40 protein-coding genes and 1 pseudogene (2 of these 41 only partly in view) are annotated in these 57671 nt (G+C 52.1%); 39 read left to right on the top strand and 2 right to left on the bottom strand.

What is annotated here, in order from left to right:
* From AC0YNV_RS11955 to AC0YNV_RS11900, 12 genes are all read left to right on the top strand, one after another.
* Positions 1 to 416: the 3' end of an ABC transporter ATP-binding protein gene (locus tag AC0YNV_RS11955; RefSeq protein WP_475768287.1), read on the top strand. 691 nt of this gene lie to the left of the window's left edge; the window shows 416 of its 1107 coding nt (coding positions 692-1107); its start codon lies off the left edge, out of view; the stop codon is at positions 414 to 416.
* 29 nt (positions 417 to 445) lie between these two features.
* Positions 446 to 3412, top strand: a complete 2967-nt coding sequence (locus AC0YNV_RS11950; RefSeq protein WP_475768286.1) for an extracellular solute-binding protein — start codon at positions 446 to 448, stop codon at positions 3410 to 3412.
* Positions 3402 to 4298 carry a carbohydrate ABC transporter permease gene (locus AC0YNV_RS11945; protein ID WP_475768285.1) on the top strand — a complete coding sequence of 299 codons (897 nt, stop codon included), beginning with the start codon at positions 3402 to 3404 and terminating at the stop codon, positions 4296 to 4298. Before AC0YNV_RS11950 ends, AC0YNV_RS11945 begins: the two co-directional genes overlap by 11 nt.
* 2 nt (positions 4299 to 4300) lie before the next feature.
* The gene (locus tag AC0YNV_RS11940; protein ID WP_475768284.1) at positions 4301 to 5149 is read left to right on the top strand and encodes a carbohydrate ABC transporter permease; all 849 of its coding nucleotides are present in this window, start codon (positions 4301 to 4303) and stop codon (positions 5147 to 5149) included.
* A gap of 20 nt (positions 5150 to 5169) precedes the next feature.
* Positions 5170 to 7347 carry a YIP1 family protein gene (locus tag AC0YNV_RS11935; RefSeq protein WP_475768283.1) on the top strand — a complete coding sequence of 726 codons (2178 nt, stop codon included), beginning with the start codon at positions 5170 to 5172 and terminating at the stop codon, positions 7345 to 7347.
* Entirely contained in the window at positions 7344 to 9602 is a 2259-nt protein-coding gene (locus AC0YNV_RS11930) for a DUF5696 domain-containing protein (RefSeq protein WP_475768282.1), read from the top strand. Before AC0YNV_RS11935 ends, AC0YNV_RS11930 begins: the two co-directional genes overlap by 4 nt.
* A complete protein-coding gene (locus tag AC0YNV_RS11925; protein WP_210037821.1) occupies positions 9599 to 10468 on the top strand; it encodes a carbohydrate ABC transporter permease in 870 nt (289 codons plus the stop codon). Before AC0YNV_RS11930 ends, AC0YNV_RS11925 begins: the two co-directional genes overlap by 4 nt.
* Before the next feature lie 19 nt (positions 10469 to 10487).
* Positions 10488 to 11453: a carbohydrate ABC transporter permease gene (locus AC0YNV_RS11920; RefSeq protein ID WP_475768281.1), complete on the top strand. Its 966-nt coding sequence runs from the start codon at positions 10488 to 10490 to the stop codon at positions 11451 to 11453.
* A gap of 74 nt (positions 11454 to 11527) precedes the next feature.
* Positions 11528 to 12913 carry an ABC transporter substrate-binding protein gene (locus tag AC0YNV_RS11915; RefSeq protein ID WP_475768280.1) on the top strand — a complete coding sequence of 462 codons (1386 nt, stop codon included), beginning with the start codon at positions 11528 to 11530 and terminating at the stop codon, positions 12911 to 12913.
* A 497-nt stretch (positions 12914 to 13410) separates the two neighbouring features.
* Positions 13411 to 15165, top strand: coding sequence for an ABC transporter ATP-binding protein (locus AC0YNV_RS11910; protein ID WP_475768279.1), 1755 nt, complete (start codon positions 13411 to 13413; stop codon positions 15163 to 15165).
* A complete protein-coding gene (locus tag AC0YNV_RS11905) occupies positions 15149 to 16966 on the top strand; it encodes an ABC transporter ATP-binding protein (protein WP_475768278.1) in 1818 nt (605 codons plus the stop codon). The genes AC0YNV_RS11910 and AC0YNV_RS11905 overlap by 17 nt, the downstream gene beginning before the upstream one ends.
* Before the next feature lie 83 nt (positions 16967 to 17049).
* The gene (locus AC0YNV_RS11900) at positions 17050 to 18123 is read left to right on the top strand and encodes an isocitrate/isopropylmalate dehydrogenase family protein (RefSeq protein WP_475768277.1); all 1074 of its coding nucleotides are present in this window, start codon (positions 17050 to 17052) and stop codon (positions 18121 to 18123) included.
* Between the two features lie 61 nt (positions 18124 to 18184).
* Here AC0YNV_RS11900 and cysK read toward each other — a convergent pair whose 3' ends face one another.
* Positions 18185 to 19126, bottom strand: coding sequence for a cysteine synthase A (gene cysK, locus AC0YNV_RS11895; RefSeq protein WP_475768276.1), 942 nt, complete (start codon positions 19124 to 19126; stop codon positions 18185 to 18187).
* A 31-nt stretch (positions 19127 to 19157) separates the two neighbouring features.
* Positions 19158 to 20500 (bottom strand): annotated as a pseudogene (locus tag AC0YNV_RS11890) (LLM class flavin-dependent oxidoreductase).
* Positions 20501 to 20968: 468 nt separating this feature from the next.
* Between AC0YNV_RS11890 and AC0YNV_RS11885 the strand changes: the two are divergent.
* The 27 genes from AC0YNV_RS11885 to AC0YNV_RS11755 all read left to right on the top strand — a co-directional run.
* Positions 20969 to 21988 carry an aldo/keto reductase gene (locus AC0YNV_RS11885; RefSeq protein ID WP_475768423.1) on the top strand — a complete coding sequence of 340 codons (1020 nt, stop codon included), beginning with the start codon at positions 20969 to 20971 and terminating at the stop codon, positions 21986 to 21988.
* A gap of 102 nt (positions 21989 to 22090) precedes the next feature.
* On the top strand, positions 22091 to 22279 hold the full coding sequence (locus tag AC0YNV_RS11880; RefSeq protein WP_210037812.1) for a YezD family protein: 189 nt from the start codon (positions 22091 to 22093) through the stop codon (positions 22277 to 22279).
* Positions 22280 to 22611: 332 nt separating this feature from the next.
* Positions 22612 to 25947, top strand: a complete 3336-nt coding sequence (locus tag AC0YNV_RS11875) for an AAA family ATPase (protein WP_475768275.1) — start codon at positions 22612 to 22614, stop codon at positions 25945 to 25947.
* A gap of 144 nt (positions 25948 to 26091) precedes the next feature.
* Positions 26092 to 26856 carry a hypothetical protein gene (locus AC0YNV_RS11870; RefSeq protein ID WP_475768274.1) on the top strand — a complete coding sequence of 255 codons (765 nt, stop codon included), beginning with the start codon at positions 26092 to 26094 and terminating at the stop codon, positions 26854 to 26856.
* Between the two features lie 538 nt (positions 26857 to 27394).
* Positions 27395 to 28687, top strand: coding sequence for an ABC transporter substrate-binding protein (locus tag AC0YNV_RS11865; RefSeq protein WP_475768273.1), 1293 nt, complete (start codon positions 27395 to 27397; stop codon positions 28685 to 28687).
* 89 nt (positions 28688 to 28776) lie between these two features.
* Positions 28777 to 29661: a carbohydrate ABC transporter permease gene (locus AC0YNV_RS11860; RefSeq protein WP_475768272.1), complete on the top strand. Its 885-nt coding sequence runs from the start codon at positions 28777 to 28779 to the stop codon at positions 29659 to 29661.
* A 21-nt stretch (positions 29662 to 29682) separates the two neighbouring features.
* Positions 29683 to 30498, top strand: coding sequence for a carbohydrate ABC transporter permease (locus AC0YNV_RS11855; protein ID WP_210037807.1), 816 nt, complete (start codon positions 29683 to 29685; stop codon positions 30496 to 30498).
* 51 nt (positions 30499 to 30549) lie between these two features.
* A complete protein-coding gene (locus AC0YNV_RS11850) occupies positions 30550 to 31569 on the top strand; it encodes a LacI family DNA-binding transcriptional regulator (protein ID WP_475768271.1) in 1020 nt (339 codons plus the stop codon).
* 55 nt (positions 31570 to 31624) lie between these two features.
* The gene (locus tag AC0YNV_RS11845) at positions 31625 to 32581 is read left to right on the top strand and encodes a carbohydrate kinase family protein (RefSeq protein ID WP_210037805.1); all 957 of its coding nucleotides are present in this window, start codon (positions 31625 to 31627) and stop codon (positions 32579 to 32581) included.
* Between the two features lie 20 nt (positions 32582 to 32601).
* A complete protein-coding gene (locus AC0YNV_RS11840) occupies positions 32602 to 33882 on the top strand; it encodes a glycoside hydrolase family 125 protein (protein ID WP_475768270.1) in 1281 nt (426 codons plus the stop codon).
* A 32-nt stretch (positions 33883 to 33914) separates the two neighbouring features.
* Positions 33915 to 36956: a glycoside hydrolase family 2 TIM barrel-domain containing protein gene (locus tag AC0YNV_RS11835; RefSeq protein ID WP_475768269.1), complete on the top strand. Its 3042-nt coding sequence runs from the start codon at positions 33915 to 33917 to the stop codon at positions 36954 to 36956.
* 33 nt (positions 36957 to 36989) lie between these two features.
* Entirely contained in the window at positions 36990 to 37931 is a 942-nt protein-coding gene (locus AC0YNV_RS11830; protein WP_475768268.1) for an aldo/keto reductase, read from the top strand.
* Entirely contained in the window at positions 37928 to 38686 is a 759-nt protein-coding gene (locus tag AC0YNV_RS11825) for a sugar phosphate isomerase/epimerase family protein (RefSeq protein ID WP_475768267.1), read from the top strand. The genes AC0YNV_RS11830 and AC0YNV_RS11825 overlap by 4 nt, the downstream gene beginning before the upstream one ends.
* A gap of 27 nt (positions 38687 to 38713) precedes the next feature.
* A complete protein-coding gene (locus AC0YNV_RS11820) occupies positions 38714 to 41863 on the top strand; it encodes an alpha-mannosidase (RefSeq protein WP_475768266.1) in 3150 nt (1049 codons plus the stop codon).
* 26 nt (positions 41864 to 41889) lie between these two features.
* Complete coding sequence (gene iolD, locus AC0YNV_RS11815; protein ID WP_475768265.1) at positions 41890 to 43755, top strand: 3D-(3,5/4)-trihydroxycyclohexane-1,2-dione acylhydrolase (decyclizing); 1866 nt, start codon at positions 41890 to 41892, stop codon at positions 43753 to 43755.
* A 159-nt stretch (positions 43756 to 43914) separates the two neighbouring features.
* A complete protein-coding gene (gene iolC / locus AC0YNV_RS11810) occupies positions 43915 to 44910 on the top strand; it encodes a 5-dehydro-2-deoxygluconokinase (protein ID WP_475768264.1) in 996 nt (331 codons plus the stop codon).
* Between the two features lie 21 nt (positions 44911 to 44931).
* Entirely contained in the window at positions 44932 to 46392 is a 1461-nt protein-coding gene (locus tag AC0YNV_RS11805; protein WP_475768263.1) for a CoA-acylating methylmalonate-semialdehyde dehydrogenase, read from the top strand.
* Positions 46393 to 46458: 66 nt separating this feature from the next.
* Positions 46459 to 47328: a class II fructose-1,6-bisphosphate aldolase gene (gene fba, locus AC0YNV_RS11800; protein ID WP_475768262.1), complete on the top strand. Its 870-nt coding sequence runs from the start codon at positions 46459 to 46461 to the stop codon at positions 47326 to 47328.
* Positions 47329 to 47376: 48 nt separating this feature from the next.
* Positions 47377 to 48204, top strand: coding sequence for a 5-deoxy-glucuronate isomerase (gene iolB, locus AC0YNV_RS11795; protein WP_475768261.1), 828 nt, complete (start codon positions 47377 to 47379; stop codon positions 48202 to 48204).
* A gap of 250 nt (positions 48205 to 48454) precedes the next feature.
* On the top strand, positions 48455 to 49327 hold the full coding sequence (locus AC0YNV_RS11790; protein WP_475768260.1) for an AraC family transcriptional regulator: 873 nt from the start codon (positions 48455 to 48457) through the stop codon (positions 49325 to 49327).
* 272 nt (positions 49328 to 49599) lie between these two features.
* Positions 49600 to 50460 (top strand): oxidoreductase, encoded by an 861-nt coding sequence (locus AC0YNV_RS11785; protein WP_475768259.1) that lies wholly within the window; start codon positions 49600 to 49602, stop codon positions 50458 to 50460.
* A 316-nt stretch (positions 50461 to 50776) separates the two neighbouring features.
* Positions 50777 to 51550 (top strand): RCC1 domain-containing protein, encoded by a 774-nt coding sequence (locus AC0YNV_RS11780; protein ID WP_475768258.1) that lies wholly within the window; start codon positions 50777 to 50779, stop codon positions 51548 to 51550.
* A complete protein-coding gene (locus AC0YNV_RS11775) occupies positions 51507 to 52658 on the top strand; it encodes a stalk domain-containing protein (protein WP_475768257.1) in 1152 nt (383 codons plus the stop codon). The genes AC0YNV_RS11780 and AC0YNV_RS11775 overlap by 44 nt, the downstream gene beginning before the upstream one ends.
* A 264-nt stretch (positions 52659 to 52922) precedes the next feature.
* Positions 52923 to 54716, top strand: a complete 1794-nt coding sequence (locus tag AC0YNV_RS11770; protein WP_475768256.1) for a histidine kinase — start codon at positions 52923 to 52925, stop codon at positions 54714 to 54716.
* Entirely contained in the window at positions 54709 to 56334 is a 1626-nt protein-coding gene (locus tag AC0YNV_RS11765; protein WP_475768255.1) for a response regulator transcription factor, read from the top strand. Before AC0YNV_RS11770 ends, AC0YNV_RS11765 begins: the two co-directional genes overlap by 8 nt.
* A gap of 224 nt (positions 56335 to 56558) precedes the next feature.
* Positions 56559 to 57500 (top strand): ABC transporter permease, encoded by a 942-nt coding sequence (locus AC0YNV_RS11760; RefSeq protein ID WP_210037790.1) that lies wholly within the window; start codon positions 56559 to 56561, stop codon positions 57498 to 57500.
* 13 nt (positions 57501 to 57513) lie between these two features.
* Positions 57514 to 57671, top strand: partial view of a carbohydrate ABC transporter permease gene (locus tag AC0YNV_RS11755; protein WP_379114043.1) — the 5' end (the start) only. 796 nt of this gene lie beyond the right edge of the window; the window shows 158 of its 954 coding nt (coding positions 1-158); the start codon lies at positions 57514 to 57516; its stop codon lies beyond the right edge, outside the window.

Here is a 57671-nt window from a genome sequence, read left to right as displayed (position 1 = left end):
TCGTCGCGAGCTTTATCGGGTCGCCGCAGATCAATTTTATCCGGGGCAAGATCGAGGAGAATGCACTTGGCGTGCTGGAGTTCCATACCTCGCGCTTCAAGCTTCCGGTCCACGGCTCCAATGCGGCGGCGCTGAGGAAGCACAGCCAGGTTAACAAGCAGGTCGTTCTTGGCATCCGGCCGGAGAATATCAGCCTCGAAGCGCTCTTCTCGGAGGCGGTTATAACCGGTTCCTATCAATTCACGGAGCTTATGGGCGCCGACAGATATCTTTATCTGGATATCGGTCAGGACAATTTGCTGATCGCCCGCGTCAGCCCATCCGTCCATTTTGAAAAGAATGAGGCGGTAAGACTGGGCATTGATACATTGAAGGTGCTGTTCTTTCATCGGGAAACCGGCGAGCGGTTCTCGTAATAAGCTTGACGTTGGAAGGAGAGAGTGGTTTGAACACTCGGTTATGGCAGAAGATATGCAGCGCCACTCTGGCGGTTGTCTTATTGTTCTCCGTGCAGTCTTCGCTGACTGCGCAAACCGCAAGCGGACCGGATAAGGAAACGGCGAGCGGTGCCGATCAGGCTCCGTCAGCCACCCCGTCAGCTCCAGCCGGTCCTGATGATGAGCTCACATACGCCCAGGCGTTGTCCGCATGGAATGAGAAAGGAATTGGCAGCGCGGGGTCCGTGGTTGCGGTGAATGCCGGGGTTCCCCAGGCGGTTTCCAATACGGAACGTTTAACGGCCGGCGAATATGAAGGCAAATCCGGGGTGCTGCGCTGGGAATCGCCGGACAAGGAATGGGCCGAATATTCAATTGAAGTTCCGGAGGACGGCTTGTACGAAATCCGCGTCTCGTATCATCCGATTGCCGGGGACAGCGGTACAAGTCCGATTCTTTGGGAGGTGGAGCTCGATGGCAAGCGTCCGTTCGCGGAGGCGTCCTCGGTCGCTCTTTACCGCACCTGGCAGGATTCCAGGCCGATCCTGACGAACAGCGACGGCGACCAGATCAGGCCGAGGTCGACGGATATTTCCGCTTGGAGCGTGCGGCCGCTGGTAGATTCAGCGGGGGCTTACGCAGGCCCGCTGCAGTGGCATTTTACCAAGGGAAGCCATACGATCCGCTTCTCGGGGTATGAGCCTGCTGCCCTGGAGCGGATTGAACTGGCGCCAAGCGAATCTATTGGAACCTATGCGGAGTTATCTGCCGCCTACCCCGAAACCGCCGGTAACGAAGCGGAAGCCATTACGCTTCAGGCTGAAGATTTCGCCTATAAGAATGATACGTCGATCAAGCTGTTCTCCGACCGCAATCCGCGCAGCGTGCCGAGGGCCAAAGGCAGAATTACATACAACACGGTCGGCGGCGCGCGCTGGGTTGAGCAGAACCAGGAGATTACATGGTCGTTTGAAGTAAATGAAAGCGGAAGGTACAAATTCGGTTTCCGGGCCTTGCAAAATGTCGTCTCGCAGAAGACGTCGTTCCGCACCGTTCGGATCGACGGCAAGGTTCCGTTCCGCGAGTTTCAGTCCTATGCGTTCCCCTATTCCGCCAGCTGGCAGGGAAGGGTGCTTGAGAATGCGGACGGCGAGCCTTACTCCGTTTACCTGGAGAAAGGCAGGCATACGCTATCGCTTGCCGTCACTCACGCCCCAGTCGAGCCGGTTATAGCCGAGATCGATTCGCTGTCGCAGGCGCTCGATTCGATAGATTGGGACCTGCGGGCACTGACAGGCGCAGTCGTCGACCGCAACCGGACCTGGGTGATGGAACGGGATTACCCGAATCTTCCCGGCAGCCTGCTGGGGCTCGCGGAGCGGATGGAGCTGCTCTCGCAGAACAGCGTCCGGATCAACGGGAATAAGGACTCTATCAGCCAGGGCCTCGAAACGGCAGCCAAGGATATCCGGTCGATCTTGAAGAAGCCGGAGGAAATCCCGTATAACGTGGACGAAATTTCCTCGATCCGGGAGAAGCTCAATCTGTTTATCGAATCGCTGCTTAAGCAGCCGCTTCAACTGGACGAAGTCTATATTTCGCCGGTCCAGGCGAAGTTCCCGGGGATGGAAGCGACGCTGTGGAACCGGGTATGGGGCGGAGTCCAGAACTTCGGCTATTCGTTCAACAGCAGGGACAGCATTACGAAGCTTGACAATCATAAGCTGAATATCTGGGTGCAGCGCGGGCGCGATTATGTAGACCAGCTTCAGCAACTGGCGGATGAATCGTTCACCCCCGAAACCGGCATCGAAGTGAAGGTGAATCTGCTGGCGAATCCCGAGCTGCTGCTGATGTCCAATGCGGCGGATGTGCAGCCGGACATCGCCCTCGGCTTGACGCAGGATCTGCCGGTTGATCTGGCCATACGCGGGAGCTTGCAGGATCTGTCCGGATTTGACGGCTTCGACAAGCTGTACGATCAGTTCAGCCCGGGCTCCTGGCTGCCGCTGTATTATGACGGGGGGTATTACGGGACGCCGGAAACGCAGTCGTTCCAGGTACTGTTCTACCGCGAGGATATCCTGAACAGACTCGGGATCAAGGTGCCGGAAACATGGGATGAGGTGTACGACATCCTCCCGACGCTGCAGCAGAATTATATGAATTTTTATATCAATCCTTTGCAGTTCTCCCAGTACTTCTACCAGAACGGCGTTGAATTCTATGAACCGGACGGATTGAAGACCGCTCTGGACAATCCGGACGCGTTCCAATCGTTCAAGCAGTGGACCGATCTGTTCAACACCTACGCCATCGAGAAGGAGGTGCCGAGCTTCTATCAGCATTTCCGCGACGGTACGATGCCGATCGGCATCTCGGATTACAATATGTACGTCCAGCTGTCGGCAGCTGCGCCGGAGCTGAACGACCGCTGGAAGATCGCGGGCATTCCCGGCGTCAGGCAGGCGGACGATACGATCTCCCGGTGGGCCGGGGGCGGGCAGCGCACCGGCGTTATTTTCAAGCGGTCGGAGAAGAAAGAGGATGCCTGGAAGTTCCTGCAGTGGTGGCTGTCCGCTGATGTCCAGCAGCAGTACGGCGCCGATCTTGAGGCGATCAACGGCGTCGCATTCCGGTGGAATACCTCCAATGTGCAGGCCTTTACCCGTCTGCCCTGGAAAAGGGAGGATGCGGAGGTGATTCTGGATCAATGGCGGTGGTACAAGGATATTCCGAATGTACCCGGCGGCTATTATCTGGAACGGGAAACGAACAACGCCTGGAACAGGACGGTAATCGGCAAGATGAACTACAGGGCATCGCTGGAGCAGGCGGTCCGCGACATTAACCGGGAGCTCCGCAGAAAACAACAGGAGTTCGGGTTTATAGACGCAGACGGCAACAGGCTGAAGGAGCTCCGTGTACCGGTTGTCGACAAGCCGTGGGAAGGAATCGACCGATATGTGGAGTAGAGTATGGCAGAGCCGTAAATCTTATTTATTCATCGCACCGTTTATGCTTTGCTTCATTATCTTCATCGTCATACCGGTCTTGATCGCGATCGGTCTGAGCTTCACCTATTATAATGCGGTCGAACCGCCCCGCTTCATCGGGTGGAGCAATTTTCAATATTTGATCTCGCAGGATTTGCTGTTCCTGAAATATGCCCTCCCGAATACGTTCAAGTTCGCAATCATCGTCGGGCCCGGCGGTTACGCGCTGGCCTTCATCCTGGCCTGGCTCATATCGCTGCTGGGCAAGAAGCTCCGCAAATGGATCGCTTTGGCCGTCTATACGCCTTCCCTGACGGTTGGTATCGCGATGACGATCATTTGGCTGCCGCTCCTATCGGGGGACCGGATCGGTTACCTGAACAGCTTTCTGCTTAATCAGGGATTGATCGACGTGCCGAAGCTGTGGGTCACGGATCCGAAGCTGCTGATGGATTCCATGATTGCGGTCTCGTTATGGTCGAGCATGGGAGTGGGATTTCTGGCTATGCTGGCGGGTATTCTCAATGTCGACCCGATTTTGTACGAGGCAGGGAGAATTGACGGAATCCGGAGCCGGCTGCAGGAGGTTTGGTACATCACGATTCCGTCCATGAAGCCGCAGATGCTGTTCGGCGCCGTTATGGCGATTGTAACGACTTTCAAGACGGGCTCGATCGGGGTGGAGCTGTCGGGCCAGAATCCGACGCCGGAGTATTCCGGCCATCTGATCGTCAATCATATCCAGGACTTCGGGTTTATCCGCTTCGAGATGGGCTACGCGGCGGCGATCTCGGTCTTTCTCCTGCTGCTGATGTACGCTTCCAACAAGCTCAGCTGGAGTTTGTTCGGAAGCAAGGGGGAGTAGGCATGCTGAAAACAATCTCTATATCAAGGATTCTGTATATCGCCCTTATGCTCGCGTTCGCGGTATTTATGCTGCTGCCGATCATTTATATTTTCAATCATGCGTTTAAGCCTTATCACGAATTGTTCGTATATCCGCCGACGTTTCTTGTCAAGGAGCCCACGACACAGAACTTTATTGAACTGCTGTGGGTCACGTCCAATTCCATCATTCCGCTATCCCGATATTTGTTCAACAGCCTGTTCATTTCCGTTGTGACTGTCGTTACGGTCACGATCGTCAGCTCCCTGTGCGCCTTTGCACTTGCCAAGCATGAGTTTCCGGGCAAGGGATTCGTATTCTCTTCCATTATCCTGATGCTTATGTTTGCGCCGGAGGTTGTACAGATTCCGCGTTATCTTGTCGTCAGTGAACTAGGCCTCATGAATACGTATTTAGGCCATATTCTCCCGATGGTGGCGCTTCCGGTCGGCGTGTTCCTGCTTAAACAGTTTATGGACCAGATTCCGTCTGCGCTGCTGGAGGCTGCACGTATCGACGGCTCGACGGAGTTCGGCCTATTTCTGAAAATCGTCATTCCTGTCTGTATGCCGGCCGTCGCCACGGTTGCGATTCTGTCATTCCAGAATTCATGGAGCAATCTGGAGACGTCGACGTTCTTCATGCAGGATGATGATATGAAGACATTCCCGTTTTTTCTGACCACACTGACGAATAATCTGGCCAACAACGTGGCCAGGCAGGGGGCGGCCGCAGTCGCGGCGTTGATCATTCTTGTTCCGAACCTGTTGTTTTTCATTATTTTGCAGCGGAAGGTTATCGATACGATGGCGCATTCGGGAATCAAATGAAAGAAGGGGAGGGCGCATCATTGAGTAGGCAACGGTGGCTTCGCGCGGCATCGGTTTCCTTGCTTGCGGCAATTGCGGCGGTGTCGCTAAATCTGCCTGCGGCGGACGCATATTCCCCATACACCACGTTTTATAAGGACGCGTATGGGCAGCTTGCGCAAATTCAATCCGCCTACCAGCCCGAGCAGGTGCTTGGTCCGGATATCGGGGGGGAGACAGCAGCCGGGTGGAATGCACCCGTGCAAACGGCGTCTGCCGGCGATGGGGGAAGCCAGACATTGGCATTGAACCAGCCGCAGGATCTGTTCGTCGACGGGCGGGACCATATCTTCATTGCCGATACGGGCAATAACCGTGTTGTGCATCTGGATGAGCAGGGGCTTCTTATCGGTATCATCGATGTAAAGGAAAGCCCGCTGAGCAGCCCGAACGGCTTGTTCGTCGCCGATAACGGAGATATTTATGTGGCGGATACCGGCAACCAGCGGGTCGTCCGGCTGGATGCCGAAGGCAGGCTGCTGCGCGAGTACAAACGGCCGGACTCGGCCTACCTGCCGGATTCGTTCAAATACGAACCGACGAAGCTGGTTGTCGACAAGCGGGGCTTCCTGTACATTACGACGCTGGGCGCGTTCCAGGGCTTGCTGCAGCTGGATCCGGAAGGCAATTATCAAAGCTTCTTCGGCTCCAACAAGGTTCAGTTCTCCTTGTTTGACTCGTTCAAGAGGGCTGTCTATACAAGAGAGATGTACCAGCGGGAGCTGAGCAAGCTGCCCGGAGCGGTCGTGAACACGGCGATCGATTCCAATGGTTTCATCTATACGGTGACCAAGGAAATCGAAAGCGAGCAGGTCAAGAAATTCAATATCGCCGGATTGAATCAGCTGGAAGCAGGCGGTGAATTCACGCCGGCCGCGAAGAAGAAAAGGACGTTCGGAGAGAACGCCTGGTGGGCGCCACACGGCGCACTGCCGCAGCTTCAGGATATCAGCGTGGATGCGGACGGCAACCTAACGGTCATCGACGCGCTCTACAATACGATCAGCCAATATGACGCGGATGGCAACCTGCTCTTCTTCTGGGGCAGCGACGATCTGGCGGGGACGACGAAGCTTGGCCTTGTCAAGACGCCGGCGGCAATCGCAACGACCGCAAATGGAGATTTACTGGTGCTCGACAGCGTCAACAGTCTCGTCCAGAGGCTTCGGCTGACCGAGTTCGGATTGCTGGTCCATCAGGCCAACAGGCTGACCCAGGACGGCAGGTATGAGGAGAGCGAGCCGCTGTGGGCTGAGGCTTACCGGCAAAATGCCTTCTATACGCCGGCTTTGGTCGGGCTCGCGAAAGCAGCCTTCAAGAAAGAGCAGTTCGAGCTTGCCGAGGAGCTGTTCTATAAGGCGGGGGTCAATAAAGGCTATTCGGATTCATTCTGGCAGAACAGGCTGGTCTGGTTCCAGAACCGGTTTGGCCTGCTGATGAACATCGTCGTCGCGGCGGGATTGGCTGTTTTTGTACTCGTCAGGCTGTCGCGCAGATTCGCGTGGGCCGGCGCCTGGTACGCCAAGATGCCTTTGCGGGGCAGTTACTTCAGGCAGCTGAAGCATGTCGGGACGCTCTTGAAGCACCCCATCGACGGGTACCATGCGATACGTTATCAGGACGGCGCCGGACTTGCCAGCAGCTTGACGCTGCTGGCGCTTGCATTCGCCGCGCTTGGTCTCATCCGGTCCCAGACGAGCTTCGTCTTTAATCCTGAAATCTATGAGGGCGTCAAGCTCGGGCCTGTCCTCGTGCAGTTTATTGCAATCTGGATCGGATGGGTCATTGCGCATTATCTGGTCAGCTCCCTGATGCGCGGTGAGGGCCGGCTGCGGGATGTTTTCTATGGAAGCTCTTACGCCTTAATACCGATTATAGCGATCGGTATACCCTTAACGGTTATATCCCATGGATTTACGCTCAGCGAGGCGTCGATTTTCAAGTTTTTGGAACTTGCCATGTATTTGTGGACGTTCCTGCAGTTTTTCTGGATGGTGCAGGGCATCCAGAATTACAGCGTCGGCGAAGCGATCCTGAACATCATTTTCTCTCTTCTGGCGCTGGCTATCATCGCGACACTCATCTTTATCTTCTTCAGCTTAAGCGGGGAACTGATCAACTTTATTTATTCCATCTATCAGGAGGTGATCATCCGATGACCGGCAGCAAGCTGCGGCTTTCCTTCCTGATTACGGGCATTGCGGTCGTCATTGCCGCCCTGGTATGGCTGGCGCTCCAGATCGTGTCGTGGCAAAATGCCGCTCCGGCAGTCACGGCCGCTGCGGCCGTATCCTTCACTCCAGGTGCCGGAACAGTGCCGTTCAAGCCGGAGCTGCCTCCCGGCAGCAGGTTTCAGCCGGTCGCCGAATCCGCTTCCTTGAAGCTGTCGGCAGACAAAGAGACCGGGCATTTTCAGGTCGTCAGCAAACAATCCGGCAAGGTCTGGTATTCGTACCCCGATCCCGCGCAGTGGGCGGAAGAGAAGATCGGCGGGGCATGGAAAAACAATCTGCTGTCCCCCATCATCGTGGAATATACGAATCTGTCCAATTACAAGTCGGCGTCCAAAACGGTCGGCCTAGTGGACGAGGGCGGCTATGTCGAGGATTTCAAGACGACGGCAAGCGGCTTTACCGCCACGCTCGTGCTGCCGAAGGGTTCGTTTAAAATTCCGGTTGAGGTGACGCTGGGGGATGATTATGTTGAAACGACCATCCGCGACGAAGGTATTGTGGAGGCAGGCGCCTTCAGCCTGTTGAATGCAAAGCTGTACCCGCTGTTCGGCGGACAGTTCTCCCAGGGCCAGGATGGCTACATCTTCATACCTGACGGCTCAGGTGCGCTGATCCGGTTCAAAACCGGCCGAATTCTCCCGCAGCTCACGTATAATCAACCGATTTACGGCAATGACGGCTCTTTCTACCTTGATAATATGGCCCGGCAGCGGGCTTCGGTTCCGGTGTTCGGCCTGAAATCCGGCGATCAGGCGTTCGTTGCCGTTGTTACGGAAGGGCCGGAGCATGCCAACGTGTTCGCGGCTCCTTCCGGATCGATAGGTCTGTCGAACTGGGTAACGACCGAATGGCAGTACCGCCAGCGGTTCTATCAAAGTGTAAGCAAAAGCACGGATGCGGGATTTTTCACGTACGGGGAACAACGTTTCAATTCCCCGCGGCGAACGGTCCGCTATTATCTGCTGCCGCCGGATCAAAGCGATTATGTGGGCATGGCATCCAGGTATCGCGATTACCTGTCTGATGAAGGCGTGCTGAAGCCGGTGGAGCAGCCCAAGAAGGATATTCCGCTGTATGTGGATATTGTCGGGGGCGATATCGAGCAGGGATTGCTGCTGGATTCCTATCTGACTGCCACGACGACGGACGAGGCGAAGGAACTGGTCGGCAGCATCTATGACCGCGGCATCCACAATTTGGTCGTGCAGTATAACGGCTGGCAGCAGGATGGCTACAGCACGCAGGGCGGCTATTTTCCGGTCGAGTCCAGGCTTGGCGGGAATAAAGGGATGAAATCCTTTATCGATTATGCGCATGCGCTGGATATCCCCGTTTTTCTGACAGCTAATTATTCGGTCAACAATAACGGGGACGACGGCTTCTGGTACCGCCGCGACGGCCAGCGCGATTTGTCCGGCAATACGCTTGAGGCGGGTGAGGGCACCTGGCTTGTAAGCCCGCGGTTCTACAGCAAAGTCATCGCATCCGATCTGGATGAGTACAAGAAGCTGGGAGCAGACGGCATCCTCTACGACGGCTCAGGGATCGGATATCAGCTGAACACCGATTTCAATAACCGTTATGCGGCCAGCCGCACGGATGTGGCCAATATCCAGCGCGACATTTTCAAGCGGACGAAGGAGGAGCTTGGAGCGGTCACGGCTGTCAACGCCAATGCCTATGTATGGCAGGATCTGAAGCATATTCCCCGGCTTATGGACGATTATTCCTACGATGTATTCGTCGATGAAGCCGTGCCGTTCAACCAGATCGTCCTGCACGGGTCCGTTACGTACACATCCGAGTGGGCGAATGTGCGTCAGGAATCGCGGACCGAATATTTGCGCAGCATCGAATACGGCGCTTATCCGACCTATGTATTCGCCTCCGCGCCTTCCGACAAGCTGCGGCATTCCTATTCGATCTGGTATTACAGTCTGGATTACCGGGATTGGCTTGACAGCCTGTCAGATGAATATGCGAAGGTCAACGAAGCGCTCGGCGATGTACAGGATAAGCGGATCGTGGGTCACCGCACGCTTGCCGAGAACGTGAAGGAAACGACCTACGAAGGCGGCCAGCGCGTCATCGTGAACTATGGATCAAGCGAGTTCGTGCAGGACGATCTTCATGTGCCTGCGCAGGATTTCACCGTTATCAAGGGGGGAGCAGGCAGATGATTCGCAAGCTGAGGCTGCAAGCATCGACGATCAGAAAAATCGAAGGCTCGATATTCATCGCACCCTGGATTTTCGGCTTTCTTGCTTTTGTCGCGTTCCCGCTCGGCTATTCCTTGTATATGAGCTTTCATCAGGTCCGGATTACCGTCGACTCGGTCGTCTATACCTTTCTTGGCTTCCAGAATTACAAGGAGATCCTGGTATCGAACGGAAGTCTCCTGTATGAGGATCTGATCCCGTTCCTGCGCGAGTCCATTATGATGATTCCGATCATTCTCGTCTTCTCGCTGCTGGTTGCGATACTGCTCAACCTGAAGTTCCCGGGACGCACGCTGTTTCGGATCATCTTCTTCCTGCCTGTTATTTTCTCTTCCGGACAAATCGTCCAGGAATTCATCAATCAGGGGGAAGGCTCGCTGAGCGTCCTGGAGTCGCTGCATATCGAGGAATATCTGCAGGAGTACGTGCCGGCGTCATGGGCGGAGCCGATCCAGACGGTGATGAGCTCATTCGTGCTGGTGCTCTGGTACTCAGGCGTACAGATTCTGATCTTCCTTGCGGGACGCCAGACGCTGCCGCCGTCGATGTACGAGGCTTCAAGGATCGACGGCTCGGGGCCATGGAATACCTTCTGGAAAATAACGCTACCAGGGCTCGTACCCTATATTTTCCTGAATCTCATGTATACGGTCGTCGATTTGTTCACATTCCCGTCCAATCCGATCGTAAGCAAGGTCAACACGACCAATTACGGCAGCTCCAGCGCGCTGGCTTGGATTTATTTTTCCATCATTCTGCTGTTCGTCGGCTTGACGCTGCTGCTATACAGCAGGGTGGATAAGGCGCTCTCAGGCACACGTGAGTAAAGAAGGGAGGGATTCGCAAGTGGCCAAAATAACGATCAACGGAGTGAAGCGCGTGCCGTCCGCGGCCTTCGACCGGATCGGGGCATTCGTCCGATACCGCTTGATCGGCGGCGAAATCGATAAAGGCATCCTGTTCAAAATCGTCATGTATATCATCCTGATCAATGTGGCTTTCATCTACATCAAGCCGATCCTGTACATGGTCACCACGATGGTGAAGGACGCTAAAAACATTCTCGACCCGTCGGTGATCTGGGTGCCCAAAAGCATTTTCCTGGGACATCTTCAGGAGGCGGTACGGCTGCTTCAGTACACGAAAAGTCTGGCGATCAGCGTATCGCTGGCCGGCGCGGTGTCCGTGCTGCAGGTGTTCTCCTGCGCGGTTGCCGGATATGCGTTCGCCCGCCTCGACTTTCCGTTCAAGCGCTTCTGGATGGTGATGCTGCTGTTCACGTTCATCATGCCGCCGCAGGTCGTCATTCTGCCGACCATCATGATGTTCAAAAGCTTCGGCTGGCTGGATACCGTGCTGCCGATGATCATTCCCGCCGTTTTCGGCCATGGACTGAAGGGGGCTTTGTTCGTCATTATCTACAGATCCTTCTATTCCACGCTGCCGAAGGAGCTGGACGAGGCGGCGAGAATGGATGGGGCAAGCGCGTTCAGGCTGTTCTTCCGGGTCATGTTCCCGCTTTCCAAATCGGCGATCGTCGTCGTTGTTTTGTTCTCCTTCGTGTGGAACTGGAATGATTTTTATCTGCCGTCGATTTTCATGTTTACGGCCGAGAACGTGCCCCTCTCTATAACGCTTGCGCGAATGGCCGCGGAGATGGCCCTGGCCTCAGGGGCGGGCGAGATGTCGGTATATGAGGAATCGATCAAGATGGCGGCTGCATTCCTCATTATTTTCCCGCTGCTGATTGTTTATTTTTTCGCGCAGCGCTGGTTCATCGAAGGGGTGGAGCGCACGGGGCTTGTGGAATGAGACAGAAGATGGATAGAAGCCGCTCCCCGGCGAAACACCGGCAAACAATTACATTATAGGTGGTGTCATGTTTCATGAAGAAGTTGCTCACAATACTAAATCTGCTGCTGGTTGCCGGCTTGATCTCCGCATGCAGCGGGAATGCAGGCAATAGTGCGGGTACGACAGGCAGTACGGATGCGTCTGCTGACGGTGCGTCGTCGTCGGAAGAGAATACCGCGAGCTTCAAGAAGCTCGGCGACGAGCCGCTGACGCTTACGTTCTACAATACCAGCGGCACATTTCCGGATGTGGAATTCAATACGCTTATCGCCGACCCGATCAAGAAAAAATATCCGAACGTGACAATTGAGCGGATTACGCCGGCTGCGGAAACGACGAATGAAGAGGTCTTGTCGACGTATACGCCGGATATCATTTATTCCTCCTCGTCCTCGCATCAACAGATCGTCCGCACCGGCGCCTATGAAGATCTGCGCGAGCTGATCAAGCGCCATAACTTTGATACCTCGCGGATCAAGCCGATTCTATGGAATTACATCACGGAGATTACGGCGGGCAAAGGGGACGAAATCATTGCGATCCCGTTCAACTCCAATCAGCATGTGATGTACTATAACAAGGACATTTTCGACAAATTCGGCGTGCCTTATCCAACCGAGAAGCAGCTGACTTGGGATGAAGTGCTGGAGCTGGCGAAGCAGCTGACTCGCACCGATGGCGGCAAACGGTATGTCGGCCTTTCTGTAGATAATCTTACGGGTCTGGCGAAGAGCCTCGGCCTGCCTTACGTGGACCGCGAAACAGGCGAAGCCGCGCTCGATACGCCGGAATGGCGCCGGGTGTTCGAGCTGCAGAAAAAAATATTCGAAATCCCCGGCTATGTGGCGCCTGACAAGACCTGGAACTATGGACGCGACCAGTTCATGAAGGATCAGAATGTGGCAATCCGTGTGACCTGGCTGGCCAACATGGTCGGTCCGCTGGAGGAGCTGCGCCAGCAGGGCGTCGAGTTCAACTGGGATATCGCGCCGGCTCCGAACTTCCCGGACCAGCTCGGCAAGACAAGGGAAGCGCAGATCCACTCGCTTTCCATAAACAGCAAAAGCAAGCATAAGGATGAGGCCTTCCAGGTCATCGCGGAAATTCTGTCGGACGACGGGCAGCGCATTCTGGCCCGCAACGGCCGCGTACCCGCTATTATCAATGACGAGCTGAACAAGGAATACGGCCTCGACATTCCGGTTCTCCAGGGCAAGACGGTGCAAAATGTATTCGTCGGCGAGGCGCTCCAGGAGCACTACACCCATCCGTATGAGCTGGAAATCGCTACCCGTCTGACTGAGGCGGCTGAGGATCTGGCAATCGGCGGTCTCGATGTCAACTCCGCCATCCGGAAAGCCGAGGAAGCGATCAACAAGGATGTCGAGACGCTCAAAACGACAATCGGCACGCCATAATAGAGTGAATTGAAGAGTCCGGGGCTTATTGGGCCCCGGTTTTTGCTGAATACTCAGCGCTGCAGGAGTCCGAAACGGATAGAAAAGGAGAGCGGTCTTCCTGGGCCTGTCGGCAGCGGATGCAGTGAGGATTTTCCTTGCTAGAAGGTAGAAGGGACCGCTTGGGAGCATACAGGCCGGAATTTCCTTGCTGGAGCGGTCCGAAGGGGCTGTATGTGCTGCGGCAGCGGGTGCAGTGAGGTTTTACCTTGTTAGAAGGTGGAAGGGGACCGCTTGGGAGCATGCAAGCCGGAATTTCCTTATTAGAATGGCTTCAAACAATCTGGGCAGACCGATGGGATTTCTCGACCGATATCAATCGAGAATCGTGACTTCAGAGTCGCTGCTTGTTTTTTTCACCGGATTTCTAGGGGAAAACCTGCAAAGCGCCAAAGAACGGCATCTGCCGTCTCTTCTTATGCGCAACATTAATGATAGATACAGGAAGTGAATGCTTGTTGAGTAAGCAGAGAATATTAAGCGGCTATATCAGGTCGAGGTGGTACTTGTACATCAGCGCCGTCCTTGTTATCGGGGCGGCGAATGTAATTCTGGCGCGCATGCCCAGAACAATCGGCAGCTTTACGGATGAGCTCCAGAAGGGCATGCTGTCCTTTGATGAGGTCGTGCACTACAGCCTGCTCATCGTGGCGATCGCGCTGAGCTACGGTCTGCTTGGGGGGACCGGGCAATTTCTCATCATGTACTCGGGGAGATTGTTCGAGCGGATTACGCGAAACAAGCTGTTTGTCCAGTTTACGCGTCTCAGTCTGAACAATTATTCCCGGTACGGGGTGGGCAAGCTTCTGAGCTATCTGATCAATGACGTGACCGCGGTAAGAGAATCGATATCGATGGGCATCAACCATATTACGAACTCATCGATTTTGCTTATTTCCGTCATTGTATCCATGATCCTTAGCCCGATCCCGGCATACACGATTCTTATCAGCATTATTCCGCTTCTCTTCATTCCATGGGTCGTTGCGTGGCTGGGTCCCGTCATCCGCAAACGTTCCGTCCATATGCAGGAAGCGCTCGGGAAAATGACGGAAACGGCCTCCGAGCAGTTCAGCGGCATCCGGGTCACAAAAAAATTTGCGGTGGAAGCGATCATGATCGGCCGTTTCGACGCAACGGTTGCCCAGATCCGCGACAACCAGCTGAAGCTGGTGCGCGTTTCTTCACTCCTGCAGGCGGTTATTCCGTTTCTCGGGGCGCTGTCGATGATTACCGCGATCGCGCTTGTCGGCTATTTGACGGCGGATCAGACTGTTTCCCTTGGCGATTTTGTCTCGCTGGTCCTGTATATCGGCATGATGATCAATCCGCTGCAGCGGATTGGAGATGTGATCAATGCGATGCAGCGTGCCCGCGGTTCCCTGGAGCGGCTGAACGACCTGCTTGGCGAAGAGCCCAATGTTGCCGATACCGGGACAGAGCGCTTGGAGGATGCAGAGCATGCCGCAATAGAAATCCGGAATCTGTCGTTCGCTTATCCGGATGGCTCCTCGCCCGTATTATCGGATATCTGCTTAACGGTAGGGCCCGGTCAAACGGTAGGCATTATCGGAAAGACGGGAAGCGGCAAGACGACGCTTATGAAACTGCTCCTGCGGATCTACAATCCGCCTGAAGGCACGATTTTCGCAGGCGGCCGGGATATCCGCAATCTGACGCTTGAGAGCCTCAGGAGCAGCATTGCTTATGTGCCGCAGGACGGCTTCCTGTTCAGCACCTCGATCCGTGAAAATATCGCCTTCAGCGACCGCGGAGCGGAGCTTGCGGCAATTGAAGAAGCTGCGATTCAAGCGCAAATCCATCTTGAGGTGAATGCGTTCCCCGACGGGTTCGAGACAAGGCTCGGGGAGCGCGGCTTGACGCTGTCCGGCGGCCAAAGGCAGCGGGCGAGCCTCGCCCGGGGGCTGTTCAAGCAGGCTCCCGTGATGATTCTCGATGACAGCGTCAGCGCTATCGATTCACTTACCGAGAAAGCGGTCATCGACTCGCTCCGTGCCGGGCGGCAGGGCATGACAACCCTGATCGTTTCCCATCGCATCAGCGCGCTCAAGCATGCGGACCAGATCATCGTCATGGACGAAGGCCGGATCGTGCAGCGCGGTACGCACGATGAGCTTGTTTCCATGGATGGTGTCTATGCGGAGCTGTACAATATCCAGGAGAAGGGGGATGCCAATGCCGAGAGCCATTAGCGATTGGCAGCAGGACCAGCGGACGGGCATCCCGCAGGACAACAATGCCGCCCTTGATTACGGTTCTGCCTTCAAAGCGCTTTACACCTACGCCAAGCCGCATCGTTGGTCGTTTCTATTGCTGTTTTTCTTTATTTTGCTGTCCATATCGGCCGATTTGCTGCAGCCTTATCTGATCAAGATCGCCATCGATGACGTATTTACCGCTGAGCATGCTGATTACCGGTCGCTGCTGCTGCTTTGCGGCATCTATCTCCTGTTGGCAGTCGTCAGCTTCGTCTTCACGTATCTGCAGAACAATTTGCTGCAAAAAATCGGGCAGAGCATCGTGGCCGGCATCCGCAGCGGCATGTTCAGGCATATGGTGAAGCTGTCGGTTTCCTACTTTGACCGCGTGTCGACCGGCAGCCTCATTACGAATGTGTCCAGCGATACGGAAGGCTTGAACCGATTTTTCAATCAGGTATTGGCCAGCCTGCTGCGGGACAGCTTGACTCTCTTGATCATCATTGTGCTGATGTTTCAGCTGGATATCAGACTGACCTTGTTCTGTTTGCTGGTCCTGCCTGTCATTACGATGATCGCGTACGGCTTCCGGTCCTATATGCGGACAACGTATCAGATGGTCCGGACGGCCTTGTCGCGGATGGTCGCATTCGCCGCGGAGAATCTTTCCGGCATGAACCTCATTCAGGTGTTCCATCAGGAGAAGGAGCAGCAGCGGCAGTTTACCGAGCGAAACGATGCCTTCTACCGCACCAACCTGCGGGAAGTCCGCACAATGGTGCTGTTTAACCGGTTGTTTGATATTCTCGGCAACCTGTCCGTGGCGTTTGTCGTCTGGCTCGGCGGCCGCGCTGTGCTGGGAGGTCATATCGAATTCGGCGTATTGTACGCGTTCATCACCTATATCCGCCAGTTTTTTCAGCCGATCAACTCGATCACCCAGCAGTGGAATACGATTCAGTCGACCATCGTGTCCGTGAACCGGATCTGGAGCATATTCGAAGTGTCGCCTGATGTGCGCGATCCGGAGAAAGCCGCATCTGCTGAGAAGGCTGGGGTCGAGGGCAAAGTGGAATTCAACAGCGTAACCTTCGGCTACGGCAGCGGCCATAAGGTGTTAACTGATATTGATCTGAATATCCGGCCAGGCGAATTGCTGGGAATCGTAGGCGCCACCGGAGCCGGCAAGAGCTCCTTGATCAGCCTGCTGTGCCGCTTCTACGATGTGAAGGAAGGCAGCATCCGCATTGACGGAACCGACATCCGCAGTCTGAAGCAGGAAACGCTGCAGCGGATCGTCGGGCTCGTGCAGCAGGAGCCGTTTCTCTACTCGGGAAGCGTGCTTGACAACATCCGGCTGTTCGATGAAACGATTCCCGTGGAGACAGTTATTCGCGCCTGCGAGCATGTCGGAGTGGATCAGCTAGTGCGGCGGATGAAGCATGGCTACGAAACCCGGCTTGCCGAGAGCGGCACAGGACTGTCCTCCGGTGAGAAGCAGCTGATTTCGTTTGCCCGCATTATCGTCTTCCAGCCGAAAATATTGATTCTTGACGAAGCGACCGCCAATCTTGATTCCCATACGGAGCAGCTGCTCCAGTCCGCGCTGCGGATCGTATCGGAGGGCAGGACGACTTTGGTCATTGCGCACCGCCTGTCAACGATCCGGAGATCCGACAGAATCATTGTTCTGGATCGGGGCCGCATCGTGGAGGAGGGTGCCCATGACCGATTAATGGAGCTGAACGGTTATTATGCGAGGCTGTATTTGAATGCGCAAGGCGTGCTTGTTTAGCAGATCGCTTATCCCGAACCGCTTTTACGGGCGGTCCGGGAATTTTTTGTTTTTGCTGGTTAATAAGAATGGGAGGCGGTTAGATGGAAATTTATCGCATTGGCGTATTGGAAGGGGACGGGATCGGACCGGAAATCGTCGCTGCGGCGGTAAAGGTGATAGGGGCTGCGGAGAGAAGCTGCGGGCTCGAGCTGCTGGATTGGGTAAGGCTGCCGATGGGGCTTGAAGCGATCCGGCAGTATGGCGACCCGCTGCCGCAGGCGACGAAGGATGCGCTGCAGAATTGCAGCGGCTGGTTGATGGGACCTCATGATTCCGTTTCCTATCCGGAGGAACACCAAACCGGCCGAAATCCGAGCGGCGAGCTGCGGCACAGCTTCGACCTGTTTGCCAATATCCGGCCGAACCGGAAGCTGCCCGGTATCGACAGCGTAGCGAAGCAGGCGGATCTCGTTATTTACCGGGAGAATACGGAGGGCTTCTATGCTGACCGGAATATGGCGTACGGAACGGGAGAATGGCAGGTGACGCCTGATGTTGTCATTTCGGCCGGCGTCTTTACACGCAAAGCAGCCGAACGGATTGCCCATGCTGCCTTTCAGGCGGCAATGTCGCGCCGGAAGCATGTTTCCATTATCCACAAGGCTAATGTGATCAAGCTCGGATATGGCTTGTTTCTCGGCGTTTGCCGGGAAGTCGCATCACAGTATCCCGATGTGCGGGTGGACGATTACCATATCGACGCCGCCGCAGCCCATCTGGTCAGAAGGGCAGGGGACTTCGACGTCATTCTGACGACGAACATGTTCGGCGACATTCTGTCCGACCTTGCGGGAGAGCTGGTTGGAAGCTTGGGAATGGCGCCGGCGATCAATGCGGGCGATCACTTTGCAATGGCGCAGGCCGCTCACGGCTCGGCGCCGGATATAGCGGGCCGGAATATCGCGAACCCGATCGGGATATTGTTATCCTCGGCATTGCTGCTGGAATGGCTGGCCGGCCGGCACGGGGATTCGCGTCTGCAGCGCATAGCGGAACAGATTGTACGGGGAGTCGAGGGTGCAGCTGCCGCAGGCATCCGCACCGCCGACCTGCATGGCACAGCCTCCACGAGCGAATTCGCGGAGGCTGTCATCCAATCTATGGATAGGTCTTAGTTAAGAAAATTGCTTTACCGGCAAGAATGGCGATAACCGGTTCTTCCTGACTGATGGATATCTAAATCGTTTCGATGGGGAACAGCTCGGTGGACAAATAACGTTCTCCGGTATCCGGCAGCAGTACGACAATGTTTTTCCCGGCATTCTCCGGTCGGTTGGCAATCTGAACAGCCGCATAGACAGCCGCGCCGGAGGAAATGCCGACAATCAGTCCTACGCTTCTCGCCAGCTTGCGGGTCGTCTCGAGCGCATCTTCGTTGGTCACGGCGATGATTTCGTCCGCTATATGGCGGTGAAAATTATCCGGTACGAAGCCCGGACCGATTCCCTGGATTTTGTGGGGGCCTCTCTCCCCGCCCGACAGGACAGGGGAGCTGAAAGGCTCAACCGCAATAATCCGGACCGAAGGCTTCCGCTCTTTGAGGACTTCGCCGACACCGGAAATTGTGCCGCCGGTTCCGACGCCGCCAACGAAAATATCGACCGATCCGTCCATGTCCCGCCAAACTTCCTCTGCCGTTGTTCTGCGGTGGATTTCCGGGTTGGCCGGATTCTGGAATTGCTGCGGTATGAACGAGTTCGGAGTCGCCGCTGCGAGCTCCTCGGCCTTCTTGATCGCGCCGGCGATGCCTTCCGCGCCGGGCGTGAGAACAAGCTCGGCCCCCAGGGCAAGCAATATTTTTCTCCGCTCGATACTGAACGTTTCGGGAAGCGTAATGGTCAATTTATAGCCGAGCGCGGCCGCCGCGAAGGCGAGGGCGATCCCGGTATTGCCGCTTGTGGGCTCGATAATGACCGTATCCTTGTTGATGACGCCGCGTTCCTCCGCATCCTTGATCATGGCGAAGCCGATCCGGTCCTTGACGCTTCCGGCGGGATTGAAATACTCCAGCTTGGCGATCAGTACAGCGCCGACATTGTATTTGGCATTGAAATTTCTCAGCTCCAGCAGGGGCGTATTGCCAATCAGCTGGGTGAGGTTGGTAGCGATTTTGGCCATCGTGGTGAGCTCCTGTCCTAGTGGATTATCGTTAAGGTGCCGCAGCGGCTTCTTCCGGGCCGATGCTGTAGGAATTGGCCGGGCGTGCCAGACCGTAATGCTCCCGAAGGGTCCTGCCTTCGTAAGCGGTGCGGAAGATACCGCGGTTCTGCAGCTCGGGTACGACCTTGTCGACGAAGATATCGAGGCCGTCCGGGTAGATGGGAGGCATAAGGTTGAAGCCGTCAGCTGCTTGGTTCTCGATCCAGAGCTGAATGACATCCGCGACTTCAATCGGTGTGCCGGTACAGGTCAGATGGCCCGTGCGCTTGCCAGCCGGTTCACAACCTGGCGGAGCGTCAGGCTGGAATCGCTGCGCAGCATATCCAATATAAGCTGGTGCCGGCTTTTGCTGCCGTTGACGGATTCGATCCCTTTCGGGTCGATAATAGGCGGGATCGGGCCGTCAAGCGGAAAGCCGGTCAAGTCAACGCCGAAGCGCTCGGACAGCTTGGCTACGGCGTCATGGATATCGTGAAAGGCGTTCAGCTCATCTTCGAGCTCCTGGGCTTCAGCTCTGGTGTGACCGATAATCGGGCTGAAGCCCGGCAGGACGACCAATTCGTCAGCACTGCGTCCATATTTCGCCAGCCGGCCTTTGACATCCGCATAGAACGCCTGGCCTTCGGCCAGTGTAGGCTGTGCAGTGAAAATGACTTCCGCCGTCCGGGCTGCCAGCTCGCGGCCGCTGTCTGAAGAACCCGCCTGTACCAGAACGGGATAGCCTTGAGGCGGACGGGGGATGTTGAGCGGCCCTTTCACGCGGTATACGCTGCCCTCAAAATTGATCTCATGCAGTTTGGCTTCGTCTACGGAGATGCCGGAGGCTTTGTCGAAGATGAGCGACTCTTCCTCCCAGCTGTCCCACAGCTTTTTTGTTACTTCGACGAATTCCTCCGCCCATTTGTACCGCTCCGAATGCTCCAGATGCGATTCCTTGCCGAAGTTGAAGGCTGTCGCATCCGTATGTCCGGTAACGATATTCCAACCCGAGCGGCCCCCGCTGATATGATCCAAAGAAGCGAATTTGCGGGCGACATGGAACGGCTCGTTGTAGGTTGTTCCGACAGTGCCAATGAGACCAAGATGTGTAGTGGCCACGGAGAGAGCGGAGAGGAGCGTGAAAGGCTCAAGCCGGCGTCCCGTACCGACATAGCCGTCTGCCATGAAGACGGAATCAAGCAATCCGCGTTCGGCGGTTTGCGCCAATTGTTTGTAATACCCAAAGTCGAAGGTGAGTTCGGGCGTCGTTTTGGGATGCCGCCAGGCGGCGGCATGATGGCCTGCCTGCCGAAGAAAAACATTCAAATGCACCTGCTTCTTTGCTTTGCCCATTAAGCTGAAACCCTCCCTGTATTTTTTGTGCTTCCTCACTCGCCTGCAAGCACCAAGAATTCCGACCATGAAGGCGCGCTTACGCTCATCGTTATGCCAGACAACCGCAAAAAAAAGGAGAACACAATTTAATCCTTGTGTCTCCAGCGGTCTGGTCAACTATATACTTGTAATCCTAGTGGAATAATAAGTTAAATGTTATCACCAATCGGAAAAGGCGTCAATGACTGACTGTATCCTTCATGTGCAAAATCGTTTTCCACATCTTGACACAGATTACGGACGATGCTATATTCTAAATCATAGTTTATTCATTGGATTACTAGTAAATAATCGACCGGTCGACCGGAGAGACGTAAGAAGCTGCGCCTCTCCGGTCATTTTGCTATCCATAACAGGGGGTGACTGCAGACGCATTTATTCATTTTTACCAATTCCCAAATAGAAGGAGCGTGCATTTAAGTGAGCATCTCATTGAAGAAATTCGGCAGGACAGGTCTGAAAGTATCCGAGGTGGCGCTGGGAACAATGGCGTTCGGCCGCTGGATCGATGAGTCGAAATCGGCGGAGGTGCTTGATTCGGCGCTCGATGCCGGAATTAATTTTATCGATACGGCTGACGTATATGGCAAAGGAACCGACCTTGGCAACCCGCAGGAGAGCGGCCAATCGGAAGCGATACTTGGCCATCTGCTGGGTGCCCGCAGGCATCGGATTATTCTGGCGACCAAGGTGCATGGACGCGTCGGCAGCGAGCCGAACGACCAGGGCCAGAGCCGCTACCACATTATTCGCGCCGTAGAGAACAGCCTGCGCCGCCTTAAAACCGATTATATCGATCTCTATCAGGTTCACCGTTTCGATAAAGAGACGCCGCTCGAGGAATCGCTGCGCGCGCTTGACGATCTTGTCCGCCAGGGCAAAGTCCGCTATATCGGGGCTTCCAACTACGCCGCATGGCAGCTTGCCAAGGCTCACGGCATATCGGCTCAGCTGGGTCTGCACCGTTACGAGAGCAACCAGCCCGAATACAGCCTCATAGCCCGGGGGATCGAGCAGGAGCTGCTTCCGTTTGCAGCGTCCGAAGGCTTGGCGATCATCGCATACAGCCCGCTCGGCCGCGGTGTGCTCACAGGCAAATACCAGTTCGATCAGGCGCCGCCGGCCGGCTCCCGCGGTGCTGCGGGAGAAGCGCGGATCAAGTCGCTGCTGGAAAACGAACGCAACTTCCAGATCGTAGAGGGGCTAAAGCCGATCGCAGCAAGGAAAGGATGGACGCTGGCGCAGCTGGCGCTGACCTGGGTCATCAGCCAGCCGCATGTAACGTCCGCTATTCTTGGTGCTTCAAGCCCGCAGAATATAACGGATTCCGTTGCTAAAGCGGCGGAGAAGCTGACTTCCGAAGAGCTTGCGGAAATTGACGAGATTACGCGGGGCGTTCCCGGCAGTCTAAAGACGCTGCGTGAAACGACGGCTGCAAAGTCATAATGGAACGAATATAATTGGGAATCACTCGTATCGAGCCCGCCTGATATGCAATTCGTGTAGAAGAGGAAAGAATTCCATAAACGAACAGGAGAGGATCGAAAAGTGGCGAAAGGACTGGAATTGGACGAAGTCTGGATCAGACAGGTCGAGGAGCAGGTCAACGGATTGGAATATGGCTCTGTTCAAATAACGGTGCATGACGGAAGGATTGTCCAGATTGAACGGACTGACCGCAAAAGGTTCGAAAATAATACGTCCGGCGGTGTCAAAAAACAATCCCCCCGTACGTAGATAGTAAACAGGAAATGAATAAAGCCAGCCCATTCTTAATGAGAATGGCTGGCTTTATTACTTTTGGAGGACGATTGACTTTCCATATAGAGTTGCCAGTTATGCGAGACTCGCCTGTATACCTGTCCCGGATGCCGGGCGAGAGCTGGTCTATATTTAGGGATAATCAAATGCCGATAGTCGGCAAATCGTCGATGGATCAGCCAGGAATGAATAGGGGCTTGTCATTCGCAATATATTAATATTTTTGACTATTGACAGGAAGGCTGTGTGCGGTAATGTTTAAATAAAGCAAGTCGATATTCGATCGGATTTGATGGGGGGCATCATTTTTGGCCGGTTGCCGATTTAAGTTATTAGGCAGTTTGCAAATCGCGCTCGATGACGAGGTGATTACGCCGCTTCCCGGCGGGAAAGCCAGGCTGCTGCTGGCGTATTTAATCCTCTCATTTGACATGCCGCAGAGCAGGAGGCAAATTGCTTTTGATTTTTGGCCGGATTCCACCGAGAAACAGGCCCTTTCCAATTTACGCAAGGTCATCCACGATCTTCGTGAAAGCTTTCCGCAAATGGACCCCTATCTGAAGATTACCCCCGCATATTTGCAATGGAATAATGAATTGCCCTGTTATTCGGATGTGTACGAATTTGAACAGGCGGCGAAGGGCCAAAGCCTGCATACGCTGCAAGAAGCGGAAGAGCTGTACCGGGGGGAGCTGCTGCCCGGATATTACGAGGATTGGCTCAATGCGAAGCGGGAATTGCTGGCGCAGCTGTATGCTGATGTTCTTGAGAAACTGATCGTCATATTGGAAACGCAAAGGGAATATTCGTCAGCCTTATTTTTTGCCAATAAGCTGCTGATCCAAAATAGATTAAGAGAGGAAACTTACCGCACGCTGATGAGGCTGTACGCCTTGAAGAACGATATGGCCGGCGTCGCGCAAACCTATCAGCAGCTGCAGGGTGTTCTGGAGGCCGAATTCGGAATCGGTCCTGCGGAGGCGACCCTGCAGCTATTTGAAAGACTTGTGCAGAACAGATGCGGACATGCGGCTGCCGTGCACAGCGAAACCCCGTTCATCGGCAGAACCGCAGAATGGGAAAGCATGCTGAGCGTTTGGAAGCAAGCCGCGGCAGGCCAGTCCTCTCTGATTGTATTGAAGGGAGAGGCGGGAATCGGCAAAACCAGATTGTCCCGTGAATTTATGGCATGGGTGAAAGGGCGGGGAATTCAAACGGTTTTTGCCGGCTGCTATCTATCGGTAAGGTCCATGTCCTATACGCCGGTGACAAGCTGGCTGAGAAGTCTTCCCCTGCCGCAGCTGAATCCGGTCTGGCTTTCCGAATTAGCCCGTTTGCTGCCGGAGCTTCTTGAGGAATACCCGGACCTGGCGGCGCCAAATCCCGTTCAGGAAAATTGGCAGCTGAACAAATGGTATGAGGCGATCGAACGGATGCTGCTTGCCGAGCAGCCGCTGCTGCTCATCCTGGACGATATCCAATGGAGCGACACGGAAACGCTCCAGCTTATTTCCTTTCTTCTGCGCGGCGATTCCAGGACCAAACTGCTCATGGTCGCGACAATGCGGACAGACGAGGACGCAAACGGGGCTGTCACACATTTGTTGTCCAGCCTGCGGACCGAACGGAAGCTGACGGAAATCGAGCTTGCTCCCTTCAGCGAAACAGATACGAAACGGCTGATGACAGCGACGGTCGGCGATGTCCTCGCCGACCGCCATTCATCCGGTTTATATGCAGAGACGGGCGGCAATCCATTATTTATAGTAGAAACGATGAGGGAGTGGCAAACAGGCAGCGACAAGAACGAATTTCGTCTTTCGCCAATGGTAATCACCGTCATCGAGAACCGCTTAAGCAGGCTCTCGCCCATTGATCGCCAGCTTGTATCGGCCATGGCCGCAATCGGCAGGCCTGCATCGGCAGCGTTTATGACGATCCTGACGGATATGGAAGAGGAAGCTGTTCTGGAACGGATAGAGCAGCTCGTGCTGGTTAAGGTTCTGCAGGAAACGGGGGACGGGAAGTACGATTTTGCACATGATATGATCAGGGAATCCGCGTACAAGCTGAAAAGCGAGAGCAGGCGCCGCCAATGCCACCGGCAGATTGCACGCAGCCTGAACGTTTTTCATCATGGACAGACTGAAACCGCTGCCGCGGAAATCGCCTTGCACTTTGAGCTTGCGGGCATGAACAGGGAGGCTATTGTCTATTATGAAATGGCCGCATTGGCGGCGGAGAAGATTTACGCCAATGAAACGCGGATCAACTATTATCAGAAGCTGTGCATTCTGCTGCCTTTCGGGCAGATTTTGCCCATTCTGATGAAGCTTGGCGAGGCCTTGATCATCACAGGAAACTGGAAAGAATCGGAGAGGATTTATAAACAATGGTTTGAACGTTCGGGAGGCTCCGCAACGATTCAGGAACGATCCCTCTGCGACGTTGCGCTGGGTAACTGTCTGCGAATGCAGGGAAAATATGAGGAAGCAAGCTTTCATTTGAAACGGGCGCTGCGCTGCTTTGAGCTGCTGGACGACTATTCCGGACTCAGCACCGTCTATGTAACGCTTGGTACTCTGCATTACTATAGAGGGAAGTACGACGAGGTACTCTACTATCTGATGAAAAGGATGGAATTGCCCGGTATCGGAAACCAAACCAGGGAGGATTGCCGATCCTTCGGTATTATTGGTCACATCTATTATGACCGCTGCGAGTACGATCAGTCGATTCATTGGATCAAGAAACAAATCGCGCTAGCAACGGAGACCGGAGACAAGTATACGATCGAGCAAGCTATGGGCGTATTGGCGATGGTGTATATGGACATGGATGAAATGGATCTGGCCTTCGGCTTCATTGCCGATAAGATGGAGATCAGCAAATCGATCGGAGATCGTATGGGCTTTGCCATTGCTCACGGCATGCTGGGCAAATATTATCTTTGTCACGGCGAGCTTGAACAAGCGGCGCCCTGCATCGCTTTTTGTCTGGAAGAAGCCGTATGGGTCAAGGACTTGCGAATTGCAGGCATCATGCTTGGCTTTGAAGGGTTGAGCCTTCTGGCGCGGCAGCGGCTGGAGGAGGCTGATCTTATGCTTGGCCGCTCGGTTCGGCTGTTCAAACAGCTGAGCACCCCTTACTTTGCTTCCGAAGCGCTTTATTCCATGAGCTTGCTGAAGCAGAGACGGCAGCAATTCGACAGCGCTGTGGAGACGGCAGAGGAAGGGCTGGGGCTGGCAAATCGGCTGAAAAGGAGAGATATGCAATTCAGGCTCAATCTGCTTCTCATCCGGTTGAAGGCAGATTTAAGTCAGATCACGCCCGCCGAACAAGCGGATGAGCTGCAGCGGATGCTGGAGCACTTTCCCGGCCAGCAGGAAAAGGCTGCCATTCGATTCGCCATATGGAAGCTGGATCCCGAATCGTCAGAGCAGCGGACCGCCGCGCTTTCGTTGAACGAAGATCGTTACCGGAAATCGGGTAAACAGGAATATCTCGACCGCTGCCGCGAGCTAAGCGGTCTGTGCCATGCCGCCGCCGCGCATCCGCTGCCGAAGCATACAACCGAGATCATCCGATCCAAAAGAATCTCACCGGGCATGCTGGATGAAATCGACCGTTTTTTAAACGGCTGATAAATGTGAAACGCTTTTGAAGCGCTCCCTTCTTTAGGATATATCTAAAGGGGGGATTTTTTATTCAGATAGCCATAGAAGCTGGAGATTGATTGCGCCACCGATACAGCAGTTGTCCAAACCATTATGGAAGGATGAATTTCATTGAAGCTGAATTTTACGAAAAAGAGAACGTTTAAAATTGGTGTTTTGTTCGCAGCTGCCATTATCGCGAGCTCGTTGGGATCCGCATATGCAGCGGTCAAGCTGGAGCCGATCAATGCTTTTCTTAACCGGAGCGTGTCGTTTGTGCTGAAGGGTGAACTATGGCAGCCCAAAGATCCATCCGGCAAATCGCTGGCGGCAATCAGTTATAATGGAAGCACCTACTTGCCTGTCCGCGCTTTGTCTGAAGCGCTGAAAGTCCCGATCGACTATGACGCTGCCGATCAAAAAATTTATATCGGAGGAAAACTCGGAGAAAAGACGCCGATTTTTGCCGCACCGATGGAGATCGACAACATCTACGCCATTTTGACCAAAGACCCCAAAGAAACAAAGGTGAAAGATAAACAGTTCCAGCAGGTTTTGAAGATTGACCAGTACGGGGATGTTATTTTTACGATTGACCGTAAATACAAGCGTCTCGTCCTGGATGCCGCTGTCATTAGCCCCGGAGAATATGATGTGGAATATTCGCTTTATAACGTGGGGGATGATGCAGGATCGACAACCTCGACTGTCCTGGAAACTCATGCTGTCAGCCCGGAAGATGATGTGAAGCAGCTTATATTCAATGTAGAGGGTCTGGAAAAAATTAAAATTCATGTGCAAAGCCATAATTTAAATCCATATATTTATGCCCGGATTATGGATACGTCTTATTTCGATAACGGGGATCCTGCCGCTGGCGCAGCAAGCAGCAAATGAAATGACACTTAATAGCCATACACACTAAAAAAGGGATCGTTTGATCGGCCGCTGTTTCGATTTCCGGACTGCTTCCCTCCGCTGCCGGAGCGGAGGGAACGCGTCAGGCGGGCATGCAGGGTAAGCAATCTAGACGTGGAACTTACATCTCAGAAGAACAGCCTATAATTATTTCATAGTGAAATATTACCTGCAAGAGCATTTTCATAAAATACATAATTGCTATTGTCAAACATCATTTAAGATATTATACTTGTACACAAGCCGCATCTGGTATCGATACCAGATCGTTCTCAAACATTTCGGGGGCTTAAGGAGGAGTATTTATGGTATCGATACCAGATTCAAATCTGGTATCGATACCATAGAATTTTTTATTCAAAGCAGGACTGAAAAGGCGGTGGTTTAACAGGCTTGATGAATCGAATTTTTCGTGTCAAGCATGGGAATACTTACGTAAACAGCATGAAAAAGCAGCAATAACTGATTTTCGGATACCTTACATTTCTGAATTTATCAAATCGGAGGAACACAACAAATGAAATCTAAAGCCTTGTTCGGCGTTCTGTTAGCAATGTGCTTTGTTCTTGTCGTGACCGCATGCGGTCAAAATAATACGAATACCAATACGGGTAACAATAATGCTGGAAGTGAAAGCGCTGCAAACGGAAAAATTACATTGGATCTCTGGTATTGGAACGGCGCGATATCCGATTCAACAATAGAGGCTGCCAAGAAAAACTTTCCTAATATCGATATAAAGGCGGAGAAGCTTCCGTCCGGACCTGACTATTTGACCAAATTAAAAACCACTATAGCCGGCGGCGGAAGCGGACCGGATATTGTCGCAATGGACAGCTGGGTTTCATCCATGCTGGAGTATAAAGACAAATACGTCAATCTGTATGATCAGGGAGCACGCGATATTCAATCCCAATATCTGGACTGGAAATGGAAAATGGCAGCAACCAGCGATGATCAGTATCTGATCGGGCTGCCGATTGACGTCGCACCGGTTGTCCTTTATTACCGCAGCGACTTGTTCGCGAAGGCGGGAGTGCCAAGTACGCCGGAAGACATCAAGAGTCAAGTGAAAACCTGGGATGATTACATGAATCTTCTCCAGAAGGTTAAGGATAAAACAGGTACGCAAACCGGAACGCTCGTAGATATATTCAGAAGTCTTCTGGGTCAGAACAGTAAAGGCTTCTTCGATGAAGGCGGCAATTACATTGGCGATCAGGATCACATCAAAAGCGTCTGGGATGATTCGGTACAAGCCTATAAAGCAGGTTTGACATTCCCTTACTCCAGCGATTCCGAGAAGAATGCCGCGATGAATAACAGTAAAATTTCTTCGTTTAGCGGGGCTTCATGGGCAGTGGGAGACTTGGTTGGTGCGGCACCCGACACGAAGGGGAAATGGAGTATTGCTTATCCGCCGGTTGGCGTAGGCAATCAGGGAGGTTCCTTCTTCGGTGCCTTGAAATCGAGCAAACATCCGAAGGAAGCCTATGAAGTCATTAAATTCCTGGTCAGCCCTGACAATCTTGTTAAGGGATATAAGGAATTCGGTAATTATCCTTCTACACCTGCTGTCTACTCGAATCCGGAAATGGAGAATAAGAATGAATTTTTCGGAAATCAGGATCTGAGCCCCATATTTGCCGATGCGGCGAAGGATGTTAAAGTCGCGCATACGGATCCAAGAGACGATATGGTCCTTAATTTATTGGTTCAGGATCTCGGTTATGTAGATACGAAGAAACAGGATCCCGAGAAGGCATGGACAGACGCGCAGGATCAAATTAAACGCCAGCTGTCGCACTAAGCGTTAGCCACCTTGAAATAGGGAATCAAATAAGGGTTGAGGCGGGCGGGATTTGAAGCCTGCCTCGCCCGCATTCGTGGAGGAGTAATATGGGAGGCCTTTTAAAAGAGATTTATAAAAGCAGGATGTTTTATCTGTTTATTTCTCCTTTCTATATCTTGTTCTTAGTTTTTTCCGTGTTCCCCATTTTCTTCTCCATTTATCTTTCTGTTCACAAATGGGATGGAATCGGGGAAATGACGCCTGTAGGCTTCGACAACTTTGTTTACATGTTTCACGATCCCACTTTCTGGCAGGCATTAATCAACAACGTCGCGCTCTGGTTATTATCTAATGGACCTATGCTAGTCATCGCTTTGATCGTAGCGTTTGTGATTAATCTGTCGATCGTGAATTTCAAGGGATTTTTTAGAATCGCCTATTTTCTGCCGAATATAACGGCTATGGTTGCCGTTGTCATAATATTTCAGTCTATGTTTGGCAATGAGTACGGGCTGATCAACTTTTTCTTTGAAAAGCTTGGGATTGATAAAATTGCCTGGTTCAATAGCAGCGCCGGTGTCAGGACCGTCATTGCCGCAATGATTGGCTGGAGATATATGGGCTACAATGCCATCATTTTTTTATCCGGCTTGCAGAGGATTCCCAAGGACTTGTATGAAGCGGCAAATCTTGACGGTGCCAGCGGATTCCAGATTTTTACCAAGATTACGATTCCAATGCTTAGACCGATTATCCTGTTCTCCGTTATGATGTCTACCATCGGCGGCTTTCAGATTTTCACGGAGCCTCAGGTGCTGGCAGGGAATCAAGCTCCTTACCCGGGCTCTGATACTATCGTGCTTTATATGTACCGGGAAGGCTTCACCTATCAGAATTATGGATATGGCGCAGCTGTATCATGGGTGCTGTTCTTCATTATTGGTATCATATCGTTATTGAACTGGAAAATCTTTAATAAATCAGACGATTAATACTAAAAGGAGCATAATAAGATGATTTCAAAAAAAATATTCGTGCATACTTTTTTGTTAATCGGTGTTATATTTTCTATATTTCCATTTTATTGGCTTGTAGTCATGTCAACGAATGAAACAAGCGCGATTTTTGCGTTTCCTCCGAAGCTGACTTTCGGCGGTTATTTTGTGATGAACTTTAACCATGTCATGGACAATATCAATTTTACACGGGCTTTCCTGAACACGGTGTTTATTGCTGTGATCAGCACTACACTGCAGCTGTTTTTCAATTCATTGACCGGATTTACTTTCGCCAAATTCAAGTTTCCGGGCTCCAAGGCGCTGTTCTATTTAATGATCCTGACGATGATGATTCCCGCACAAATGCTGCTTGTGCCACAATTCATTATTATCAAGGAGTTGGGGTGGCTGGGGAGCTACAAGGCGCTCATTGTTCCGAGTATAGCAAGCGCGTTAGGGATTTTCTGGATCAGGCAGTATGCGCTGGCCATTCACGATGATTTGCTTGAGGCTGCGCGTATCGATGGCTCCAGCAAATTCGGGCTTTATTGGCGTGTTGCGCTTCCCATCCTGAGGCCTGCCCTTGCGTTTCTGGCCATCACGACCTTCATGGGAGTTTGGGAAGATTACTTATGGCCGCTGATTGTCCTGACGGACACGTCCAAATTCACGTTGATGCTGGCGCTGCAGCAGTTAAAGTCGGCTCATACGGCAGATTACTCCATGGTTATGACAGGAACGCTTATGGCGACCGTTCCATTGATCATCTTCTTCCTGCTGGTTAGCCGGCAGTTCATTGCCGGGATCATGGAAGGAGCGGTTAAAAGCTAAAAGCGCAGATATCGAGTAAGGTTCAGTTATTCAGAAGGCAGGGTGACAATAATGGCGCCGAAGATTAAAGACGTCGCTAGGCAAGCGGGCGTCTCTGTAACGACAGTTTCGAGGGTATTGAATGGCGAACGGTATGTCAAAGACGATCTGAAGGAAAGGGTACAGCGGGCGATTGCCGAGCTTGGCTATACACCCAGTCATATCGCCAGAAGCCTTGTACTGAAAAAAACGAACCTTATTGGCGTAATCGTTCCCGATATTACATCGAGCTTCTACTCCACAATCCTGAGCACGATTGAGAAAACCGCAAGCCTCAATGATTACAATCTTATGCTGTGCAATATTATTGAGGATAACGATAAAGAACTGAAATATTTGCAGGTATTCAAGCAGATGCGCGTCGATGGCATTATTATCATGCATGAGAAATTAAGCGATGAAATTCGGGAGCTTATCATGAGCCTTGACATTCCGCTCTTGTTCTCCAGTGTGAAGCCGGCGAATCAGCCGTTTGTTTCCGTCATTATAGACGATTACGCGGCATCCTATGATGCAACGCGATATTTGATCGGACTTGGACACAAGCGAATCGGATTTCTTGGCGGAGATATGAGTGACGTCACCTCAGGACAAAACCGTTACATCGGTTACACCGACGCGCTGGCCGAGAGCGGTATCCCGGTCGCTATCGACTATATCCGTTTCGGTGATTACAAAACCCAAAGCGGTTATAATTTAATGAAAGAATTTCTGAATTGTGATACGCGTCCGACGGCCGTTTTTGCTGTCAGTGACGATATGGCTGTCGGCGCCATGAACTGCATCCATGACCACGGGCTGAAGGTTCCGGAGGATCTATCCGTAATTGGCTTTGACGGAAGCCAGCTGACGGAGCAGGTGCGTCCGCAGTTGTCGTCTATGGAGCAGCCTATCCTGGAGATGGGCAAAGTGACGATTGAGAAGCTGCTTGATATGATTTCAGGTAACGAAGGCTCACCAGTGAATGACGTTATTCTGAAGCATAAATTAGTGGTGCGTGACAGCTGCAAGGCTTATCAGGAGCATGTTTGAATAAAGATAAAGATAAAGAAACCAAATCATAAGCGATTGGAAGAGGGAGAAAGAGTTGGAAACATTTGATGCTGTTGTAATCGGCGATGCTAATATCGATCTTGTGGTAGTAGGGTCCGGCCAGGTTCCCGAGTCTGGTCAGGAAGTTTTTGTGGACAATATGATGATCCACTTGGGCGGGGGAGCCGCTTTATTCTCGGTTTCTCTCGCAAAGCTAGGCCTTCAGGTAGCCTTTAACGGTGTTTTGGGGGATGATGCCAACGGACATTTTATTCGGAATCGTTTTGCCGAATATGGTATCGATACCAGAATGATTCAAACGAGTCAAATCCACAGTACCGGCATCTCCATTGCATTCAATCCGGAAACGGATCGATCCTTCATTACATATGCGGGATCGAATATGGAGCTGCAGGTAGACAAACTGGATCTGGACCAAATTTCCCAAGGCAAGCATGTTCATATCACCGGATATAAAGGAAGACGGAATCATGAGCAGTATGTGAAATTAGCCCGGTCGCTCAAGGAAAAGGGAATTACTCTGTCCTGCGACGTAGGCTGGGATGATTCCGGAGAATGGGACAAAAGCATATTTGACTTTATGCGGTATTTTGATGTTTTCCTCATGAATGAAACGGAAGCTCTTCATTATACAGGACTTGAGAACAAGGAAGAGAGCCTTCGTTATATGAGCAAATATTGCAATCATGTGGTGGTGAAGCTTGGAGCGAGCGGCGCCATTGCCATGAAAGACGGGCTGCTGACCCGCAGCACGGCTTATAAGGTTAAAGCGGTAGATACAACCGGCGCAGGGGATTCCTTTAACGCGGGCTATCTATACGGTTTTTTATCGGGCAAGGATGTCGCTACCAGCCTTCGTTACGGAAATGCGTGCGGCGCACTCTCAGTTGGCGCTTACGGCGGAAGTACAAGCGCACCTGATCTTGAAGAGTTGAACGTATTTATCAATCAGCGCGAAGAGGGTTTGAGTGTATCTGACTCAACAAGATGAAGAGGGAGACCATACCGACAATGACATTGCCAGCGTCAGTTACAGCCTTGCTTGAAGAAGCGGAAACGAAGCTTGCTGCCCATCCCAAGCTGCTGCAAATGTTCAAGAATTGTTATCCGAATACGCTTGAAACGACGACAAAATTTCTGAGTGACCAATCCGTCTATGTCATTACGGGGGACATTCCTGCCATGTGGCTCCGTGATTCAAGCGCGCAGATCAGGCATTACCTGCCGCTCGCTGCCGGGGATCACAAGCTGCAGGAATTGTTTATAGGATTAATCCGCAGGCAAATCAATTATATTCATATCGATCCCTATGCCAATGCGTTCAACGAAGAAGCAAATGACAACCGGTATGATGAAGATTTGACCGAGCTTAACCCGTGGGTCTGGGAACGGAAATATGAGATCGACTCCCTTTGTTATCCGATTCAGTTAGCCTACTTGTTCTGGAGGGAGACGGGAAGAACGGATCTGTTCGATGATGCTTTTCAAGCGACAGTGTACAAGATTATTGACCTGTGGCGAACAGAGCAAAGACATGCGGAGCAATCTCCTTACCGGTTCGCACGCATCGATTGTCCGCCAAGCGATACGCTGCGCAATAACAGAATGGGGATGCCGGTCAATTATACGGGAATGACCTGGTCAGGTTTCCGGCCAAGCGACGATGCCTGCACCTTCGGTTATTTAATTCCCTCTAATATGTTCGCTGTCGTCGTGCTTCGTTACATCGAGGAGATTGCCAGTGAAATATGGAAGGATGCAAATGGTGCGAAGCTGGCGGCGGAATTGCGTGAAGAGATCGATTTTGGCATCCGGACCTACGGCATCTTTGTACATCCGAAATACGGAAAGATCTACGCATACGAAACAGATGGTTTTGGAAACCATAACCTGATGGATGATGCCAATGTTCCCAGCTTGCTGTCCATTCCTTATTTGGGCTACACGACCTGCGAGGATCAGATCTATCAGAATACGCGCCGTTTTGTGTTAAGCGCCGATAATCCTTATTACTATGAAGGTGAATTTGCAAAAGGAATCGGAAGTCCGCATACGCCGGAAGGTTATATTTGGCCAATCAGCCTGGCTATGCAGGCCCTGACATCGAAGGATGAGCGCGAAATAAGAGAAATCTTGACGACGCTGATTCAGACGGATGGGAATACGGGATACATGCACGAAGGCTTTGACAAGGATTGTCCCGAGAATTACACGCGCCCCTGGTTTGCCTGGGCTAACAGTCTGTTCAGTGAAATGATCCACGGCCTGATGAGAGACGGATACTTCGATTGATGTTTTTCCTTTAACAGAAAGGAATGGGATACATGATTCAAATCAAGAGATATTGGGAAGATCTGAATGTTCTTCAGGTGAACAGACAGCCTCCCAGGGCCTATTATATTCCCTATGCGGATGAACGGGCGGCGAAATCAGGCAAACGGGGACAGTCCCCCTATTATCAAACCTTAAACGGAAACTGGAAATTCCAATATCACGGAACGGTTCATGATGTGAAAGAAGCTTTTTATGAGGAGACTGCCGATGTTTGCGGGTGGGACGATTTAACGGTTCCGTCCTGCTGGCAGGTAAAGGGCTATGATCAGCCTCAATATACTAATTTCAATTATCCCTTTCCATGCGATCCCCCCTATGTTCCGGAAAATAATCCGGCCGGACTTTATGTGAGGGAGTTCAATGCGGCGCCAGTTGGATTAAATAAAGAACGATTTATTGTCTTTGAAGGGGTTAACGCCTGTTTTTACTTATGGGTTAACGGGCAGTTTGCCGGTTACAGTCAAGGCAGCCGCATGCCGGCGGAATTCAATATATCCCCGTTCCTTCGGGAGGGGAAGAATCGTATCGCTGTCATGGTGCTGAAATGGTGCGACGGCTCCTACCTGGAAGATCAGGATCTTTGGCGGTATACGGGTATATTCCGGGATGTATATTTGCTTGCGCGTGACGCTGTCCATATCCGGGATGTATTTAATAAACAAACTTTCGAGGACGGGTTCAGCAAGGCTGCACTGGTATCGGAGATTGATACGACAGGACCTCTGGAGGTTCGTGCTGAATTGAAGGATGCCAAGGGGCGCGTCGTCGCTTCGGCACAAGAGCATGTGGATGGCAAAGGCGCGCTCCGGTTCGAGCTGATAGATCCCGTCCTATGGAATGCCGAGAAGCCTTATCTATACCGCCTCTATGTTTATGGCGGCGGAGAAACGCTCCAGTTCCCGGTGGGCTTCAAGCAAGTTGCGATTGTGGATGGCGTATTTCTGATCAATGGACAGGCTGTCAAGCTTAAAGGCGTCAACCGGCATGACTCCCATCCGGAGCTCGGGCAGACGATTCCGGTCCAGCATATGATCAAGGACCTTATTCTAATGAAAAAACATAATATCAATACGATCAGAACTTCCCATTATCCCAATGATTCCCGCTTTATGGAGCTGTGCGATGAATACGGATTTTATGTTGTAGATGAAGCCGATCTGGAATGTCACGGAATCGGAAGCGCCGGCGATTTTCAAAATGGGGTTTTCCATAAGCTGTCCCGTGATCCGTCATGGGAGGAAGCGTTTGTGGAACGGGCTGTCCGAATGGTTGAACGGGACAAGAATCACCCATGCGTCGTAATGTGGTCATTGGGAAATGAGTCGGGGTACGGGGCCAATCATATCGCGATGGCCGAATGGACGAAATTGCGTGATGCTTCCCTTCCCATTCATTACGAGGGGGCAGCTCCCCATTACGAAGGCAGTCCTCATGTCGAATGCCTGGATCTGGAAAGCCGGATGTATACCTCTGTGCAAGAGATAGAAGCGTATGCCCGCGATGAGAATAACAAAAAGCCGTTGTTCCTGTGTGAATACAGTCATGCTATGGGTAACGGTCCCGGCGATTTGAACGATTATTGGGAAGCGATCTATCGCCATCCGAAGCTGATGGGCGGCTGCGTGTGGGAGTGGACTGATCACGGGATCAAGACAGAGACCAAGGACGGAACGCCTTTTTATGGTTATGGCGGCGATTTTGGAGATACACCCAATGACGGCAACTTCTGTATCGACGGACTTGTCACACCTGACCGCAAGCCTCACACGGGACTGCTGGAGCTCAAGAAGGTTATTGCTCCCATCCGGATCGAGGAACAAAACCTGCCAACCGGAGAGATTAAGGTCACGAACCTGTATGACTTTATTGATCTTTCCCATGCGGGCGTCTTCTGGAAGCTGGAACACGATGGACAGATGATTCACCAGGGACAGCTGGAGCTTGGCGGGATCGAGCCTCACAGCTCACGGATTGTGAGCCTTCCATACGAACTGCCGGAGGCGGTTAATGGACAGTATGTCCTCACCTTATCCTGCTGGCTGAAGGAAGAAACAGCCTGGGCGGAAGCCGGTCATGAAATCACGTTCCAGCAGCTGGAATGGATGAGCGGTGTACAGAGCGATCCGAAGCCTGAAGCGGTGCATGCGTGGCAGCCGCCAATTCAAGTGGAGCAGAAGGGCCATCGGCTGATGGTCGAAGGATTTGATTTCCAGCATGAGTTTGACTTGATTGAAGGTAATTTGCAGCGGTTGTCGAGGAACGGAGTGGAGATGCTGGATGCCCCCGCCCGGTTCTCGATCTGGCGGGCGCCGACAGACAATGATATGCATGTGAAGGAAAAATGGCGTGATGAAGGCTATGACCGGGCAATCACAAAGGTGTATCAATGCGATTGGGAACAAACCGGCGAAGGGGCAATCGAAGTCAGAACCCGGTTCTCAATAGGCGCTGTTTCCCGCTTTACGATCCTGCGAGGTGAAGCATGCTGGAGGGTGAGCCCGAGTGGAGCGGTCGATCTGCTGGTAAAGGTGAAGATGGGGGAGGAGCGCGAGTTTCCTTATCTGCCCCGCTTCGGACTAAGGCTGTCCATGCCGCAAGGGATGGAGGAAGTCGAGTATTCCGGCTTCGGGCCGCATGAGAGCTACATCGACAAGCGCCAAAGCGTCAGAAGAGGCCGGTTCCTGACAAGCGTTGACGAAATGTTCGAAAACTACATCATGCCTCAGGAAAATGGTGCGAGATATGGTACGGATTGGGCAATCCTATCCAATGAGCAGGGCATGGGCCTTCAATTCTCCGCATCGGAGGGATTCTCCTTCCACGCATCGCATTTTACGCCGGAGGACCTGACGAATGCCGCACACAGCTGGGAGCTGGCGAAGAGAAAGGAAACGATCGTCCATCTGGATTACCGGATGAGCGGCGTAGGCTCCAATTCCTGCGGACCGGAGCTGGCTGAGCCCTACCGTCTGAACGAAAAGGAATTCCAGTTCGAACTCAGGCTGAGGCCGCTGTTTAAAGAGGATGAATAAAAGCTCGCTAAGATATGCCAAGGAGGTAATAAGATGAAATATATGCAAATTGAAGGAGTAAACAAGCAAATTTCCCGCCTGATCATGGGGACAGGGGATTTGAGGAACTTGGGCGAGCCCGAGCGGATGATGCTGGATGCCTATATTCAAGCCGGAGGCAATGCTTTTGATACGGCTCATCAGTATCGGGGAAGAGAACAAATACTCGGGAGTTGGCTGGCTGAAAAGCAGCTGCGGGAGCAGGTCGTCATTCTTTCCAAGGGCGCCCATCACGATGACGGGAGTCCGGGCCCGCGGGTCAATCCGCAGGCGATCAGAAAAGATTTGATGGAGAGCCTGGAAAGGCTGGGCACCGATTATGTGGATTTGTACGCTCTTCACCGCGATGATCCGAGCGTAGCGGTCGGACCGATTATGGAGGAATTGAATGAGCATCTTCAAGCCAAGCGGATTCGGGCGATCGGCGCTTCCAACTGGTCGTACCAGCGCATCCAGGAAGCCAATGAATATGCCGCCGGGCACAAGCTGACAGGCTTTGCCTTCAGCAGCTCCAATCTGAGCCTGGCGAAGCCTATCGAACCCAGATGGGAAGGCGTTGTGTCGGCTGACGAGGATACCTGCCGCTGGCATGCGGGCAATCAGCTGCCGCTGTTGTCCTGGTCTGCTCAAGCGGGTGGATTTTTCTCGGGGAACTTTACGCCGGAGGACCGGTCCAATGAGGAAATGGTAAGAGTTTATTACAGCAGCGGCAACTGGGAACGGTACCGCCGCACCGTGAAGCTGGCGGAAGAGAAGCAGGTTACTCCTATACAAATTGCCTTATCCTATGTTCTCTACCAGCCTTTCCCGACCAGCGCAATTATCGGGCCGCGTAATCCGGAGGAGCTTGAGTCTTCCATTCTGTCGTTGAATCTTGAATTAACCGCACAGGAAGTGGAATGGCTGGATTTACAAAGGGAGGAAATTTCAAAATGATCAGACATCAACTGGCTGCACAGCTGTATACATTGCGAAACGAAATTAAACAGGATTTTGAAGCCGTCCTTCGAGATTTGAGCAAAATGGGTTGGGCTGCCGTTCAAATCGACGGGCTGCACGGCAACTCCGCCCGGGATATCTCTTCTCTTATGAAGGAGCTGGGATTGAAAACCGCAGGCATGCATGTCGGTCTTGAACGGATGAAGACGGATCTGGATGCTGTCCTTAAGGAAGCGGACCTGTTCGAAACGAAAGATTTCATCTGCCACTCGCTGCCGGATGGCCTGCAGAATCTTGAAGGGTACAGGAGTGTGCGGAAAGATCTGCTTGATGTAGCCGCCAAAGTAAAAGGCATGGACTACAGGGTGGGTTACCATAATCATGACTTTGAATTTCATACTCTGATCGACGGTAAGTTTGCTCTCGAATATCTGCTTGAGGATCCGTCCGTTTATGCGGAAATCGATACGTATTGGGTTCTGAAAGCCGATCAGGATCCGCTTACGTTCATTCGAAAATACGCTAATCGTATGCCGATTCTGCATTTGAAGGATATGACGGCAGACGATCGGCGAACATTCGCGGAAATTGGTACCGGCCTTATCGATTTTGCTCCCATTCTCCGCTGGGGCCTGGATCATGGAGTCGAATGGTTCGCCGTAGAACAGGATTACTGCCCGGGAAAACCAATGGACAGCTTGGCACTGAGCCTGGAAAATTTGTTGAAGCTGGAGCAGGAGCAGGCTCTCTAAAGTTGAATCCCGAAGGGTGAGGATGACATGTTATTTGCAGAAAAGAAGCTCAAGGCAAGGCTGCATGAGTTAAGCGAGACCCGCTATCGCAATCTTATACCGCTCGGGAGCTTCTCCGCAGCAGAGGACGAGCATGGCGCAGCAGGGGCAAGGCCGATGGACGTCCCTCCGACGTTTGAGCTGAAGACCGGAGACAGCTGGAGCGGCCGCGACCGGTATATCTGGCTCTCCCGCAGCATTGAGGTTCCTCAGGAATGGAACGGTAAAACGGTGCTTGCACTCTTCGACTTCGGTGAGACCGGCGGAGGCAACAATGAGGGCTTTGAATCGCTGCTTTACTGGAACGGCACTCCGTATCAAGGCGTCGATTCCTACCATCAGGAGGTTTTTCTGCCGGAGCAATCCGCCGGAACGTCCGGAAGATTGGATATCCGGCTGTGGTCCGGGCTGGACGGAGGCGGCAAGCCGCGCGAGATAAAGCATACGATAAACCGTGCCGATCTGTGCTGGCTGGATGAAAGAGTTGACGATTTCTACTACACGGGAACCGCTGTTCTTGAAACGGTTCAGGTGCTGGATGCAGGAAGCCCTGATCGCATGGGTCTTATCAAAGCGCTGGACCGCGCATTCCTCAAGGTGGATTGGTCCGAGCCCGGCTCTGCCGCTTATTATCATTCGGTATATGAAGCAAGAGAGCTGCTATCTGCCGAATTAGCCCGGTTCGAGAAGCATCATCAGGTTACGGTCACTTGTGTCGGACATACGCATATCGACGTTGCGTGGCTCTGGAGACTGAAGCATACCCGGGAGAAATCCGCCCGTTCGTTCTCTACTGTCCTGCGGTTGATGGAACGCTTCCCTGATTATGTGTTTTTGCAGACGCAGCCACAGTTATATGCCTATATCAAGCAGGATTACCCGGAAATCTATGAGCAAATTCGTGACCGGATTCGTGAAGGACGCTGGGAGATTGGCGGCGGGATGTGGCTGGAGGCGGATTGCAATCTGACCTCCGGGGAATCGCTGGTGCGGCAGTTCCTGTTTGGAACCCGGTTCATGCGAGAGGAATTTGGCGTGGAGAGCACGTACCTGTGGCTGCCCGATGTCTTCGGATACAGCTGGGCGCTGCCGCAAATTTTGAAGAAATCCGGTTTCAAAACCTTTATGACTACGAAAATCAGCTGGAACCAGTTCAACCGGATGCCGCATGACACCTTCAAATGGCGCGGAATCGACGGCTCCGAGGTTCTGACGCATTTTATTACGACACCGGACGATTGGGAAGGAGCCAACAACTTCTTCTATACCTATAACGGCTTGATCTCGCCGGAAACCGTCAAAGGGGCATGGGACGGCTATCAGGACAAAGAAGTGAATCAAGAGCTTCTTCTGTCTTATGGTTATGGCGATGGAGGCGGCGGCGTTAACCGGGAGATGCTTGAGATGCGCCGCCGCCTGGAGACGATGCCTGGTCTGCCGAATGTGAAGGCAGGGCGCGCAGATGATTACTTCGACCGTTTGCATGAAACCGTCGAGGAGACCGACCGCTACGTGCATGTTTGGGACGGGGAGCTCTACCTTGAGTATCATCGCGGGACCTATACAAGCCAGGCTTACAATAAACGAATGAACCGCAAGCTCGAGCTTCTCTACCGCGAGACGGAATGGCTGAGCGCGCTGGCTGTCTTGATGGGCAGCGACTGGAGCCGTTATCGCCAAGAGCAGCTGAATAGCGGATGGACCATCATTCTGCGCAATCAGTTCCATGATATCATTCCCGGCTCTTCCATTAAGGAAGTGTACGAGGATAGCAAAGAGGAGTATGCGCAAGCCTTATCGATTGCCACAGAAGCGTGGAACGAGGCAGCTTCCCTGGTTGGCGGCAGACAGGAACAAGGTACATGGATCGTCTTTAACAGCTCGTCCTGGAAACGAAACGATTTGCTGGAAATAACCGGGGAGAATGTGCCTCCCGGAAGCATATGGACAAATCAGGATGGCCAAAGACTGGTTTCACAGTATGCCAATGGACGCTGGCTCGTAGAAGCTGCCGATCTGCCTTCATTAGGCATGGCAGCCATTCATTACGCGGCGGATTCCGCGCAGCCGTCTGGCGGAATTGCCGCAGCTCCCTTCATGATGGAGGGCAGCCTGCTTAAGACACCTCATTATGAGATCGAGTGGAACGAATCCGGCCAATTGGTTCGCATTTACGACCTGGACAATCGCCGGAATGTTCTGGCCAAAGACGCAATTGGCAATGTGCTGCAGGTATTTGAAGACAAGCCGCTTAATTTTGATGCCTGGGATATCGATATTTTCTATCAGGAAAAGATGCGGACAATCTCCGAGCTGCTTTCTGTCGAGCTTGTGGAAACTGGTCCGCTCGCAGCGGTTGTTGAATTCAAGTGGCGCTACGGGAAGTCCGGGATATCGCAGCGGATGATGGTTTATTCAGGAAGCAGACGGATTGATTTCCGTACGCATATCAACTGGCAGGAGCACCAGCAGCTGTTGAAGGTCGCTTTCCCCGTAGATGTGCGCTCCACAGAGGCTACCTATGATATTCAGTTCGGGAATGTTAAACGTTCCACGCATTGGAACACAAGCTGGGACCTGGCGAGATTCGAATCGGTCGGCCATCAATGGGCGGATTTATCCGAACGCGGATACGGCGTAAGCCTGCTGAACGATTGCAAATACGGCTATGACATCAAGGATAATGTGATCCGGCTGTCGTTGTTGAAATCGGCCATTAATCCGGATCCGGATGCGGATATCGGCGAGCATTCCTTTGTCTATGCGCTCCTCCCGCATGAGGGAGACTGGTATGCTGGAGCTACCGTTCAAGAAGCCTGGTCACTGAATAACCCGCTGACCGCCTTCGAAGGAGGAGCGGATCTCCATTCGCTTTCGATGTTCCAATTGTCCGCTCCCAATGTGATGGTGGATGCCGTCAAAAAAGCGGAGGACGGCGAGCAGCTGGTGCTGCGTGTCCATGAGTTTGCGGGCATCCGCACTCAAGTGAAGCTCGGCAGCGATCTTCGAATCCGCTCGCTGGAGGAATGCGATCTGATGGAACGCAAGCTTGGAGAGGCCGGGATTGATGATGGCGAATTCGCGCTGAAGCCATATGAAATCAAGACCTTTCTTGTACAACTTGAGGTGAAGTCATGAAATCTGATATAAATGAGGTTTTGCCGATGAAAACGATCCGATTGACCATGGCACAGGCTTTGCTGAAGTTTTTGGACCAGCAGTATTTGTCCGTGGATGGCGAAGAAACCAAGTTTGTCCGGGGCTTCATGGGCATCTTTGGACACGGCAATGTAACGGGGCTTGGCGAAGCTCTCGAGCGGCAGGCGGGCGAGCTGATATTCATCCAAGGCAAAAATGAACAAGGGATGGTTCATGCCGCCACCGCATTTGCCAAGCAGAAGAATCGCCGCCAGATCTTTGCCTGCACCACCTCAATTGGGCCGGGTGCGCTCAACATGGTGACTGGCGCAGCAACGGCGACAGTCAACCGTATTCCGGTCCTGCTGCTGCCGGGAGATAACTTTGCCTCCCGCCAGCCGGATCCTGTGCTGCAGCAGCTGGAGGTTCCAACCGATTATTCGATCTCTGCGACCGATGCTTTCAAGCCAGTCAGCAAGTTCTGGGACCGGATCATCCGCCCGGAGCAGCTGATGACGTCGCTGCTTCATGCGATGCGGGTGCTCACTGATCCTGTGGAGACTGGCGCCGTGACATTGGCGCTGCCCCAGGATGTTCAGGCGGAGGCTTACGATTATCCGGCTTCTTTCTTCGAGAAGCGCATCCACACCCTTGACCGCCGTCCGGCCTCTCCTCACGCGATTGACCGTGCGGCGGATTTGGTTGCGGGCAAGAAGAAGCCGCTGATTATTGCAGGCGGCGGGGTGCATTATGCGGCTGCAGCGCAGGAGCTGCTTGCGTTCGCTGAAGCCTTCGGTATTCCCGTGGCGGAGACGCAGGCTGGAAAAAGCGCTGTCCCGTGGAATCATCCTCTGAGTCTTGGCGGCGTCGGTGCAACCGGCACGCTTGCCGCCAACCGGATCGCCGCAGAAGCGGATTTGATCATCGGCGTCGGCACACGGTTTTCTGATTTTACGACAGCCTCCAAATCCGCCTTCCAGAATCCGGATGCCGCTTTCCTGAACCTGAATATCAGCGCATTCGATGCGGTCAAGATGGATGCCGCAGTGATTACGGCTGATGCGAAGGAGGCGATCGCTGCCCTGCAGGAAGCTTTAACCAAGCGAGGGTACCGCTCCGGCTATACAGAAGGAAGAATCAGCGGCCTCAAAGCAGAGTGGGATGAAGAAGTTAATCGCCTGTATGCGCTGGAAAGCAATGAGGGATTGACTCAGACGAGAGCGATCGGCGTCATTAACGGATTTGTAGAACCGACAGACGTCATTGTCTGCGCTGCCGGCAGCCTGCCTGGCGACCTGCATCGGGTCTGGAGGTCTGTCGAGCCCAAGACGTATCATATGGAATATGGATTCTCCTGCATGGGCTATGAAATCAGCGGCGCTTTCGGCGCAGCTCTCGCGGAGCCGTCCCGGAATGTATATTCATTCGTAGGCGACGGCAGCTATCTGATGCTGCACTCCGAGTTTGTAACCGCCATTCAAGAAGGCGTGAAGCTGACCGTGCTGCTGTTCGATAATCATGGCTTTCAGTGCATCCACAACTTGCAGCGCGGACATGGCAGCGACGGCTTCGGCAATGAATTCCGCTTCCGCGCCAAGGAGACGGGCCGCTTAAACGGTTCCTATATGCCGATCGACTTCGCCGCACATGCCCGCAGTCTGGGGGCAGCGTCATATACGGCGCGAACGGCGGATGAGCTGGAGCAAGCCCTTCGGCAGGCCAAATCGGAGCCGGGACCGGTGCTTGTGGAAATTAAGGTGCTTCCGGGAACGAACACGGACAGCTATGAGTCATGGTGGCATGTCGGCGTGCCCGAGGTGTCGGTGAGTGATAAGGTGCTGGAAGCACACCAGCAAATGCGCAAGAATGTGAAGGCTGCACGGCCTTACTAAGGATTGGACGGAACATTAAAATATAGATGGTTAAGGCCTGCTCGTTATTGAGCAGGCCAGCCTGCCTTAGGCTGGCCTGAACATGGGAGAAGGTAGGGGGTTAACACAGGCATCCGCCTGCAGGGAGCCTCTCCAACCGAATCGAAAGAAGGGATTAAGATGGAAACTGTTTCATTTGCCACAGGCAAAGCTCTTGATTTTGTGGCGATCGGCCGTCTGTGCATCGATTTGAACGCGAATGAGATTAATCGTCCGATGGAAGAGACCATGACATTCACGAAATATGTGGGCGGTTCACCGGCCAACATCTGTATCGGCATGTCCCGGCTTGGCATGAAATCAGCCTTCATCGGCAAAGTGGCCGATGACCAGATGGGCCGGTTTATCGTCCAATATTTGCAGAATAACGATATTGAAACATCCGGTATTACGACAGACCGGACAGGCGCGGTAACGGGTCTTGCATTCACGGAAATCAAAAGCCCGGAGGATTGCAGCATTCTGATGTACCGCGATCATGTCGCCGATTTGCTGCTGGCGCCGGAAGAAGTCGACGAGTCGCTGATTGCGGGCAGCAGGGTATTGCTTGTTTCCGGTACGGCTCTGGCGAAAAGCCCCTCCCGGGAAGCCGTGCTGCTTGCTCTCCAATACGCCCGCAAACACGGAACAAAGGTCGTCTTCGATATCGACTATCGCCCTTATACATGGACATCTCCCGAGGAAACGGCGATCTATTACCATCTGGCCGCCGAAAAAAGCGATATCATTATCGGAACCCGGGAAGAATTCGATATGCTGGAGCGGTTTGCCGTGAATCCGACCCGCAGCGATGAAGTAACAGCTGCGCAATGGTTCGGCTGTCATGCCGAGATCGTCGTCATCAAGCACGGCAAAGACGGCTCCATCGCCTACGGCAAGGATGGCAGCTCCCACCGGGGCTCGATATTTCCCGCAAAGGTCATTAAGACGTTCGGGGCGGGCGATTCCTATGCGGCAGGTTTTATCTATGGTCTGATGCAGGGATGGAGTCCGAGCCGCAGCATGGAATTCGGCAGTGCTTCCGCCTCCATCGTTATTTCCAGTCACAGCAGCTCCGACGCCATGCCGACTGTCATGCAGGTTGAACAATTTATGCTCGCTTCCAAACAAGCTTAATCCGAGAGGGGAATTTCCGATATGTCTCAAACGAATGCGCCAGCTCAGTTAAAAAATTTCATCGGAGGCGAATGGATCGCTTCCACATCAGGCAATTATGATCCTGTATATAATCCGGCAACGGAAGAAATTATAGCTTACGTTCCTTTGTCTTCCAAACGGGATCTTGATCAGGCCGTCCAAAATGCCAAAGACACTTTCAAAACATGGAGCAAAACACCGGTTCCCCGCCGGGCCCGTATTTTGTTCAAATATCAGCAGCTGCTGGTGGATCATTGGGATGAGCTCGCCAGAATCATTACTATGGAAAATGGAAAAAATTATCAGGAGGCTCACGGTGAAGTGCTGCGCGGCATCGAATGCGTCGAATTCGCCGCAGGAGCACCTTCGCTGATGATGGGCAAACAGCTTCCGGACATCGCTACCAACATAGAATCGGGCATGTACCGCTATCCGATAGGCGTTGTAGGCGGAATCACGCCGTTCAATTTCCCGATGATGGTTCCTTGCTGGATGTTTCCTCTGGCCATTGCCTGTGGAAATACATTCGTGCTGAAACCTTCCGAGCGCACGCCGCTTCTTGCAAAGCGTCTTGTTGAGCTCTTCAGGGAAGCGGGTCTGCCGGACGGTGTTCTGAACCTGGTGCATGGAGCGCATGATGTCGTCAACGGTCTGCTGGAGCATCCGGACGTCAAGGGGATTTCATTCGTCGGCTCCCAGCCGGTCGCCGAGTATGTGTACAAAACCGGAACAGCGCATGGCAAACGGGTACAGGCCCTTGCAGGCGCGAAGAACCACACCATCGTTATGCCGGATGCGGATATGGACAATACGGTCGCACAAATTGTTAATGCGGCGTTTGGCTCCGCCGGCGAACGCTGCATGGCATGCGCCGTTGTTGTCGCAGTCGGCGATGCGGCTGAGACCCTTACACGCAAGCTCGTCGCAGCGGCAGACGAACTCACTATCGGCAACGGTATGGAAGAGGGAGTTTTCCTCGGTCCTGTCATCAGGGAACAGCATAAGGAACGTACACTGGGATATATCGAAGCAGGCGTGAAGGAAGGAGCAGCGCTGATTCGCGATGGACGCAAGGATGCCGCAATCAGCGGCGACGGATACTTTGTCGGGCCGACGATTTTTGATCAGGTATCCAGCGACATGAAGATCTGGAAAGATGAAATATTCGCGCCGGTGCTGTCAGTTGTGCGCGTTGACAGCCTGGAGGAAGCCATTGATCTGGCCAACCGCTCGGAGTTTGCGAACGGTGCCTGCATCTTTACCCGGGATGGCGGGAATGTCCGGCAGTTCCGTGAAACCATCGATGCAGGAATGCTTGGTGTGAATCTGGGTGTTCCGGCTCCGATGGCCTTCTTTCCATTCTCGGGCTGGAAGAAATCATTTTACGGCGATTTGCATGCGAATGGAACGGACGGCGTCGAGTTCTATACGAGAAAGAAAATGGTAACCTCCCGCTGGTAAGCTTAAGGTCTCCCTTGCAGAATAAGGTTGTTCTCATTACACTTATAAAAAAAGGAGGATGGGGAAATGCCGCTGGTTTCGATGAAGGAAATGTTGAATGAAGCTGTCAGGGGCCGATACGCTGTCGGTCAGTTTAATCTGAATAATCTGGAGTTTACACAAGCGATTCTGCAGGCTGCCGAGGAGGAGCGGGCACCGGTTATTCTTGGTTTGAGCGAGGGATATATCGTCTATATGGGCGGTCTGTCCTGCATTGCCGGAATGGTCCGGTCGCTCGTTGATTACTATCGGATCACGGTGCCTGTTGCCCTGCATCTTGATCATGGTACGTCCTACGAGCTTTGCGCAGAAGCGATCCGCGCAGGCTTTACGTCTGTTATGATCGACGCTTCCCACCACGGGCTCGAGGAGAATATACGGATTACGCAAAAGGTTGTAGAAGAAGCGCATCGTTACAATATCTCTGTGGAGGCCGAGCTGGGCCGAATCGGCGGACGGGAAGACGATCTCGTCGTCAACGAAGCGGAAGCGATGTATGCGGTGCCTGAGGAATGCGTCCGGCTGGCAAAGGAAACCGGCATCGATTGTCTGGCTCCTGCGCTGGGCTCTGTACACGGTCCGTACCGCGGCGAGCCGAAGCTTGGATTCGACAGGATGGAGACAATCGGGCGATTGACCGGATTGCCGCTTGTACTGCATGGCGGCAGCGGTATTCCGGCTGACCAGATCCGGCGGGCGATTCAGCTGGGCACAGCCAAAATCAACGTGAATACGGAAAATCAAATGGCCAACACGGCTGCAATCCGCGCTTATTTGACGGAGAATGACTCCGAATATGACCCGCGCAAATATTTGGGTGCAGGACGGGATGCTGTGAAGCGGAGCGTGCAGGCCAAAATTCGCGAGTTCGGTTCATCCGGCAAAGCAAACGCGTAACCGATGACGGATAAATAGAGTCATACTTAGGAGAGGTGGTCCAGAGAGATGAGCGATCTTATCGTAAAACCAAGCCAGATCCCGGATGCCGAAGGCAATCTGCTCCGGATTACGCCGGAGTCCGCTGGCTGGGAGCATGTCGGCTTCGAAGTATACACACTGGGCAGCGGTGAACGGCTTAGCCGCCCAACCGGCAGTCAGGAAGCCTGCATCGTTCTCCTCGGAGGCAAAGCGGATGTATCCACGGACAAATTGGAATGGAAGCAGATCGGCGAGCGCATGAGCGTGTTTGAGAAGATCCCGCCTTATTCCGTATATGTTCCTTCCGGAGACAGCTTTGCCATAACGGCGCTGACCGAGCTGAGAATCGCTGTCTGCTGGGCCCCTGGCAAAGGGTCGCAGCCTGCGCGTCTGATCGCTCCCGGGCAGGTGGGAGTCGAGCTTCGTGGACAAGGAAGCACAGAGCGGCTCATTCACAACATTTTGCCGGAGTCTGAGGCAGCGGACAGCCTGCTGGTCGTTGAGGTGTTTACCCCGGGCGGCCATTGGTCCAGCTACCCGCCGCATAAGCATGACAGAAATTTTCTGCCGGAGGAATCCCTGCTGGAGGAGACCTACTATTACCAAGTCCAGCCGGAGCAGGGATTCGCGGTGCAGCGGGTGTATACGGATGACGGGTCGCTGAACGAGACGCTTTCCGTTGCGAGCGGCGAAGCCGTACTCGTGCCCAGGGGTTATCATCCGGTATCCGCGCCGCCGGGCTATGAAGTCTATTATTTGAACGTAATGGCGGGACCGGTCCGCACGTGGAAGTTCTATAATGATCCGAATCACGCATGGCTTATGCCCAAGCCGGCGAATCTGCCGGGAGTCTGACAATTCCGGGTGATGCCTGCTGCAAGATGCGTGAATATCATACATGCTGCATATTGAAATTGTGGAGGAGCATCCGATGCGGTGCTCCTCTTTTCCATTCGAAGGAGATGATCTTTACCCGTGATAACCATATGGCGGTGGCTTATTGAATTAGATGAGTAAGGAGGTTATGATTTAATCAATAAAGGAAACCTAGGCCATCTAACTTCGGTTACCTTCTGTGGCTTTCGAAAAAAAGGAGGTCGGAGCAATGGCGCTGCGAACCAGGAAAGTATCAAAAGTTCCGCAGGATTTGACACAAGCCCCCTACTATCAAGCGGCTTTAAGAATGAACGATCTGACCGTGATCGAGACCTGTACGCATACAGAAGGCAAGAAGGGGACTATGCTGCTGGAGGATCATCTGCTTTTATTTGTTCTTGACGGAAAATACACGGTGCGGTTCGGCGATCAGGAGTTTACGGTTCGTAAAAATGAAATGGTTCTGCTCCAAAAATCGATTGTGGTGGAATTTGAGAAGTCAGGGGAAGAGGAGTCAAACTATTTACTGAACTACATGATGTTTTTTTTGAAAGAAGAATTGATTACGGAGTTTATCAAAATGGCGGATCTGCAGAACGCGTACCCAGCCGCAATCGTTCCAATTTCTATCAGCGCGGTCAATGACCGGCTTGTCAGCTATATCGAGTCTCTCAAACCCTATTTCAAAGAACCGGAACAGGTAGAGGATGGATTGGTTAAGGTTAAATTATTGGAATTATTGTTTGATGTGGCAAATGCCAACGAAAAATTTTTATTCCAGTTTTTTATGCTGAAGCGTAAAGAACGGAAGAATATTACCGAGGTGATTGTGGAGAATATCACAAACCCGGTTTCTCTCAATGATCTTGCCTATTTATCAGGCCGTAGTTTATCGAGCTTTAAACGGGACTTCCAGGCGATTTACAATACTTCGCCTCTGCAATGGATCAGAAATCGCCGATTGGATATGGCCAAAGAATTATTAACCCATTCATCCTTATCGGTTACAGATGCCTGTTTCTCAACTGGATTTGAAAATGCAGCCCATTTCTCCAAAGTATTCAAAGAAAGGTTTGGATACTCTCCATCCTCGCTTAAGTAATCGAGAAAAATATATCAGCACCTCTTTTCAATCAATGGAGACCGCATGGTGATCCAATGCTTGAAAAAGGTGCTTTTTTCATTTCTGCGGGTTCATTGCCTGAGCAAAGGTACATGGCGGCATGGCGAATGATTTTGAGCTAAATAGACAAATACTCTGGACTTCCAAGCAAAGTAGATCCATTTATGCTCTGATATAGTTATGGTATCAGCCAGCCTGGAACCATGAATGGAGAAGGCGGTCAGCACTTCAAGCTAAGGGAGAGAATATCCATGTCAAACAAGAAAACAAAGCAAAAAGTATGGTTTATTACAGGCGCGGCAAGAGGATTCGGATTTGAGATCGTAAAAGCGGCTCTCGAAGCAGGCGATAAAGTTGCAGCCACGGTCCGGAGCAAGCCGGAACAATTGGCAGCGCAATTCAACAACAACGAAAACCTTCTTGTTACAGTATTGGATGTTACGAACGAGGCGATGGCCATTGATAACGCTTCACAGACCATCAGAAAATTTGGCAGAATCGATGTTCTCGTCAATAACGCGGGCTATGGATTGTTAACCGCAGTCGAAGAAGCATCCGGTGAAGAAGTCAGACAAAATTATGAAACGAATGTCTTCGGATTATTGAATGTCATACGTGCTGTGCTTCCACACATGCGCAATCAGCGTTCCGGACATGTTATCAATATTTCATCGGTTGGCGGGCTAAGCGGCTATATCGGCTGGGGGATATACGGTTCCACAAAATTTGCAGTCGAAGGAATTACGGAAGCGCTGGCGCTGGAGCTGGCTCCGTTAGGTATACATGCAACTGTAGTAGCGCCAGGCTTCTTCCGTACCGATTTCCTGGACACGACTTCCTTGAGCCGGACCGGAAATATTATTGCGGATTATGCGGATACGGTCGGCAAAATGCGGGATTTTGCTACGGAAGTAAACAAGAAGCAGCCCGGCGATCCCAAGAAATTGGCTCAGGCCTTCATTACATTAGCCGAATCGGAGAATCCGCCGGTCCATCTGCCGCTGGGCAGTGATTCACTGGCGCGCTATCGCGATAAGACGGCTCGTTTTGAGACAGAGATCGGCGAATGGCATGAGGTAATCACGGGCACAGATCATGACGATGTCAAATAATGAATCGAAACAGAGTATTATTTCTGATAAAATCGTCTCTCAAGATTCATTTCCTGTGAAGGAAATAATTAGATTTTGTAAAGTAGGTCCTGAGTACCTGGCGGTATAGTCTATTCTACTCTTAACGATCAAGTCACCCTTGAAATTTACATACCGACAACAAGGCTGCCGCGGCAGCCTGTTTTTTTTGCAAAAGGGAGTCCTGCACATGAAGCGGATAAGAAATATTTGTAAAATTATAGCGAATCTTATAGAATACTATCGAACCCTAGTATATTTTACCTATTATATTCAGAGTTGAGGAGAGGTTGGAAAGATGAAACGGTTATTAGGTTTTTTTCTCGTATTATGCTTGCTGGTTGTCTCGGCAAATTGGACAGCGGAGAACGCCGCCGCCGCCGCTCAGCCGAAAATTGTTGATATTGTCGGGGGAAATACGATGCTGTTGGATGATGGTTCTTTATGGACATACGGCTCTGATGGACATGTGCACAACAATCTTAACCTGGCGGCCATTGCCGGCAATGGCAATAACGGTTATGGATTGACCCGTGACGGCAAAGTCGTCTCATGGAATCGCGGAATTTTCAAGCCTGAAACAGAATACGGCGGAGTCCGTCTGGTAACGGAAGGCGCATGGCTTAAGACGGATGGCACGGTGTGGAACTATGACGGACCGATCAAAGAGCTTGATGGGACCGCACTGATTGTCGCAGACGAGACATCTTACGCATCGCTATCGCAGACGGGGGATATTCTGTACGGCAGCAGGAAGCTGGGCAAGGTTTCCGCTGCATCCGATATTGTTATGATGGATACGCATGACGGCAGGACAGCCTTGCTGGATCGCAGCGGCACAATAGTGATTTACGATATTTATAACCTTGACAAAGATACGCTGGAGGTCATTCCGGAAACGATGACTGAGGACGCCGTTCACCTGGCCTATGCCAATGACGGAACACTGCTGGTGACCCGTAAAGTTAACGCAGCAAATCAGCGGACTGAGCAATATTACCCGCACATCCGCACTGGACGACGATTCCTTGTTTTATGCCAAAAAAGCCGACGGCAGCTGGCTGATTTATAATAATGAGGTGATTAAGCCTTTAGTGGCTCCTGCCGTGCAAAGTATTACATTCGCGCTGGATAAGCTTGCGCCCAATGTCGGGGACAAGGTGAAAGCGGAAATTACGGAGCTCTATTCCAATCAGGCGAAAATAAAAGTGCCGCTTGGCAAAGCGAACGTAACCGTTCAGAAGCCGCATTTGTTAAAGCCGGAGAGCGACGGTACCTTTAAGGTTATGGGCGTCGGAGAAACGCAAGTTACCGTAACGTCGGGCGGGGTGTCGAAGACCGTTACCGTATCGGCGAGTCTAGGCCGCGCCTTGCATAATGCGAATCAGATAAAAGGCGTTGTATTCCTTCCCGTCAAACCGGTGTTCCAAGCGTTGGGAGGGACCGTCTCCTATACGGCTGCATCCAAATCATTTGCGATCAAGGTCGGTCAGACAAACATTGTACTCACCAGCGGCAGCGTCAATGCGCTGCTCAACGGTAAACCCTATAAGATGAAGGCAGCTCCGCTAGTGTCGGGCGGGGAGACTTTATTTCCGGCCGGACTTCTTGCAGATGCATTAGGAGCAAAGCTGCAGTGGGATACAGGATGGCAAGAGATGAATATTACATTCGGTAAAGCGAAAATGACCATACAATCGGCCGAAACGGCGAAAATCGAGAAGCGGGAAGCACAGGGAAGCTTGACCGCATTTATCGTAAAAACATACTGGGTTAACCACTTCCAGGGATGGGAACGATTCGTCAAGCTGACGGTTGCCGATATCGAGCCGGATAAAAACGGCTATTTTGAAATTGTGTTTAAAACAGCATCAAACAAAGAATTGAAATCCTACGCCATGCCGGCGTCAAATGTTCAGGATACCTTGACCGACGGCTATTCCTTTACAAATTACGATCCGTACAAGAAATATAAATGGTCATCCTCTGTATGGAATGCCGTGAAGGCGGAGAAAATCTCCATGGGCATGACAAAGGAACAGGTGCTTCTGTCCTGGGGCAACCCGTCGTCCAAAAGCTCGCTCTCTTCAGGCGGAATAAATGTGGAAACATGGGGCTATTCAGGCTTCAATTACGTAACGTTCACCAATGGCAAAGTATCGGGAATTTATACAGGCTAATTGCAGCAACGACTCCCGGTGATCCGTCTTCCTGATAAGAAGATGATCACCGGTTTTTTTTTTGCGAACAGGATGATGACAACGATCAAAATAGAGATAAGGATTGAAATAAAGCCGTTTAAATTTTAAGATAAACCTAATGAATTTCATGGAAAGGGTATGAACGGATTCTATGGTTCGGAAATTGCTGACTGGAATCAAATCTCCTGCTATATTATGTAGAAAGCGCGTACATTTGAATCCCCCAGTGAAAGGTGCCATTCCATGACGTTCACGAAAACGTTGCGTTTTAGACTATTGGCTGGTTTTATCGCCGTTATCGTTCCCCTGGCCGTCGCTTTGTTCATGCTTAATCTGTATGCGATGAATGTTGTCCGGGACGAAGTCTCGCAGTCTACGACCAATTTTCTTTCCATTCATGTGAATCAGATCGATAACAGCCTCGAGAAGGTCGGCAATTATTTGCTGCGGCTCGTTTCCAGCAAAAACTATTACTCGGATTTGATCGGACTTTCCATTTATCCGGAGGGGAGCAGCAATTATTTTTTTGCCAAACAACGCATCTATAACAGCTTCCAGGATGAAATTACCTCGAATTCTTATGTGGTCGTGGATACGTTTTTCACGTATACGGAGAAATATAACGAATTGATCGCATCGCAGGTCGATTATGCCAGCTCCCAGAAGATGAACGAGATGCTTACCCGGTTTATTCACAATGGATCGCTCAGCAACAGCCATACCTGGCAAATCGTTGAAGATGCGCATCGTTATTATTTGGTGCGGACCGAGCAGATCCAGATTGAACCGAACGTTTATGTCGGCGCGCTCATTCCTGTCGAGAATTTGATGAAGGATTTGCGCTCACTGGATCTCGGGCCTACAGGACAAGCGATGCTCATTTCCAATAATGCGGTGTCGCTGACGGATACGACGTGGGATAATACCAGTCTTCAGGACATGGTGCGGAAGCTGTCGGTCAAAACCGAGCCCTATCAAATTATGAAAAATCCGGCCAACGACAAAGATTATATTTTGGTTGGCTTTCCGGTGATGCAGGCCCCCGTTATGCTTGCCGTTACGATACCGGATACGGATCTCCTCCAGAAGCTGCCTTATTTTCAGCGCGGACTCGTCTTGATCCCGATCGGTCTTGTCCTCCTGCTTATTATGTTCTGGATCGTCCTCAAGCAGGTGCTGCACAAGCCGATGAATTCCTTGATCCGCGGCATGCGGAGAACGGCGCAGGGCGATTTTTCCATTCGCTTAAGCGAAGGCGCTACCCAGGAGTTCAAATTTCTGAATGAAACGTTTAACCGGATGGTTTCCCAGATCCGGTCGCTGAAGATTAACGTATACGAAGAAATGCTCAAAACGCAGGAGGCGGAATTCAGACATTTGCAGTCGCAGATTAACCCGCACTTTTACCTCAACTCGCTGAATATTATACACAGCTTATCGAAGCTTGGACATAATGATCTGGTTATGGAAATGGCCCATCACCTGACCGATTTTTTCCGGTTCATTACCCGGGCTAACAGGGAATATATCACGTTGGAGGAAGAGACGGAGCATATCCGTAACTATCTGGAGATTCAGCGGTTGCGCTTTCCCAAAAAGCTGACCTTCGAGATGACGGTGCCCCGCGAGTACAAAAATCAGAGCGTGCTGCCGCTTATGATTCAACCCTTCGTTGAGAATGCGGTTGTGCATGGAATGAAAACGGGGAGGCATGTTTTTCATATTACGGTAGAAGCGCGCTCCTGTTCTGAGAACCCCCGGGTCTTGGAAATCGTCATTGCCGACAACGGCATCGGTTTTTCAGCAGAAACGTTGGAGCGTTTAAACAGCGGCCTGACAACCGAAACCGCAAATAGCGGCAGCCTCGGTATTCTCAACGTTCAGCACCGGCTCAAGCACAAATACGGCAGGTCGGTAAGCATCCGATTTCAAAATCGTACACCTGCCAATAACGGCGGCGAGCTGACCGGAGGCGCGGAAGTAACCCTTAGGATCCCATTTGACGCTAGCAAGGAGGGTAACCAAACAGATGTATAGACTGCTTATCGTAGACGATGAAATCTATGCTGTACAAGCCGTTCAAGTCGGCATTGATTGGGAGTCGCTGGGGTTCTCCGACGTGTATTGCGCATACGATGCGGTAGAAGCCAAAGGCTTTCTGCTGCAGCACCCCATTGACGTCATGATTTGCGATATTGAAATGCCCGGCAGCAGCGGGGTAGAACTGCTTGAGTGGGCGAATGAACATTCTCCAGCTACAGTAACGATTATGCTTACGGCGCACGCGGATTTCAATTACGCCCGGCAGGTCGTTCAGCTCTCGGGATTCGATTATGTGCTGAAGCCGATTCGTTACGAGCAGTTCCGGACCATTGTGGAGCGGGCTTTGACAGAGGTGGAGAACAACAAGGAGGCAAAACGTTTCGAAGAGATGTACAAGACGTATGCCAAGCTTCAGGAATCCCAGAAACCACTGCTTAAGGAGCTGTTTTGGCAGGATCTCTTGTCCAAGCGCATCCATCCGTATCCCGAGCAGTGGGACGAGATCATGAACAAGTATCAGGTAAGAATAGCCAAGGACCGGTATGTCATGCCGATTCTGCTCAGCGTAGAGCATTGGGATCGGGAATTTACCGAGCGCGATGAAGAAATATTGATATACGCTCTCCGCAACGCCGCGTTCGAGCTGCTCCGGCCCCGGGACGTGGAAGGAGACGTGATCGAAGACCGCAGCGGCATTTTGTTTGCTTTGTTATACTGGCCGGATCCCAAGGCGTATTCCCAGGATGAACTCAAAGAAGCCTGTCAGCGTTATATAAGAGCCTGTTCCCGTTATTTTTACTGCAGTCTGTCCTGCTACATCGGGGAAGCCGTACCGATTCCGGATATCAGTCCCGTCTATCACCGGCTGATCGAATTGGAACAAAGCAATATCGTCAATACCGGCCAAGTCCTGTTCTTGAAGGTTAATGACGGTGCGGATGCTCCTCTTCCGCGCAAGATGACCTCGTTCGCGTTCGATCCGGCGGAGTGGACGCTTCATCTCGAAGCAGGAAGAACGGAAGCGGTCATCCGTCAAATCGAGGAATTGTTCAGAGGCGATGCGGCGTCCGGCATGAGTTCGGAAACGCTGGATGCTTTGTATCATACGCTGCTGGGATTCGTTTATCAGACGGTTCATCATAAGGGCGGGTCAGTCAAGCAGCTTCTCGGGAATTCCAAATGGTCGGAAGCCGCAGCGGCAACGCGTTCAGTGACCCAGTTTTTGGCATGGACGCGCAAGCTGATCCTGTCGACGGCCGAATACTTCGATAAGAACAGGACGGAGAGCTCGGCGCTTGTCGAGAAAGTAAATGCATATGTGGAAAGCAATCTTCAAAGCGTTACAAGGGAAGAGCTCGCTTCAGCGGTTTATTTGAATTCCGCCTACTTGTCCAGGCTGTATAAGCGGGAGACCGGAATGTCGTTGATGGATTATATCATTTCGATGAAGATGAACCGGGCGAAGCAGATGCTGACCAAATCCAATATGAAAGTCAGCGATATCTGCGATAGTTTGGGCTACGAGAATTTGTCCCATTTCGCGAAGACATTCAAGAAGCAGGTCGGTATTACGCCGCAGGATTTCCGCAAACGATATCAGGCGATCGGGTAGTCGCGTGCGCGGGGACCGACTCCACTTCATAAGGTGGAGGGCGGTCTCTTTTTTTTAATTTATAGCATGTATACCGCCAGAGGACGGCGACCGCCGTTTCTTCTTATGCCATAGAAATCATAAAAACGTTACTTCGGTCACAATACGCTATTTTTCGGGTGCAGACAGTAACCTATAATAAGCTGACAGACTTCTTAATCGAGACAAGGAAAGGATGAACCTGCATGCAGAAGAAAGCGGCGGTCCGGCGGCAATCGTTCCTGAAGAAGCTCAGCAAGAACAAGATGCTGCTATTGCTGCTGCTGCCTGGAACGCTATATTTGCTGCTGAACAACTATTTGCCCATGTTTGGAACTATAATCGCTTTCAAGGATTTTGACTATCAGAAAGGGATCCTTGGCAGCGAATGGAACGGATTCGCGAATTTCGAGTACTTGTTCAAAACGCCGGACGCCTGGGTCATTACCAGAAATACGGTGCTATACAATGCGGTATTCATTGTCCTCAACACCATCGTTGCCGTAGCCGTCGCAATTGGCCTGAATGAGCTCCGCAACCGGATCATGGCCAAATTTTATCAAAGCGTCATGTTCCTGCCTTACTTTCTCTCCATGATTATCGTCGGTTATCTCGGATTATCGCTGTTAAGCCAGGAATTCGGTTATATCAATAAAAATGTATTGGAACCGCTCGGATTATCACCGGTTGCCTGGTATGCCGAGCCCAAATACTGGACCTATATTTTACCGCTTGTGAACTTGTGGAAAAACATCGGTTATCTGAGCGTTATTTATTTGGCAGCCATCATCGGCATCGACAACGAGTATTATGAGGCTGCGTTAATTGACGGCGCTTCCAAATGGCAGCAGACCAGGCGCATTACGTTTCCGCTGATCATGCCGGTGATTACGATCATGACATTGCTCGCCGTCGGCAAAATATTCAACTCGGATTTCGGCTTGTTCTTCCAGGTTCCGCTGGATGCTGGCGCTTTATATCCGGTAACCCAGACCATCGACACCTATGTATACCGGGCGCTGCTCCGAATCGGCGATCTCGGCATGTCATCGGCTGCCGGCGTCTATCAGGCTGTCGTTGGATTCGTTCTCGTACTTTCATCCAACTGGATCGTCCGCAAAATCAATAAAGAAAACGCACTGTTTTAGGAGGGGGTTTGAGATGAAAACGACGATGCAGCAGCAGACCGCCTTGAATGTGGAACAACATGTAAAGTCAAATGAGATTAACGCGATTTCTCCGGTAACGAATGTGGTGTTGAACATCCTGTTCTGGGTCTATACCGTATTATGCCTGTTTCCCATTCTTGTCGTGTTGGC

The organism is Paenibacillus sp. JT31N11 (assembly GCF_056269285.1).
Note: the sequence above shows the minus strand (reverse complement) of the source record. Positions and strands in the feature narration are given on the sequence as shown.

Excerpts from the sequence above, each read along its gene's own strand:
- AC0YNV_RS11860 (WP_475768272.1), top strand. The coding sequence starts at position 28,777 with ATGGGAGGCCTTTTAAAAGAGATTTATAAAAGCAGGATGTTTTATCTG.
- AC0YNV_RS11790 (WP_475768260.1), top strand. The coding sequence starts at position 48,455 with ATGGCGCTGCGAACCAGGAAAGTATCAAAAGTTCCGCAGGATTTGACA.
- AC0YNV_RS11770 (WP_475768256.1), top strand. The coding sequence starts at position 52,923 with ATGACGTTCACGAAAACGTTGCGTTTTAGACTATTGGCTGGTTTTATC.
- cysK (WP_475768276.1), bottom strand. The coding sequence starts at position 19,126 with ATGGCCAAAATCGCTACCAACCTCACCCAGCTGATTGGCAATACGCCC.
- AC0YNV_RS11915 (WP_475768280.1), top strand. The coding sequence starts at position 11,528 with ATGAAGAAGTTGCTCACAATACTAAATCTGCTGCTGGTTGCCGGCTTG.
- AC0YNV_RS11785 (WP_475768259.1), top strand. The coding sequence starts at position 49,600 with ATGTCAAACAAGAAAACAAAGCAAAAAGTATGGTTTATTACAGGCGCG.
- AC0YNV_RS11925 (WP_210037821.1), top strand. The coding sequence starts at position 9,599 with ATGATTCGCAAGCTGAGGCTGCAAGCATCGACGATCAGAAAAATCGAA.
- AC0YNV_RS11930 (WP_475768282.1), top strand. The coding sequence starts at position 7,344 with ATGACCGGCAGCAAGCTGCGGCTTTCCTTCCTGATTACGGGCATTGCG.
- AC0YNV_RS11865 (WP_475768273.1), top strand. The coding sequence starts at position 27,395 with ATGAAATCTAAAGCCTTGTTCGGCGTTCTGTTAGCAATGTGCTTTGTT.
- iolB (WP_475768261.1), top strand. The coding sequence starts at position 47,377 with ATGAGCGATCTTATCGTAAAACCAAGCCAGATCCCGGATGCCGAAGGC.
- AC0YNV_RS11830 (WP_475768268.1), top strand. The coding sequence starts at position 36,990 with ATGAAATATATGCAAATTGAAGGAGTAAACAAGCAAATTTCCCGCCTG.
- AC0YNV_RS11825 (WP_475768267.1), top strand. The coding sequence starts at position 37,928 with ATGATCAGACATCAACTGGCTGCACAGCTGTATACATTGCGAAACGAA.
- iolC (WP_475768264.1), top strand. The coding sequence starts at position 43,915 with ATGGAAACTGTTTCATTTGCCACAGGCAAAGCTCTTGATTTTGTGGCG.
- iolD (WP_475768265.1), top strand. The coding sequence starts at position 41,890 with ATGAAAACGATCCGATTGACCATGGCACAGGCTTTGCTGAAGTTTTTG.
- AC0YNV_RS11900 (WP_475768277.1), top strand. The coding sequence starts at position 17,050 with ATGGAAATTTATCGCATTGGCGTATTGGAAGGGGACGGGATCGGACCG.
- AC0YNV_RS11855 (WP_210037807.1), top strand. The coding sequence starts at position 29,683 with ATGATTTCAAAAAAAATATTCGTGCATACTTTTTTGTTAATCGGTGTT.
- AC0YNV_RS11765 (WP_475768255.1), top strand. The coding sequence starts at position 54,709 with ATGTATAGACTGCTTATCGTAGACGATGAAATCTATGCTGTACAAGCC.
- AC0YNV_RS11840 (WP_475768270.1), top strand. The coding sequence starts at position 32,602 with ATGACATTGCCAGCGTCAGTTACAGCCTTGCTTGAAGAAGCGGAAACG.
- AC0YNV_RS11760 (WP_210037790.1), top strand. The coding sequence starts at position 56,559 with ATGCAGAAGAAAGCGGCGGTCCGGCGGCAATCGTTCCTGAAGAAGCTC.
- AC0YNV_RS11835 (WP_475768269.1), top strand. The coding sequence starts at position 33,915 with ATGATTCAAATCAAGAGATATTGGGAAGATCTGAATGTTCTTCAGGTG.
- fba (WP_475768262.1), top strand. The coding sequence starts at position 46,459 with ATGCCGCTGGTTTCGATGAAGGAAATGTTGAATGAAGCTGTCAGGGGC.
- AC0YNV_RS11820 (WP_475768266.1), top strand. The coding sequence starts at position 38,714 with ATGTTATTTGCAGAAAAGAAGCTCAAGGCAAGGCTGCATGAGTTAAGC.
- AC0YNV_RS11905 (WP_475768278.1), top strand. The coding sequence starts at position 15,149 with ATGCCGAGAGCCATTAGCGATTGGCAGCAGGACCAGCGGACGGGCATC.
- AC0YNV_RS11805 (WP_475768263.1), top strand. The coding sequence starts at position 44,932 with ATGTCTCAAACGAATGCGCCAGCTCAGTTAAAAAATTTCATCGGAGGC.
- AC0YNV_RS11780 (WP_475768258.1), top strand. The coding sequence starts at position 50,777 with ATGAAACGGTTATTAGGTTTTTTTCTCGTATTATGCTTGCTGGTTGTC.
- AC0YNV_RS11850 (WP_475768271.1), top strand. The coding sequence starts at position 30,550 with ATGGCGCCGAAGATTAAAGACGTCGCTAGGCAAGCGGGCGTCTCTGTA.
- AC0YNV_RS11940 (WP_475768284.1), top strand. The coding sequence starts at position 4,301 with ATGCTGAAAACAATCTCTATATCAAGGATTCTGTATATCGCCCTTATG.
- AC0YNV_RS11945 (WP_475768285.1), top strand. The coding sequence starts at position 3,402 with ATGTGGAGTAGAGTATGGCAGAGCCGTAAATCTTATTTATTCATCGCA.